A 57,671-nucleotide genomic window follows, 5' to 3' on the forward strand; every position below is an offset into this window, starting at 1 on the left:
TCCTGTGCAGCGCGACCCAGCTCTGCGGGGTCAACCCATAGTGGCTCTGGATCTGCGGGATGTGATTCGGATGGTCGCGCAGGTCGGCGCACAGGCGCGCGTACCGCGCGAGGGAGATGCGCTCCACGCGGCGCATCGTCTCGTCGTCCTCCATGCCGGCGTGCGCCTGCGCGGCGGGCTCCGCGGGCGTCGCGCTCGCGGACGGCTCGGCGGCGCTTGGCTGGAGGAAGGGCAGGGCCCAGCGCCCCGTCGGGATCTGGGGCGGTTGCGGAGCGATCTCCCCCCTGGCGGGCCTCGATGGCGCGGGTGATTGGCCCGGACGAGCGAAGGGCAGGGCGTTGTCTGCGGGCGGCGAGGGGGTCGGTCGCGAGAACGGCAGGGCGTTGTCGGCGGGCGGCGAGGAGGCTGGGCGAGAGAAGGGCAGGGGATTGGCGGCGGGCGGCGAGGAGGCCGGTCGCGAGAAGGGCAATGCGTTGTCGGCCGGTCGCGAGAAGGGCAATGCGTTGTCGGCCGGAGGGACAGGGGCCGGCCGCGAGAAGGGCAGAGCGGCATCGAGCGGAGATAACGGGGCCGTGCCGGAAAAGGGCAAGGCTCTGTCGGCCCCCAGCGAGCCGACCGTGCCGATGGCCGTCATCGCCATCTCCGGGCTGTCCGCCGGTGGCGCACTCGTGCCCTCGACCGCGGGCGCGGTGGACACGTCTTGACGGAACGGCAGTGCATCCCGGCCCGGGAGAGGCGTCGTGCCGAGGAGCGTCATGCGGGCTCGCGGCGCCGCCGATGGCCGCTCCAGGCTTGGCAGGGGCAGCGGCGACGGCACCGCCGGCAACAGCGACGGCGAAGGCATGGCCGGCGGCAACGGCGAAGGCATGGCCGGCGGCAACGGCGAAGGCTGCACGACCCCGGGCAGCGGCGTGGCGGCATTCAGCCTGGCCCACGGAGATCGCGCAGCCCCCTCGTCGCCCACGGCCGCGGCGCTCACGCCCGCGGCAGGCGGCGGCGTCGTCCCATCCCGAGGCGCCCCCTGCAGCGGGGCGATGCGCGCTGCGGGCGCGACCGGCATCGGCCCTTCCAGCTTCCTGCGCGCGCCCCGCGCCTTCTCCTCGGCGCGGCGCTTCTGCGCGGCGACGAGCTCCAGGTACCGGCGGCTCGATCGCAGCTGCCCGCGCGCGGCCTGCGCGGCGAGCCTGGACATCCACCGCTCCCGCTCCGCTTCCCACGCCGCGGCCGAGAGCCCCGCGTCCGCGAGCACCTCGTCGCGCGGCAGGCCCGCCTCGAGGGCCCCGGCCACGGCGGCGAGCTCCTCGAGCCGGATCGATCGGACCTCCTCGTCGCGCTCCACCATGTCCACGAACATACCCCCTCGTCACCGTCGGGCGGCGCGCTGCGGCGGCCCGGCCGATGTCGCCCCGCGGCCGTCCCGGTTACCTCATGGCCCGCTGAAACCGCGCCATGAGCGCCTCGTCCTCGAGCATCGCCGCGGTCCATCGCTGCTGCGCGCTCAGGTAGTCCTCGAGCGTCAGGTCCAGGCGGCTCAGCACCGTCGCCATGTCGGTGCCGCGCTTCAACCCGCGCGCGGCCTCGAGGAAGCGCTCGAACGACAGCTCGCTCTTCGCTCGGGCGCGCTGCACCCGCGCGAACGTCTCGGCGAAGGCGACGACGAGCGGCGGCACGCCCACCTCCTCGCCGTCGTCGTCGTCCGCCTCGGAGAGCCGCGCCTGCCAGGCGTCGTCGAGCGCCTCCCAGCCGGCCTCGTCGAGCCCGTGCGCCGCGAGGAGCGCCGCGCGGTCGGCGCTCGGGTCCGCGAGCTGGGCGGCCAGCGTCGCGTACACCTCGACGTCGTCGACGTTCTGCGCGCTCTGCGGAGGATCCTTCATCGTCCGGGCAGGCTACCTCAGCGTGCGTCTTGGGGCCTCCTTCGCGCAGGTGTATTCATGGCGCGTGTCCTTCTCATACCTGCCCTTCGTCGCGCCCGGCGGTCAGGAGGGGAAGCCCTCCGCGCCCGCCGGCACGGACGTGCTCGCCCACGACAAGCTCGAGAACGCGCACGCCGCGCTCCGCCGCGCAGCCCTGTCGCTCGAGCACGACGTCGAGCCGGTGACCGACCTGACCGGGCCCGCGCGCGCCCTGGAGCGGGCCCTCGGCGCGATCTACGACGCCTTCGACGGCCGCGCCGAACCCCTCGGCGCCGTGCGTGCCGCCCTGGCAGAAACGGACAACGTCGCCGCTCGGATCGAGCAGGCGCTCGGGCTCGACGCGGGCTTCGCGGCGGTGGACGAGCAGCTCCGGAGCGCGCGCGGCTGGCTCGAGCAAGCGGCGGCGCGGCTCGCCCTCGTGCCGCCGGCGCCGCCGCTCGACCTGCCGCCGATCCTGGCGAGCCGCGACCTGCCGCGGCTGCACGCGGTCCAGCGGGCGTCGCTCGCGCCGCTGCTCAAGGTCCCGGAGCCGCCCCCGGCCGAGCTCGTCGCGAAGCCCCCGCCGCCGATCGCGCCGCCGCGGACGTTCGAGGAGCTCGAGGCCGCCGTCGAGGCGCTGAAGCAGCAGGCGCCCGCGCCCGGCGCGCTCCCTGCGGCGGCGGAGGCGCGGCCGCCCGCGGCGCGCCCCGACGAGGGAGCTGCGCGCCCCGTGCCGCCGGGCTTCGCGCCGGAGATCGGCGACGCCATCGACGATCTCGCCTTCCTCCGCGCCCGCGCCCGCGAGTGCTTCGAGGAGGTCGCGATGGTCGGCATGCAGCGGGCGCCGCTGCTCGGCGACCCCTTCCGCGGGGCGCTGGTCCTCGAGCGGCGCATGCTCGCGGCCATCGACGTGATCGCGGCGATCGGGGCGCCGGCGCTCGAGCACGTGCCGCGGCTCGTGGCCGACGCGCCCGTGAAGGACGCGAGCGTCGCCTTCGCGAGCGCGATGGTGCTCGGCTGCTTCGCCGGCCGCGACGCGCTCGCCGCGGCCGAGCTCGCGCTGCTCCGGAGCGGCAAGGACAGGGCGTTCATCGACGCGCTCGGCGCTGCCCTGAAGCTGGTCCCGCACGAGCACCTGCCGCTCGCGCTCCGCAGTCTGCTCCGCGAGGGCGAGCCGCTGGTCCGCGCGATGGCGATCGACGTCCTCGCCTACCGCGGCTTCGCGACCGAGGACGAGCTCGTCGCGGCGGCGTCGGACGACGAGGCCCCCGTGGCGACGTGCGCGCTCCACCACCTCGGCTGCACGCCGGGCCCCCGCTTGCCCGAGCTGATCCAGCGGGCGCTCGCGTCGACCGCGGCGCCGGACCCGGCGCTGCGCGAGGCCGCCTGGACGGCCATGGCGCTCTCGGATCACCCGCACGCCCCGCTCGCGCTGCGCGGCGCGCTGGAGGAGGCCGACAGCGCGGACGCCGCGGCGCTCCTGCTCGCGCTCGCGGGCGACGACGCCGACGCGCGGCTGCTCGCCTCGCGCACCGCCGAGGCGCCCCGCCGCGGCCTGATCTTCGCCGTGGGCTGGGCCGGCGCGGCCGCCGCGGTGCCGCTGCTCATCGACCTGCTCGAGCGCGACGTGGACGCGGAAGTGAAGCTCGCCGCGGCCTACGCGCTGGAGCGGATCACCGGCGCGGGGATGTGGGAGGAGGTCGCGGTGGAGGACGAGGAGATCTTCGTCGCCGATCCGCCCGAGCCCGACGTGGGCGAGCCTCGCGAGCTCAAGCTGGCGCAGCTGGTCAGCGATCCCAACGACCTGCCCGAGGCGCCGGCGCCGGAGATGGAGGAGCAGCCCACGGTGGACGCCGCGCGCTGGCGGGCCTTCTGGCGTGAGCGCTGCCAGGGCTGGGACATGAGCGCGCGCTACCGCCGCGGGCGCCCCTACACACCCGACGTCGTGCTCGACGAGCTGGACACGGGGCGGGTCACCCCGGGCGAGCGCCGGCTGCTCCAGCGCGAGCTGATCATCCGCACCGGGCACTTCGTGCGCTTCGATCCGCACGACTTCGTGGTGGCGCAGGAGGAGGCGATCCAGGCCTGGCGGCCGATCGCGGCGCGCGCGTCCGGCGCCCCGGGCCGCTGGACGCGGCCCCGCCGGCGCGTAGGGTAAACGGCGCGCGGACGTCGGCGCGCTCGGACGCACGCGAGCCGAGCCGAGCGCGAAGAGGGGCGCGGTGCCCGCGAGGGGGATGCATGGAGCGACGCGGACTTCGGAGGATCAGCTGGCGGCGGGTCATCTCGGCCTCCGCGCTCGGCGCCGCGCTGATCGCGCCGCCCTCGGCGCGGGCACAGTCCAAGGAGGAGCTCGCGGAGGCGCGGGCGCTCTTCCAGGAGGGGGTCGCGCTCAGCGCGGCGAACCACTGCGCCGCGGCGCTCGCGAAGTTCCATGCGGTCGCGAGCGTGCGGCGGACGCCTCAGGTGCTGTTCAACATCGCGGAGTGCGAGGCGCGGCTCGGCAAGCTCGTCTCGGCGCTCGGCAACTACCGCATCGCCGCGGCCGCGGCCGACGGGGACCCCCGGGCGAACGACGTCAGCGCGAACGTCGGCGCGCGGATCGAGGACCTCGAGGCCCGCATCCCGAGGCTCGCGATCCGCCGGGGCGCGGGGGCGCTGACCGCCACGATCCTGCTCGACGGCGCCGCGCTCGGCGCCTCCGAGATCAGCGCCGACATCCCGGTCGATCCAGGGCCCCACGTGGTCTCGGCCTGGGTCGGCGATCGCGAGGCGGCGCGGGAGACCGTCACGCTCGCGGAGCGGGACGCGAAGACCGTGGAGATCGCGATCGCCGATCCGCCGGCGGCGTCGCGGCCCGCGAGCGCGTCGCCGGGAGGCGCGCCCGTGGAGGTGCCGCCGAGGGCCGCGCTGGCGCGCCTGCCGGCGACGCGTCCGTCGAAGGTGCCGGGCCTCGCCGTGCTCGGCGCGGGGATCGCGAGCGGCGCAGTGGGTGCGATCTTCCTCGGCCTCCGCGCCGGTACGCTGAGCGATCTCGACGCGCTGTGCGGCGGCGACAGGAGCTGCCCTCCTTCCGCCAGGCCCGTCGCCGATCGAGGCCGGCTCTACACGGGCGTCGCCGAGGCGGCGATCGGGCTCGGTGTCGCCGGCGTCGCCGCGGGGGTCACGCTGCTCGTGATGAGCGGCAGCGCGGCCGCGGCCGAGCCGGACGCGAGCGCCCGCGCAGCCGCTGCCGCGGCCGGGCGGCGCGCCCGCGCGGGCGTCCGCCGCGCGGAGGTCCTGCCGCAGGCGCCTGGCGCCGACCTCGTGGGCCTCAGCGTCGCCGGCAGCTTCTGAGGCCGGGCGCCCTGCGGGCCGGCGGGCGCATCAGGGGCGGCAGCAGAACGTCCGCGGGCTCGCGCCGCGGGCCTCTCCGCTGGGCGTGCCGCCGCTCGGCCGGCACGCGCCGTCGGTGGGCGCGCCGAGCGACGTCACCTTGCGGCCCACGACCGAAGGGTTGTCCTCGAGGTCCACGCAGCTGCCCGCGGGCAGCTCCGTCACCTGCATCGAGCAGGTGTGCAGCTGCGCGTCGGAGTAGAGGGCGACGGTCGTCGGGCACGTCCCGCCCGACGGCGCGCCGCACGCGCAGTCGTCGTCGCAGCCGCGGCTGTCCTCGATGTCGGTGAAGAAGACGCGCCGCTCCGTGTAGGGGCCCGGTGGGCAGGCGGCGTCGCCGTCCCTGGCGATGCAGAGGCCGCCCTCGAACGGCGCGGCCGGCTTCGGCGCGCAGACCTGACCGAGGTTGCAGCCGCGGCCGAGCGGCTCGGCCGCGGCGCACGCGCGGCCGAGGCGCGTCCACCTCGGGTCCGGCCTCTGCACCTGCACGTCGCTCGGCGCGCACGCGCCGCCCGAGGCCGCGAGCGGGCTCACGCTGACCGACACGGCGCACGGTGCCCCGGTGGTCGCCGAGCACTCCGCGTCGCTGCTCGGCCCGCAGGTCAGCCTGTCGCTGAAGACTCCATCGGGGCCCCTGCACACCTGGGCCGCCCAGCCGGGCGTCGCGAGCGGGAAGAGGCAGTGCGGCTCCGAGCCGCAAGGCGCGTCCGCGACGGTGATCGTGATCCCGTCCACCGGGTCGCAGGCTTGCCCCTCCGCGGGACCGCACGAGCACGTGCAGCTCGCCGGCGGCGCGGTCAGTCCGCGGTTTCCGGCGAACGGAGGCCCCGCGGCGAACGCGGGTGGGCAGCCGGGGTCCATCGCGGGCTCACCGTCGAACAGCGCGAAGTAGCCGCTCCAGCCCTCCGGCACGGCCGCCGTGCACACGAAGTCGCCGCACGCGGGATCGGCGCAGTCGATCTGACCGTCGCCGTCGTCGTCGGCGCCGTTCGCGCAGTCCTCCGCCCCATCCCCGCTGGAGCTGCTGATGGCCCCGGTGCCGCCGGAAGGCTCGGGCTCATCGAAGGTGTACTCGGGGTACAGGCAGGCGGCGGGAGCGGCCAGGGCGCCTGCGGCGCCGAGCCCGATGCAGGCCGTGAGGCGCGCTCCCCGGCCGACGAGAAAAGAGGCCACCGAACCACCTCCGTGCCAGGTGGCCGCGCAGCGCCCGTTCGCGCTCCGCGCCCCCGCCCAGAGGATATCGCACCGCGCGGCGTGAGCCACGAGCGCCCCGCGAGCGACGGGCGCTGCGCGGCTACTTCTTGGCGGGCGCGGCCGGCTTCGCCGGGGCGGCGGGCGGCGCGCCCTTGGCCGGCGGCGCGCCCTTCGCGGGCGGCGCCTCGCCGGCCTGCCCGCTGTTGTACATCTGGATCGCGCGATCGGTGAGCTCGAGATCGGCGCGGTAGTAGGGAACGGCCGACTTGTCGAGGATGAGGTCGTAACCCTCCTGCGCCGCGAGGCGCCGGAGGAGGCCGAGCACCTTCTGCAGCATCGGCGTCGTGAGCTCGCTCTCCTTGCGCTGCATCTCGCGCTGGGCGTCGAGCGTCGTCGCCTGGAACTCGGCGGCCTGCCGCTGCCAGGTCTCGAACCTGCGCTGGAGCACGTCCTTCGGCGTCTTGCCCGCCTGCGCCTCCTTGTCGAGCTTGTCCCGCTCGTCGTCGAGCGCGCGGCGCTTCGTGTCGAGCTCCACCTGGCGGCTGTCGAACAGCTTCTTGAGCGTCGCCTGGACGCGGAGCCCTTCCTCGGTCTCCAGCATGGCGCGGCGCACGTCGACGACGGCGATCTTCGACTGCGCGGACGCGGGCGCGGGCGACAGCAGCGCCGCGCTGCCGAGCGCCGCGGCCGCGAGCAGCGGCAGGACGCGCGCCGTGAGCCACCGGCCCGAGGTCGGGCGGGCTGCCAGCGCAGCACCCTGGCTCGCGCCGGCCGGACGCGCAGGGGTGGAGAACGTGGAACAGCGCGCGACGAGCCGCTCAGGAGCGTTGTTTCGCATCGCGGATGGCCTTAGCTACCTGGCCACCCAACGTCAAGAACGTGGCGCGCCCTTCTCGTGCGCTGCCGCCGCCGCGCCCTCCGGGTGCGCATCCTTGCTCTGCGCAGGGCTCGCGCTCCGGTGCGCCGCCGGATCGTTGTTGCTCGGCGCCTCGGCGCGCTCCTTCCGTCCCAGGGCGCCGGCGGTCTTCGCGACCTTGCTCCGCGACGGCGCCCCGGCGGCCCGCTGGGCGGACGGGTCCGCCGCGTGCGGCGGCCGCTGCGTCGAGGGCAGCGACCGGCCGAGGCGCTCGCGAGCGAGGGCGATCAGACGCCCGACGTCGTCGTTCCCCCGGAGGAACGCGTCGCGCTGGCGGGGATCCCGCAGGGCCTCGACGCGCGCGGCCAGGGCGGAGAACGCGGCGTCGAGCGCGGCGTTCGCCTCGCGCTCGTCCCCGATCGCGAGGAGGGCCTCGACGAGCGTGACGCGGATCGCGTCGCTCCACTCCTCGATGGGCCCACCCGCGAGGTGGCGCGAGGCCTCGCGCGCCGCGTCGACCGCGGCCCTGAGCTCGCGGCGCGCCAGCTGGACGCGGGCCATCGCGAAGCTCGCCATCGCCTGCAGCGCGGCCGTGTGGTGCGCCGCCTCCTCGCAGAGCCAGCGCGCGACGGCGTGGGCGGTCGCGTGGTCGCCGGGGGCGCCGCGCCAGACGAGGAAGAGCGCCTCGTACAGCCGGCCGGCGAACCTCAGGCGGGAGATCTGGCACGCGTCGGCGATCCCGCTCGCCTGGCGCTCGAGCGCGACGCCCTCCTCGATGTTGCCGAGCCGCGCATACGACATCCCGAGGTTGTGGAGCGCGAACCCCTCGATCGCCCGGAGCTTCCGGCTCCGCGCGTCGAGCAGCGCGCGCTCGAGCAGCGCCTGCGCCTCCTCGAACAGGCCGAGCTGGTTCAGCGCCGAGCCGGTGTTCAGTCGGGCCCTCGCCGCGATGACGGCGTCGCCGGCCCCGTCGGCGTCCGCGACGAGCGACGCGCCCAGAGAGGCCGCGGCGGCCAGATCGCCGGCGTGCATCAGCGCGGCCAGCTGGGCCTCCCGGGCGTGGAGGAGCGCGTCGGCCGAGCCGCTCCCGCGCGCGGCTTCCGTCGCCGCGTGCGCGGCGCGGAGCGCCTCGGCGGGCCGGCTCAGCGCCGCCAGGGCGCGGACGCGCGACGCGAGGAGCTTCGCGCGGATCGACGGCGCGAGCGCCGCCGCGAACTGCGGAGAGAGCGCGGACGCGGCGCGCGCGTCGCCCTCGGCGCCCCGGCCCGCCTCGATCATGCAGGTCGCCGCGACGACCTGCGCCTCGCCCCACAGATCCGAGCCGGGCAGCGCGAGGCGAGACGCCTGCTCCGCGGCGTCGAGCGCCTCGTCGAGGCGGCCGAGCAGCTCGAGGAGCTCCGCCCGGCGGACCAGGAGCGCGGCGCGCGTGGTCCCCTCGGCCCCGCAAGCGAGCCCGCGCGTCGCGCGCTCGAGCGCCTCGTCGAGCTCCGCGCCGCTCGCCGCCGGGTCCCGCGTCGCGCGCGCGTAGAGCAGCGCCGCCCGCGCCTTGTCGCCGCCCGCCTCGGCGTGGCGCGCGATCAGCCCCGGATCGACGCCCGCGGACTCGAGCCAGGCGGCCACGGCGAGGTGGAGCGCGGCGCGGTCTTCCTCGAGGATCGACGCGTACGCCGCGTCGCGCACGACCGCCTGCCGGAACGTCCACTGCACCTGCCCCGGGACCCGCGGCTCCAGCTGGCGCGCGATCATCTCGCCCGCCTCCAGCTCGGCGAGCTCCGCGCCCACGGCGCGCTCGAGCAGCGCCGCGACGCCCGCCGTCCAGAAGACCTGGCCGAAGACGGACGCGGCGCGCAGCGCCCCGCGCACCCCGCTCGACATGCGATCGACGCGGGCCTGCACCAGGGCCTGCACGCTGAGCGGCACGCCGTCGCGCCCCTCCGCGGCGGACCGGATGAGCTCCTCCAGGAAGAGCTCGTAGCCGCCGGCGCGCTGGACGATGGCGCCGCGCGTGGCCGGGTCGGCCTGCGGGAGGGCGCTCGCCACGAGCCGATCCGCGGCCTCAGGGGACAGCGGCGGGAGCGTCACGCGGGTCACGTCGCGGTGCTCCCACAGCGACGGGAACCGGGCGGAGAGCTCGGGCCGCGCGAAGGCGAAGACCCCGAAGCGGAGATCGGCGCAGCCGAGCAGCCAGTCGACGAGCTCGACCGTGGTGCTGTCGGCCCAGTGCATGTCCTCGATGACCAGGATCTGCGGCGTGGTCTCGGACTTCGATCGGAAGAACGCCTCCACCGCCATCCGCGTGCGCGATTCCATGAGCTGCGGGCTCTCGCGGGCCGCGCGCAGCGGCTCGTTGCCCTCGTCGGGGAAGGGCACGCCGACGAGCTCCCCGATGAAGCCGGCGAGGAAGCGGAGCGGGCGGGCCAGGCGCATCGCCACGTGGGCGCTCACCTTCTGCACCTGGTCCTCGAGGCGCTCGCACTCGCGGATGCCCATGAGCGCGCGCAGGGCGCGGCCCAGCCCCGTGAGGCCCGCGCCCTGGCTCATCGCGTCGCCGCGGCAGAGCAGGATGATCGGCGCGTGCGGCGCCGTCTCGAGGTGCTGGATCAGCTCGGCGCGGACGCGGCTCTTGCCGATGCCGGCGGGGCCGGTCACGAGCGCCGCGCGCGGCGCGCCGCCCTCGGCGATCTCTCTGAAGATGCCCTGGAGCCTGGCGAGCTCGTGCTCGCGCCCGAGGGGGGCCGTGGGGAGCCCGGCGAGCTTGCGCGCGTCGAAGCCGGCGGCGTCCTCGTGGACGAGCACGCCGCCGCGCGCGTCCTCCTGGACCACGAACCGCCCCTCCAGCGCCGCTGTCGCGTGGGCGTCGATCCTGACCGTGCCGGGCGCCGCGTACTCCAGCTGCTGCGCGGCGCGATCGAGCGCCTCGCCGGCGAGGCTCGCCCTGCCGCGGACGGCGTGCCCGACCGCGACCGAGGCCCGCGCGCCCGGCGTGGATCGGGCCACGGTCAGCGCCGCCCGCGCGGCGCGCGCCGCCTCGTCGCCCCGCGAGCGCTCCACCCCGAGCGCCGCGGCGAGCCTCCCGTCGGGGAGCGGCTCGAACCGCGGGTCGTCGCCGAGGGCCTCGCGGAGCGCGGCGTCCACCGCGGGGCGGAGCGGGCCGGCGCCCAGCTCGAAGAGCGCGCAGGCGACCACGCGCCGCTCGCTGTTGGCGAGCCGCACCTGCGGCCGCTCGTCGCCCGGCCCGGCGGGCCTCGGCATCATCTCCTGCGCGGCCGCGCGCCGGACGATCGAGGCGGACCTGTCGGTCGCGGGGGGATCGTTGTTCAGCTCCCCGACCCGCGCGAGCGCGCGCGCCAGCTCGCCGCCGTTCTCGTACCGCTGCTCGCGATCGCGGGCGATGGCGCGCGCGAGCACCTCGTCGAGGGCCTCGGGCACGTCGAAGCGGATCTGCTGCGAGCGCGGGGGATCCTCGACAACGAGGCGGCTGAGCAGCGCGATCGCGTTCTCGGTCTCGAACACGTTCCTGCCCGTGATCAGGCGGAACAGGACGGCGCCCAGCGAGTACACGTCGGCCCGCGCGTCGATCGCCTCGCCGCGCGCCTGCTCGGGCGCCATGAAATGCGGGGTGCCGATGATCGTGCCGCGCTCGGTCGGGCAGTCGTCCGGGACCGCGAGCTTCACGACGCCGAAGTCGATCAGCTTGATCGCGGTGCCCTTGCCGCGGACGAGGAAGATGTTGGACAGCTTGAGGTCGCGGTGGACGACGCCGCGGGCGTGGATGGCGGCCATCGCGGCGGCGCTGCGCCGGACGACCTCGACCGAGTCGCGCATGCCGAGCGGCGCGCGCCGCTGGCGCTGCCCGAGATCCTCGCCGTCGAGCCACTCCATCGCGAAGAAGAGGCGCCCGTCGAGCCAGGTGCCGTGCGCGACGTATTGAACGATGTTGGGGTGCCTCAGATCCGCGAGGATCGAGATCTCGCGCCCGAAGCGGGCGCGCTCCTGGGGCGACGCGGCGGCGCGCAGGACCTTGAGCGCGACCGGCGCCCCGGTGCTCTGATCCGTGCCCTTGAAAATATCACCCATGCCGCCGCTTCGGCTGCGGGCTTCGATCATGAAGCGGTCGGTCGGGTCGGTGAACTCCGGGAGCACCGTCCGGATAGGCTACGCGAACCTCGCGTCCTCATGCCAGCGAGAAGGCATTCTGCGCGGCGCGGAGCGCCGGCGGGCGACCTGGGCCGAAGCCCGGATCGCGCGCCATCGTCGTGCTGCTCCGCGGCGTAGCGCCGCCATGAGCGGCGCGATCGGGGCACGGCGCTCGAAAATTCCAGCCAGCATCCGCGCCGTCCGCACCACCCTCCTGCCCGCGCGGGGCCCTCCGCGCGCTCAGAACCCCGCGAGCAGCCCGGCGCCGAGGGAAGCGCTCGGACGCGGAGGTCTCAGCGCGCCGGCGAGCGGGTGGTCGACGAGCCCGAGCGCGGCGAGGACCTCGGCGTGGGTATAGAAGGAGAGCGTGTCGTTGAGCGCGACCTCGATCCCGCCGCGGAGCCCGAGCGCCATGAACAGCAGGGACACGTCGGCGGCGGGGGTGGCCCGATCGCCGACGTGCGCGACGCCCATCTCGACGAGCGCGCATGTGACGAGCAGGTCGACGGTGTGAAGGCACGGAGCGAAGGCGCCGCTCGTGTGCGTGCGCAGGTACGGCGATCGCGCGTCTGTGCTCCCGCCGGGGCTCGGGGCGTACGGACTCGACACCTCGTCGTGCCCGAGCGCGCTCGGCTTCGACACGACGAACGTGCCCCGGCTCTCCAGCGAGAAGGAGAGGCTCTGTGACCAGCGAAGCCCGACGAGCAAGGAGGCGCCGCCGAACAGCCCCTCGGGCACCCCGAGCCCCGCTATCGCGCCTATGCCGATCCGCGCCGAACTCCACGGCTCGCCGGGCCTGCTCGCGGGCTCCGGGCGCGCCGGCGCGATCTCTGGGCGAGGCGGCGCGGCGGGCGCTCGCTCGTCGCTCGCGAACGGCGTCAGCGTGAAGGAGATCGCGACCGCGACGGTATGGGTGAGCTGCTCGCAGGCGCCGTCTCCGTGCGAGAGGTCAAAGCCACGGCCGGAGACCCGCCCGTCGGCGTTCCGGTAGGTCGTCGTCGCGACGACGTGGGCGCCGTGAGGCCTGATCGCGACCTCGACCTCCTCGGTCGCGTCCTCGCGGAAAGGGTCGTACCCGACGCGCAGCCGGATCCGCTCGCGCAGCGCGCGCTCTCCGGGGCACGAGGCCGCTTGCGCATCCTCGCTGTAGCGCAGCCGCAGCGCGCGGCGTGCCGGCTCCGCCGCGCGCGATGGCGCGCTGAGCAGCAGAGAGGCGAAGACGATCATGCAGAGAAAGGAGCGTGCCATATCCCCGATCAGCGGCTCCGCTGGACGAGCCATCCGTGGCCGCCATGAAGCGCTCTCGAGGCAAAGCACGTCAAGAGCTCACGTCGCTTCTCTTCGCGATCCCGGCTGGCATCAATTGACGTGATAATCGAAGCTCGTGAATGGTAATGGCCTCGAAATCACGATTGCGCACGAGCGGGATCCGGATCCGTGACGAGCGTGACCACTCGCCCGTATGCACGCAGGCAGCTGACCGGCGCGGAGCATGAGAATCCGCCTGCGCTCATGGCAATGCAGACACGCTGTCTGCAATGGCCTGCGCGCGGCGGGCATGCTCCGCCGGCCGCGCGGACCTCTCGGTCAGCGCCGTGCGCGGTCGATCTCGTTGGAGGGGGAGGGAGGGGGCGAGGGGAAGGGGCCGGCGAGCGGTCAGCCAGCGCTGGCGCCGGCGCTGGCACCAGCGCGCGAGGCGAGCCGCGCGAGGTCCTTGGGATCGCTGACGCGGACGAGGATGACGGTGATGTTGTCCCGCCCGCCGCCCGCGTTCGCCTTCTCGATGAGCGCCTGCGACGCCTTCTCGGGATCGGGCTCGGCGAGCAGGATGTCGCGGATCGCCTCGTGGCTCGTCATCTTCGAGAGGCCGTCGGAGCAGAGGAGGTAGACGTCGCCGGGGTGGGGCCGGGCGATGATCAGATCGACCTTGACTGCGGGGGAGATTCCGATCGCCCGGCTCAGGTGGTTCGCCATCGGCCCGGTGATCCCCGCGGCGCCCATCGTGTGATCGGTGGTGAGCTGCGTCAGCTCGTTGTCGCGCAGGCGATAACAGCGGCTGTCGCCCACGTGGCCGATGTAGAGGCGCTGCTTGTTGGGCGAGAACCGCGCGCTGACGAGGGTCGTGCCCATGCCCGTGAGGCTCCGCTCGGCGTGGGCCCGCTCGTAGATCGCCTGGTTCGCTTGCTGGATCGCGACCGCGAGCTCGCTGCCGCGACGCGGGACGTCGGGGTAGGGGCTCTCCGCGTCGCTGTCCACGAACGCCTGATCCTTGAACGCGCGCGCGATCGTGTCGACCGCGAGGCGGCTGGCGACGTCGCCGCCGGCGTGGCCGCCCATGCCGTCCGCCACGGCGAACAGGTAGTGCTCGTCCAGGCAGAGGTAGCAGTCCTCGTTCTTCTTGCGCTTCTGACCGGGGTCCGTCTGGCCGACGGCGCTGATGAGCAGGAGCGGCGACGAGCTGGTCGGCTCGTCGACGGCGGCCTCGTCGTCGTAGATGATGGGGACGGCGGACGGCTCCTCGCGCTCGTGCCCGTCGTCATCATCGTCGTCGTCGTCATCGTCGCCGCCGTACGACGGGACGCTCGCGCGCTTGATCGTGCTCTGCAGCACCTCCGGCGGCGCCAGCGTGATCAGCGTGAGGTCGTCGTCATCGTCGTTGAACGCGTCGTCGTCGTCGTCGCGGCGCGATGGGCCGTTCGAGCGCTTCCAGTCGGCGCTCGAGACGCGCTCGGTGCGGCCGTGACCTCCTGCGGTCTTCGCGTGGGCGTTCTCGCTCGCGGGCGTGCCGCCCCGCAGCCCTGCTGCGCCTGGCCTCGTCGTTGAATCTTCGAGATCTGCCTCCCCCTCGTCGAGGGCTTGGGCTCCTGGGCCCCCCTGCGTCGGCGTCGTCGCCGCGCGAGGACGGGTCCGGTCGCCGTTGTTCGAGCGAAAATACCAATAGATCAGCCCAAGAAGGGCGATTCCCATGACAAGGGCGGCTGCGAGATCGGCCATGTCCCGGCGACCAACGTAGCAAAGGCGCGCCGCGTCTCCGAGATCAACGTGCAGGGGGACGGACGACGGCGATCGATCCCGGTCGGCCTTGACCTGTGGAGCCCACACTGCAGGGGCGCACCTTGGGCACCACCCGGGGCAGGGGAGCGCCACCTCACCCCGCCGCAGGGCTCGCCGCCCCGTGACGGGCGACCGCTGCAGAGCGCCTCGCCCAGACCAGCGCGCCTCGCCAGGAAGAGGCTGCGCCTGGCGGGCTGTGCGCGCTTACCCGGGGCAGGCCGTGCGGGCGTGCTGCGCTGCGGCAGGTGCGCGCGAGAAACGAGGGCCCTCGCGGCGGCGTGTGCCGCTCGTTCGCCAGGAGGCCCGCTGCGAGCGCCGCGCGCCCGGGGCGTGTCCGCCGCAAACGAACCCACCGAGCGGAGCGGGTTGCCAGTGCTCCTGGTGCTGACTAGTCTCCGCGCCCGCATGAAGCTCGCCCGCACACTTCTCCAGACACCTCGCATCGTTGGCGTGGGCCTCGCGGCCTCGATCGTGGGCGTGGGCGGGCTCGGGGTCGTGGGCTGCTTCGTCGAGGGCGAGGGCCTCCCGCCGCCGGTCGAGGGGCTCTATTACCCGACGGGCCTGGCGGTGTCTCCCGGGGGACGGGTCCTCTACGTCGCGAACTCGGACTTCGATCTCCAGTTCAACGGCGGCACGGTCCAGGCGCTGGATCTCCAGCGGCTGCGCAAGCGGGCGCTCACGCTCCAGTCGGGGCTCGTTCCCGGCGGGCCGGACGCCGGCGCGGGCGTGCGCGGTGCGTGCGAGAAGGTGGGGCTGGCGACCAACGCTGCGTCGACGATCCACCCGGGGCCGTGCGGGCCGCTCGACATCTCCGCCCTCGAGGGCGACGACGAGGTCGTCCGGAGCTCGGCCGTGATCGGCGCGTTCGCGTCCAACCTCCTCCTCGTGCACAGGCCGCTCAGCGGCGAGGGCGCCGACCCCGGCGCGGAGCGGCAGGCGCGCCTGTTCGTGCCCGTGCGCGGCGACCCCTCGGTGACCTTCTTCGATGTCGCCGACGATCGGTCCGACGACGCCGGCGCGCAGCCCTGCGAGGGTGACGCCTGCTTCCAGCTGGACTGCGGCGCGAGCGCGGCGGGCGGGCGCTGCAGCAGAGATTACCGCATCGGGGAAGACCCGGGCCGGGAGCTCATCCGGCGCAAGCTGCCGCTGGAGCCGTTCGGGATCGCCGCCGGCCCGGGCGGGACGAGCATCGTCGTCTCGCACCAGACGGAGAACGCCGCGAGCGTCATCGTGAACCGCTGGGAAGCGAACGAGCGACCGCAGCTCGCGCACGTCCTCACGGATCTCCCCTTCGGGCCGACGGAGCTCGCGGCCGTGCCGCGCCCGAGCGTGCTCGGGGCGCTGCAGCAGAGCGGGTGGGCGATCGACGACCAGCCCGCGTTCGCGGTCACGTACCTCGCGGCGCCGGAGCTCGGCCTGCTCCGCTATCAGGACGCCGCTTCAGGCGGGGCGCCGCGCCTGTACGAGTCGACGCCGACGCCGATCACCGCGCTCGCGAGCGGCATCGACTCCCGCGGGATCGCGTTCGACGCGAGCGAGCGGCAGGCGTGCGAGGACGGCTGCGCGGATGACGCGGTCGAGTGCCTCGAGGGGTGCGTGGCGATCCCGATCCCGGTGTACGTGGCGCATCGCGGCCCGAACTCGCTCCTCATCGGCGAGCTGACGACGACGCTGGTCAAGAGGGGCTCGGACGTCAGCACGGAGAAGCGGGCCTCGGTGTTCTACTCGATCGCGTTCCACGACGCCGCCCCGCTCGGGGCCTACCCGTCTCGGATCGAGGTGGGCGAGGTGATCGACCTGGAGGGCGCGCGCAGCCGCAGGGTCTTCGCGCTCGCGTTCGACTCGGGGCTCGCGTTCTCCTACGACCCGGCAGCGCGCCGCGTCGATGCCGTCATCAAGACCGGGCGCGGGCCGCAGGCGCTCGCGTTCGACACGGGCTCCACGCGCGGCGACGACGCCGACAAGAAGCGCTGCGAAACCGAGCAGGGCAGCGCCGGCTGCGAACCCTATTCCCTCATGTACATCGCGCATTTCACCGACTCGTACCTCGGCGTTGTCGACCTCGACATGCGCAAGGCGAACACGTTCGGAACGATGATCCTCACGGTGGGCACGCCCGTCCCGCCTCGGGAGTCCCAATGAAGCCGCGCCTCGCGCTCCTCGCCTCCACCTCCGGCCTGGCGCTCGCCGGGTGCGCCGCGGAGGCCACGCCGGTCGCCGTCGAGGCCCTGGCGCAGTCCGGCCGCAGCGCCTTCGTCTGCCTCGCCATCGACCGGCCGGATCCCGACAAGCCGGGCGTGATGCGCTCGCTGCCGATCACGGACTGCTCGTACGGCACCGTCGAGTCGTCCACCGACTACGAGGTCGACGCCAAGGACGGGGGCAGGGCCACGCTCCCGCACCTCTACGGCCTCGTCACGCAGACCGCGCACGGCGAGGTCGCGGTCGTCGACCTGACGACCGAGTCCTCGCTGATCGTCGATCGGGACACGGGCACGCCCGCCCCGAGCTTCCTCCCGGTCGGCGCGCAGCCGGTCGACATCGTCGCGACGCCGGGCGGGACCGCGTCGTTCGTCGCCGTCGCCGAGCCGGGGCGCGCGGGGATCTACGCGCTCCCGTCGGCGAAGGTGCTGCCGCGCGAGGGCTGCCCGGTCCCGTCGCTCAGCTCCTGGCCGGCCTGCTCGCTCCCCTCGGCGCCGGGCGAGATGCTGCTCGTCGCCGACCCGCCGGATCCGGACGGAAGCGGCAAGCTGCGTAGGTCGTGCAAAGCACCGAACGACACGTACACCGTCGAGCCGAAGCCTGGCGACCCCGGTGCGTTCGTGGACGATGTCTGCTCCACGTCGAACGGGAGCTTGGACATGGAGGGCGGCGGCCGGCAGAAGCTCCTCGTGACCCTGCCGGATCTCGGCGGCTTCGTCGTGATCGACGCGCAGAAGCTGCTCGAGGACGCGGCGTACCAGGACGGAGGCTTCGCGGCGTGCGATGTGGAGCGGTGGGTCCCTCTCCAGGTCTCGCTCCCGCCCGCCGGGCCGCCCGACGAGCCGCCGCCCGACGGGGTGTCGCCCGACGGGGTGTCGTGCTCCCAGCCGGCGGTCGCGGCCAGCTCGGAGCCGGCCTCCGAGATGCCCCGGCCCGCGGGGCTCGCGCTCTCCGGCAACCGGCTGTACGTCGCGGATCTCAACGCGCCGGTGATCCACGTCGTCGACCTACCGACGCCCTGCGAGCCGCGCGAGCAGCCCCCGCTGCTTCCCGCGTCGACGCTCGACCCCGGGCGCGTCGTCACGACGAGGCGCCTCGCGGTGAGCCAGGCGTCGCCCCCCGAGTTCAACCGCTACCTCTACGCGGTCGACGCCGGTGACGGCAGCGTGATGGTCTTCGACGTCAGCGACGGCGTCAGCGAAGACGCGTCCAGCCGGTCGCCGCTCTCTCGCGAGAACCCGGACTGGAACCCGTTCCAGCCGCCCGACCGCATCCGCCTGCCGGCGCCCGTCCGCGATCTCGCGATCGTGCAGCGCGAGGTCCCGAGGAGCCTCCCGGCGACGGGCGTGGTGCCGAGGGGGATCCGGTGCAGCCCCCTCCCGGAGCTCAGGACGTGCGACAGCAGCGTCACGTCGTGCGACCTCGAGACGCTGTACCGCACGTCGGCCGATCGCGACTCCGGCGCCGGCCCGCTGAAGCTCCGGGGCACGTTCGCGTACATGGCGCTCACGAACGGGCAGGTCGCGATCGTCGACATCGACGACCTCGACGCGGCCTGCCGCGGACCCGAGCGCCAGAGCGTCCGCGCGGGCTGCGACGCAGACGCTTCGCCGAGCAGCCCGCTGCTCGAGACGAGCGGCGAGGCGTCCTGCAACGTCGTCCTCCCGCACGCTGTCCGCTCGGAGACCTACATCGTGGCGAGCGACGGCTCCGGCCAGCTCGAGCCCGGCGTGCAGGGCCTGCCGATCCTCTACGATCGCAGCGGCGCTGTCGTGCCGCTCTCCGGCGAGAGCCCGAAGATGCGCGCCACGTTCCCGTCCGACGGGGCCGCGACTGACCTCGCGCTCGCGGTGGGCGTGCGGCGCGAGGCGATCGCGTCGAGCGACAGCCCTGAAAGCGAGCTCGACGAGCGGGGGCTCGTGATGAGGTCCGGCGGGCCGCAGCACGCGCTGACGATGAACCTCGAGGACCCGCGGGTGCACATCGCCAACGAGACGTGGGCCGTGACGTACGAGGGGGTGTTCACGTCGATCACCCGGGCCTCCGTCGCCTTCGACGAGAACCTCCACCTGAGGGGCGCCGACGCCCGCTTTTGCCGCCGCGGCGTGCAGAGCCTGACCAGCGTGAAGGCGCAGCTGAAGGCCGCGGGCGTCCCGGAGGGCGAGGCCGAGACCCGCGCCGAGCAGCTCGCCGACTTCGCGCAGATCACGTCCGAGCTCCCGGACGAAGATGCCACCTACTGGAAGAGCGTCGACTCGGCCGTCTGCTCGTTCGACACCTGCAACGCGAAGTACGGCAGCGTCATCACGTCGCGCCCGGCGCTCCGCATCGTCGAGGCCTACGAGGACCACCTCGAGCTCGATCGGACGGACGAGGTCGGGTTCGCGGCGTGCTGCTTCGCCGGCTCGGTGCAGCTCGACATCCGCGCCGGGGCCCAGTGGGTCGTCCGGAGCAACGGCGCCGGCTTCCTGCACCACGTGATCGCCGATCCTGCGGGCGGCTACTGCCGCAACTCGTGCGACACGCGCCTCTCGCGGTTCAACGGGCGCGTCGTCCATACGCCGCGCGACGGGCGCGTCGCCGACGGTGACGTGGGTGCGTTCCTCAACCCGATGTTCCGGTTCGCGGTCACGGGCGGCGTGCCCGAGCAGGACATGCAGTTCCGCTTCACCACCCAGGGGGCGTTCACGCCGCTCGCCCTGGACCTCGCGGACATCAGCGACACATCGGAGCTCCAGCCGCAGTCCATCCAGCTCGTTCCGGCCACGGGCCAGCTCGCCGTCACCGACGGCTCGGTCCAGGGCCTGTTCCTGCTGAGCTCACGCGACGTCGCCGTGACGCGCCGGTACCGCTGAGCCGCCTGCCGGCCCCGCGGCATTGCGGCTCCGGCGCCGATATTTCCACGAAAACAGCGGAACAAACGCGCGAATCACGCGTAGACCTCACCGGCGGTCGAGACTAAGACGCCGGCGATGCAGCCGTCCGAGCAGCCTGCGGCCAGGAAGAAGCTGACCCCGGTGATGCGCCAGTATGAGGATGCGAAGGCGCTCCACCCCGACGCCATCCTCTTCTTCCGGATGGGCGACTTCTACGAGATGTTCAACGACGACGCGGTCCTCGTGTCGCGCGCGCTGAACCTGACGCTCACGAGCCGCAACAAGGGCGAGCCCGACGAATCCCCGATGGCCGGCGTCCCGCACCACGCGGCGCACGGGTACATCGCGCGGCTGCTCGCGCTCGGTCACAAGGTGGCGATCTGCGAGCAGTGCGGGGATCCGTCGAAGATCAAGGGGCTCGTGCCGCGGCAGGTCGTGCGCGTCGTCACGCCGGGGCTCGTCACCGAGACCGATCAGCTCGACGCGCGCGCCAACCACTACCTGGCGGCGGTCGACGGCGGCGGCGTGCCGCGCGGCGACGCCCTCGGAGTGGGGGGCCCCTACGGCCTCTCGCTGCTGGATCTCTCCACCGGCGAGCTCTCGGCCACCTCGGTCCCGGACGCCGCGACGCTGCTCGCGGAGCTCGCCCGGGCGGATCCGCGCGAGGCGCTCATCGCCCGGGACCTCCCGGACGTCCGCGCGGCAGCCGCCTCGCTCGCCTGCCGCGCGGCGCTGCGCGACGACGAGGAGCTCGACAGCGCGCAGGTCGCGTCGATCCTCGATGACGCCGCGATCGAGCCGATCTCGGCGGCGGCGCTGGCCGAGCACCCGCTCCCGGCGGTGCGCGCCGCGGCGCGGGCGCTGCGCTTCGCGCGCCGCTGCAGCCCCGGCGCGCGCATCCCGGTGCGCCGCATCGCCCCGCACGACACCTCGGGCACGCTGCGCATCGACGAGACGGCCCAGGCGCACCTGGAGCTCGTGCGCGCTGCGGACGGCGGCCGCCGCGGCACCCTGCTCGACGTCATCGACTGCACGGTCACGCCGGGCGGCGCCCGGCTCCTGCGCCGCCGCCTGCTCTCGCCGCTCGCGGACCTGGCCGGCATCCGCCGGCGCCTCGACGAGGTGGAGCTCTTCGTCTCGCACCCGCGCGCCCGCGGCGAGCTGCGGGAAGCGCTCGGCGGCGTCGGCGACCTCGAGCGCCTCAGCGTCCGCGCGCTCCTTGGTGAGGCCACGCCGCGCGATCTCGGCCTCCTGCGCGACGGCCTCACGGCGGCCCCGGCGGCGATCGCCGCGGTCCGGTCGATCCCCGACCTCGGCAAGGCGGCGGCGCGGAGCGACGACGGCGCCGCTGCGCGGGGCAAGGAGGGCGCTGCGACCGGATCGAGCTCCGAGCCGCTCCTCGCCGAGGCGGCGGCGCTGGATGTCGTCGCCGACGTGTGCGCCGAGCTCACCGCCGCGCTGATCGAGCGGCCGCCCCCGAACACGCGCGAGGGCGGCATCTTCCGCGAGGGCTACGACAAGGAGCTCGACGACGCGCGCGGCGTCGAGAAGAACGCGACGGAGCTCATCCTCGCGCTCGAGGCGAAGCTGCGCACGCAGACGGGCGCGCCCTCGCTCCGGGTCAAGTACACGCGCGTCTTCGGCTGGTACATCGAGGTGACGCGCGCGCACCTCGCCAAGGTCCCGGCGACCTTCCGCCGCAAGCAGACCGTCGCGACCGGCGAGCGCTACACGAGCGACGAGCTCGACGAGCTCGCCGACAAGATCGAGCACGCCGGGGCGCGCGCGCTGGAGCGGGAGACAGCGCTCTTCGACCGGCTGCGGGCCCTCGTCGCGAAGAGCGAGGGCCGCCTCCGCGCGCTCGCGCGCAAGCTCGCGGCGTGGGACGTCGCCGCCGCCCTCGCCGACGTCGCCCACCGCAACGACTACGTGAGGCCGCACGTCACGGCGGGCGAGGCGCTCGCGATCCGCGACGGTCGCCACCCGGTGGTCGAGCGTTACGCGGCCGCGGGGCACTTCGTGCCGAACGACACGCGACTCGATCTCTCGGGCGAGCGGCTCTGGCTGATCACGGGCCCCAACATGGCGGGCAAATCGACGCTCATGCGCCAGGTGGCGCTGATCGTGGTCCTCGCGCAGATGGGCAGCTACGTCCCGGCGCGCGAGGCGGAGATCGGCCTCGTCGACCGGATCCTCTCGCGGGTGGGCGCGAGCGACAACGTCGCGCGCGGCGAGAGCACGTTCATGGTGGAGATGCGGGAGACCGCCGAGATCCTCCGCGACGCGACGCGGAGATCGCTGGTGATCCTCGACGAGATCGGCCGCGGCACGAGCACGTACGACGGCCTCGCGATCGCGTGGGCCGTGGCGGAGCACCTGTTCGACGCGATCGGCTGCCGCGCCCTGTTCGCGACGCACTACCACGAGCTGACGGAGCTCTCGACGCGCGCGCCGGGCATCGCGAACTACTCCGTCGCCGCGCGCGAGCACGGCGACGACGTGATCTTCCTCCACAAGCTCGAGGCGGGCCCCGCGAGCCGCAGCTACGGCGTGGCGGTCGCGCGGCTCGCGGGGGTCCCCGAGGGGGTGCTCGCGCGCGCCCGCGCGATCCTCGCGACGCTGGAGTCGGGCGCCGCGCTGCCGGGCGGCAAGCATGCCTCCCTCCGCGGCCGCACGCGCGGCGGCGCCGCGCAGCTCGACCTGTTCGCCCCCGCGCAGGCCGCGGTGCCGCCGGAGCAGTCGGCCGTCATCGAGACCCTGCGCGCCGTGGACGTCGATCGGCTCGCGCCGCTCGACGCGCTGCGGCTCGTGGCCAAGCTGAAGGGGCTCCTCGGCGGCGGCGGCTGACCGCGGCGGCTCAGTCCGGCGGCGCGATCTCGCGGAGCTCGGTGCCGCCCGCGTACCCGTAGCTCACGAACGAGTCGAACCCCGTCACGAGCAGCCCCACGGGCGCGGAGGCCGTGAGCCAGTGCACGCCGTCGCGCTGCATCCCGGGCAGCACGTTGTCCGGCGCCTGCCGCGCCGGATCGATCGCCGCGAAGCTCAGCTGGCAGCGGTAGACGACGAATGACGGCGCGCCGCCCCCGCGCTGCTCCTCCGTGAGCCCGTCCGCAGGCGCGATCTCGCACTCGTCCGGCCCGAGCGTCGCGTCGTCGAGGCGCACGACGGCCGACCGCGGCGCGACCACCGAGATGAAGTCGAACGCGTACTTGTCCGGCGTCAGGAACACGTAGTCCGGCCGGAACTGCTCGATGGGCGGCAGGATGATCAGGCTCGGGTCTCCGCCTGGCAGCCCTTGCTTGACCCCCGTCGCGTTCTGGCTGGCCATGATCTGCGACACGATGACCGGCTCGGAGCTCTCGATCATGAAGTCGCCCCACGCCGTCACCTCGCGGAACGCGCCCAGCGCCGACAGCGTGATCCGATCGTCCGGCGGCGGCAGGGTCGTCGCGATCACGGCGCCCTTGCCGCTGGCCGCCACGATCCTGACGTACTCCGGCTCGGGCACGGCCTCGATCCGCGCGCCGGCCTCCTTGACGGTCCGCGACCGGCTCGGCGTGTGCGGCACCGCGAACCGCTTGCCGGCGGTCCGGGTCGGATCGAGCTGATCCTCCAGGTGGTCGGCGCAGCAGCGGCGATCCGCGAGCACCTCGAAGTGCGGCGCGTCCGAGGCCTCGCTTCCGGTGAAGACCGCGATCGGCTGATCGGCCTTCACGATCGATCCGGTGAAGTCCGCGTTGAACCCGCCGCTCTCCAGGTTGAGCACGTCGAACGCGCCGAGCTTGACCTCGATCGACCCGCCCTCTGGCGTCTCCGGGACGGGCCCGCCCCCGACGACCTTCGCCTTCGTCGTCACCTGCACGGTCGTCCCTTCGCGCGTCCCGACGATGGTCAGGAACGCCCGGAGGTCGATCGGGTTCTGCGGATCGAAGTTCGTGTCCGGATCGTCCGTGACAGCGATGGTCTGCGGCCACCCTGTGACGACGTACGCCGTCGCCATCGCGCCCGGGCTGTACGTCAGCGCCTCGCGCGGCTTCAGCAGCGAGGCGTCGTTGGAGAACACGTTGGCGTTCTCCAGCGGGTTGAACTGGTAGGCGACGATGGGGAACTTCGACGTGATCTTGTACGCGTGCCGCGTGAGCGCCGTGTGCGTGCCCGTGTTGTACTCGCCCTCCGGGCTGCCATCGACCTCGCGCGGCCCGAGCTTGAACACCTGGAGATAGAGCGGCGCGACGAGCCCGCTCGCGATCTCCACCGGGGCAGGCTCGTCGCCCGGCGCGCCGTCGTCCTGGAAGATGTGGATCTCGTTCGGCACGTCCGGCTGGGGGTTCGAGACCACCACCGCGAACTGCTGCGCCGCCGCGTTTCCTGTCGCGTCGATCCGCGCGTTGTCCAGATCGACCGCCCAGTACTCGCACCCCACGTTGCTCCGCTCGAGCTCCGCGACGGCGCAGAGCTGCTGGCAGCTCCCGCTCCGGCACGCCTCGCCGGCCTCCGTGTCGCAGGTGTCGATCACGCGGCCGAACCTGCCGTCCGCGTCGCAGACGACGACGTCCTGCCCGCGGCACGAGTGCGCGGCGGGCACGCAGGGCCGGCAGCCGAGCTCGAGCGACGCGCAGACGAGCCCTTGAGCGGCGCAGTCGTCGAGCGTCACCCAGGCCAGCCCTGCGCCGGTCTCCTCGCAGCGCGCGAGCTCCGCCCCGCAGCGCACGTCGCCGGCCGTGCAGAGCGGCGGCTCCTCCGGCCGAGCGCCCCACCGGGTGCCGCTGTCGAAGCAGCTCGGCGCGAGCCCGAGCCCCGCGGCGACGGCGACGAGGGCGGCGGCTGCAGCGTGCCGCGATCGGGCGCGGCGTCCTTGCTTGCGTGCGCGCGTCGGCCTGCGCGCTCGCGTCGGGTGGGGCGGGGCGCTCATCACAGGTGTGCGTTGAAGCTGTCGAGGGAGTAGGCCGCCATCCCTGCCGGCTTGAGCTGCCGGTAGACGAGCTTGCCGTAATCGAAGCCGTCGATCCGCGCCCCGTACACCCCGATCGTGAGCGGCCCCGGCGGCAGCGCGCCGTGCTCGAGCCCGAGCTGCCGGAGGTCCGGCACCTCGACGGCGTGCGACCCTGCCGGCACGGCTACGGTCCACCGGACGAGGCCGTTTCCGCTCGCGATGTCGTAGACGCTGAGGTCGACGGGCGCGCCCGCGCCGAACGAGGTCGCGAGGTGGGACCCATCCCAGGCGCTGTTCTGCGCGGGCGCCTCGAGCGTCGGCACCCCCACGAAGTCGCCGATGCGCACGGGCTCGCTCGTGCTGGTCGAGAGGACCCGCCCGACGACGGACAGCGGCGCGAGCCCGGCCTGGCCGGTCACCGCGCGCGCGGACGAGTGGTAGCTCGCGCCGAGCAGGTCGCGGGCGAGCGGCGGCACGCCGACGAACGTCAGCCCCCCGTCGAACGGGATCAGCGGGCTCTGTGCGCCGATCGGGAGCGTCGCGAACCCGTCGTTGCCGATCATCAGCGACACGTTCGCCTGGATCCGATCCGGCCCCTTCGGCCCCTTCGCCGGCGCCCTGACGTCCATCGAGAGGGCATGGTCGAGCGGCTGATTGATCCGCACGAACACCTCGCTCGTCCACTCGTTCGGGAGCACGGGGATCCCGCGGACCACGCCCATGGCGTACGCGGTGAACCGCGGCGGGGTCGTCGAGCGATCCTCGAGGCCCGCCAGCGCGTAGATCGTGCGGTTGCCGGGCGCGACGTACATCGTGAACCCGTGCCCGAGCTCGCCCGACGTCTCCGGCGTGATGGCCTGGAACTCGGACGGCAGCCTGAAGGTCGCGAGCGGATCGACGCCCGTCGTGAACACGTACGCCGCCTTTCGCTCGGTTTCGCGGCGCGGGCTCGGGATGTTGCCCCACCCGACGCTCCCGGGGTCCAGCGACGTGTCCCAGACGAGCTCACCCTCGATCGCCCCCGCGCTGCCGACCTTGCCGCCGACCGGCGGGGGTGGATCGCCGGACGCGCCGCACGCGGGGGTGAGCACCGGATCCAGGTAGACGGTCACCGTGTCGACCGGCACGTCGACGAACGAGATCGGGCTATGGCACGTCGCGGCCACGGTGACGGTGCGCGGCGAATCGAGCGACGCGTCCTCGATCACCGCGACGCCGGACGCGTCGACCTCGATCGGGGAGGTCGTGTCGGTGCCGACGACGACGCTCGCTCCCGGGATCGGATCACCCGTGAAGTTGTTGTAGACGAGCACCTTCAGCCGTCCGGCGAGCGGCGCGCCGCTGAGCCCGCCCTTGAAGCCGTTCTCGCTGTCCTCGTAGGTGTAGCCGTCCAGCACGAGGATCGTCTCGCCGCCGGTCGTCACCGAGATCGTCTTCGCGCCCGGCGTGCCCTGGGGCACCGTGCACAGGAGCCGCGTCGGCTCCTGGACGGCGAGCGACGTGCACGGCTTCTGATCGATCTTCGCGACCGTCCTCTCGTTCCAGCGCGTGCCCTGGCCGACGAGCTGGATGGTCGTCCCGCCGGAGATCGGCCCGCTCGACGGCGACGCATAGAGCGCGTCGTACACGTAGCCTCCCGGCAGCGTTCGCCGGGTCGACGTGTCGTCGCCGTTCTGCACGGCGAGCTCCACCGGGCCCGCCGCGCCCGGCGGCGCCGCCACCTGGACCCGGCTGGGATCGATCGGCACGATCGCGGATGGATCGACCTCGACGTCGCCGAACCAGACGCGGATCTGCGAGCTGAAGCCGTTGCCGTGGAGCAGGACGCGCTGGCCTCCGTTGAACGGCCCGTGCGTCGGATCCGCGCCGAGCAGCGCGTGCGGATCGCCGCCGGGCAGCCCTGCGCCGGCGGACGATGAGGTCGACGTGGTCTGCGGGTCCACGCCGAAATCGCCGCCATCGCCGTCGGTGTGCCGGCGGATGCCCTCCGGCGCCGAGGCGATGCAGGCGGAGACGATCGCGAGCCCTGCGCAGACCGAAGCAAAGCGTGCGGTAAGAAAGCCTCGTGATGCGGTTCGCACGAGGCGAGTGTACGCCTGCGCGGAGAGCCGCGCGAAGACACACGCAAACACACGGAAATTGTGCATGCCGAGGTGGCGGCTTCATCGCTTGACAAGCGATGTGCCTCGGGGTAGCAAACCGCCCCCTTCTTGCGGTCTCGTGACGAGGGGGACAGCGGAGGCTGAATCCTCGCCTTCGCTGCCGCAGAACCGAATCCACACGCTCTCCTGGCACCCACGGCATTCCGCGGCCCGGTGCCCCAGCAGCACGGACGCTCCTGTCCGCGCCTGGGGTTGGTCGCGGGAGGGGGAGCGGCGGACCAACCGAAAGGACACTGCCGTGACTGATACCAGCTTCTCCGCATCCGTCCCCGCGGCCGACACCATGCAGGCCGCCGCCCCCCAGCCGGGGGATTTCCCGCTTCCGCTCCGCTCGCTGCTCGACGCGGGCGTGCACTTCGGCCACCAGACGAAGCGCTGGAACCCGAAGATGCGGCCGTTCATCTACGGCGCGCGCAACGGCATCCACATCATCGATCTCGACCAGACGACGCGGCTCTTCAAGCGCGCGTACGACTTCCTGACCGACGCCGTCGGCCGCGGCGGCCACGTGCTGTTCGTCGGCACGAAGCGCCAGGCGCAGGACATCGTGCAGGAGGAGGCCCGCCGGTCGGGCATGTACTTCGTCACGAACCGCTGGCTCGGCGGCACGCTGACGAACTTCCGGACGATCAAGCAGGGCCTCGATCGCCTGCGCACCCTCGAGCGCATGAAGGAGGACGGCACCTACGAGCAGCTGCTCAAGAAGGAGGTCGTCCGCCTCGAGAAGGAGCGCGAGCGGCTCGAGAAGTACCTGGGCGGCCTCAAGGGGATGGGCGGCCTCCCGGCGGCGATCTTCGTGATCGATCCGCACCAGGAGTCCATCGCGATCAGCGAGGCGCGCAAGCTGAACGTCCCGGTCGTGGCCATCACGGACACGAACTGCGACCCGGATCTCGTCGACTTCGTGATCCCTGGCAACGACGACGCCATCCGCTCGATCCGGCTGATCACGGCCCGTGTCGCGGACGCGTGCGTCGAGGGCGCGCAGCGCCGCAAGGATCACGGCGAGGGCGGGCAGCAGGCGGCGGGCGGCGGTCGCGGCCAGCGCGACGAGATCAACGTCTACCAGGGCGGCCGCGGCGGCCGCGGCGGCGGTCCGCGCCAGCAGCAGGCGTCGTAGCGCGGCGCGAGCCGCGACGGAGCGGCCCAGCGCTCGGGCGGCGCGGTGACGACGACGTCGCTGCTCGCCTGGGCGGTGTGGCAGCCGCGAGAGAGCAGAGAGGGCGCAGGGACAGAAATGAAAATTTCACGCCTCTGCGCCTTCTGTGCCTCTGCGGTTCGACCCGCCCTCGCTCGGGCCGTTCGTGCAACAGCAGTCGGACGTGTGTGAACGGGGGCCGCTCGGCGCGGCCTCTTCCTATCTAGGTTTCAGGTTGAAGGAGAAAGAGCCATGGCCGGCATCAATGCGCAGGCGATCAAGGAGCTTCGTGAGCGTACCCAGGCGGGGATGAGCGACTGCAAGAGCGCCCTCACGGAGGCCGAGGGCGACATGGAGAAGGCGGTCGAGATCATCCTGAAGAAGGGTCTCGCGAAGAGCGCCAAGCGGGCCGGCGCGTCCGCCACCGAGGGCGAGGTCCGCGCGGTGGTCGCGGCCGATCGGCGCAGCGCGACGATGGTCGAGGTCAACATCCAGACCGACTTCGCCGCTCGCAACGACGCGTTCCGTCAGTTCGTCGGCGACGTGCTCGCGGCCCTCGAGAAGGCGCCCGACGGCGCGGACGCGGGTCAGCTCTCGATCGGCGGAAAGTCGATCGCCGACACGGCCACCGAGCTGACCGCGCGCATCGGCGAGAAGATCGCGGTGCGCCGCTGGGATCGCGTGTCGATCCCGGCGGGCAAGCACGGCGTCGCGCACGAGTACGTGCACCTCGGCGGCAAGATCGGCGTGCTCGTGGCGGTCGAGGCGTCGAGCCAGGCGGTGGCGGAGCACCCTGCGGTGCAGAAGTTCGTCGAGGAGACGGCGATGCAGGCCGCCGCGATGAGCCCGCTCGTCCTCCGTCGCGATGAGGTCACGGCGGAGCTGAAGGCCAAGCAGCAGGAGATCTTCGAGGCGCAGCTGCGCGAGGATCCGAAGCCGAAGCCCGAGGCGGCGTGGCCGAAGATCATCGAGGGCAAGTTCAACAAGTGGTACTCGGAGGTCGCGCTGCTCGAGCAGGAGTCGGTGGAGGCCGCGTCGCGCGGCGAGAGCGGCCAGACGATCGAGAAGCTCCTCCAGGCGGCGTCGAAGGCGGCCGGCGGCGAGCTCAAGCTCACGCGCTTCGTGCGGTACGAGCGCGGCGAGGGCATCGCCAAGAAAGAGGACGACTTCGCCGCCGAGGTGGCGAAGATGGCCGCGAGCTGACGCGGTCCGATGCGGGGGCGCCTCGCCGCCGTCTCGATCGACCTCGACGAGGTCCCGAACTACTTCGCCATCCACGGGCTCGCCGTCCCGGATCGCTCCGGGGCGGCGGCCGCGCTGAGCGCCGTGTACGACACGGCGCTGCCGCGCATCGCTGACTTCGCTGCCTCCCACGGCATCCCCGTCACGCTGTTCGCGATCGGCCGCGACCTCGCGCGCCCCGAGAGCGCGGCGGCCTTGCGCGCGCTGAGCGACGCCGGCCACGCGGTCGAGAACCACTCGTACGGGCACCGCTACGACCTCTCGCGGCTCCCGCGCGCCGCGATCGCGCGGGAGGTCCTGCTGGGCGCCGAGGCGATCGCGGAGGCGGTCGGCCGGCGTCCGACGGGCTTCCGCGCGCCGGGGTACACGGTGAGCGACGCGCTGTTCGACGCGCTCGACGCGGTCGGTGTCGCGTTCGACTCCTCGGTGTTCCCGTGCCCGCCGTACTACGCCGCGAAGGCGCTCGCGATGGGCGTGCAGCGGGTGAAGGGCAGGGGGTCGCTGGCGATCCTGGACACCCCGCGCGTGCTCGCGGCGCCCCGCCGGCCGTACCGGCCGGGGCGGCCGTGGTACCGCCGTGGCGGTCGACGCTTCATTGAGCTGCCGATCCAGGTGACACCGGGGCTCCGGCTGCCGGTCATCGGCGGCAGCGTGGCGCTCGCGGGCGCGGCGGGCGCGCGGCTCCTGGCGCGCGCCTGCGCCGGGGAGGTGCTCGTCAACCTGGAGCTGCACGGGATGGACTTCCTCGACCGGAGCGACGGTCTCGAGGCGCTCGCGCCGTACCAGCCGGAGCTCCGGATCGCGCTGGGCAGGCGGCTCGAGGCGCTGGGAGCGTTCATGGAGGAGGTCTCGCGCGGGGGAGCGAGCTTCGTGCGGCTGGACGAGGCGAGCAGGGAGCGAGGGCTCGTGGACTGACCGAGGGCCTGGCCCGACAACTCGGACCCAGGAGGTAGCCCCGGCTCAGCGCGATACGGCCCCACCTCGGGCGCCCTAGCCCGCGATGAGCCGCCTCGTGACGACCATCCCGAGGACGCCGGCGAGCAAGCAAGCGACCAGCGTGATCGCGATGTTGGCGAGCCCCGCCGCCCACGACCTGTACTCGATGAGCCGGATCGTCTCGTTGTTGAAGCTCGAGTACGTGGTGAAGCCGCCCATCACGCCGGTGCTCAGGCTGAGGCGGAGCGTCGGCGACAGGAGCTCCGTCGTCGTGGCGACCTCTCCGATGACGCCGAGCAAGAACGACCCGATCACGTTGACGGCGAGCGTCCCATACGGAAACTCGGCGCCGAAGCGCTGCTGGCACCACGTCGAGAGCCCGTAGCGGGCGAGGGTCCCCGCCGCACCACCGAGACCGATCCAGAACCACCGCTCCATTCGTTTCACCTTCTCGCTCGAGTCGCGGTCACCGTGTTCGGCGGCCGTGCCCTTGCGTTCGCGCCGCCGCTGGCCCAACGCTCGCGCGGGCGAAGCGCCGCTTCAACACGACCGGGCCGTGCCGCCCCGATCTGCACTACATGATCCCGGCCGAGAGCCGCCTGCCCGAGGCCCCGAGGCTCGTCGAGCAGATGGGCTACTTCGTCGTCCACGCCCCGAGGCAGACGGGCAAGACGACCGCCCTGCGCGCCGTCGCCGAGCGGCTCACGGCCTCGGGTCGGCACGCCGCCGTCCTCTTCTCCTGCGAGGAGGGCAGCGCCGCCGGCGACGACTACGGCTCCGCCCAGCGCGCCGTCCTGCGCGAGCTCACGCGCGCGGCGCAGATCGCGCTGCCGCCCGAGCTCCAGCCGCCGCCGTTCTCTCTCGAGGGCGATGAGGGCCTCCTCTCGGCGGCCCTCACCGCCTGGGCGCGCGCCTGCCCGCGTCCGCTCGCCCTCATCTTCGACGAGATCGACGCCCTGCGTGGCCAGGGCCTGCTCAGCGTCCTGCGCCAGCTCCGCGCCGGCTTCCCCAGCCGCCCCGAGCACTTCCCCGCATCGATCATCCGCTGCGGGCTGCGCGACGTGCGCGACGACAAGGCTGCGAGCGGGGGCGATCCCGAGCGCCTCGGCACCGCGAGCCCGTTCAACATCAAGCTCGAGTCGCTGCGGCTCGGCGACTTCTCGGAGGAAGAGCTCCGCGCGCTCTATGCTCAGCACACCGAGGACACCGGCCAGGTCTTCCTCGACGCGGCGCTCTCCCGGGCCTTCGACCTCACCGTCGGACAGCTGTGGCTCGTCAACGCCCTCGGCCGCGAGATCGTCGAGAAGCTCGCCATCCCGCCGGGCGAGCCCATCACCTCGGCGCATGTCGAGAAGGCCAAGGAGCACCTCATCCTCGCGCGCGCCACCCACCTCGACTCGCTGGTCAGCAAGCTCGCCGAGCCCCGCGTCCGCCGCGTGATCGAGCCCATGCTCGCGGGGACGTACGAGGGCGGCGGCGACACGTATGACGACGACGTCTCCTACGCCCGCGATCTCGGGCTCATCGCCCAGGGCAAGCCGCTGCGCGTCGCGAACCCCATCTACCGCGAGGTGATCGCCCGCGTCCTTTCCGCCTCGGCCGAGGAGCGGATCGACGCCCCGCCCGAGCGCTTCCGCCTGCCCGACGGCCGCCTCGCGTTCCGGCGCTTGCTCCGCGCGTTCGCCGCGTTCTGGCACGAGCACGGCGAGGTGCTCGCCTCCGGGATGCCGTACCCCGAGGTCGCCCCGCAGCTCGTCCTGATGGCCTTCCTCCAGCGCGCGGTCAACGGCGGCGGATCCATCGATCGCGAGTACGGCGTCGGCCGCGGGCGCATCGATCTGCTCGTCCGCTTTCCCTACCAGAAGCCCGGCGGCGCCCGGGCCGTCCAGCGGCGCGCGGTCGAGCTCAAGGTGTGGCGCAAGGGCCAGAAGGACCCGCTCCGCGAAGGCCTCGCCCAGCTCGACAGCTACCTCGCGCGCCTGCGCCAGAGGCGCGCGACGCTCGTGATCTTCGACGCCCGCGGCCGGCTCGCCCGGACCGCGCCCCGGTTCAGCGACGTCACGACGCCGCGCGGCCGCCACGTCGCGCTGCTCCGCCTGTAGCGCGCCACCCGGGTCCCGGTTTCGGCCGGGCGCCGTGGCGCTCGACCCGGCTGCTACTCCGCCGCCTTCCTGAACTCGATCACCCGCCCGCCCGTGCCGTCCGCGAGCGCGGGCCGGTTCACCCGCGACACCTCGTCCGTCGCCACCCCCGACGCCGCGATGAACTGGCGCGCCTGCTCGTTGTCGCCGTGCGCCAGCTCGTCCGGCGTCCCCGACGCGACGACGCGCCCCTGGATCACGAGGAACGCCTGGTGCGCGATGCGGAACGTGCTCGCCATGTCGTGCGAGATCACCACGCTCGTCACCTTGAAGCGCGCCCGCGTCTCCTCGATCAGGTCGTCGACCATCCGGCTCGTCAGCGGATCGAGCCCGCTGGTCGGCTCGTCGTAGATGAGGATCTCGGGCTCCAGCATCAGCGCGCGCGCCAGGCCCACGCGCTTGCGCTGCCCGCCGGACAGCTCCGACGGCATCCGGTCCTCCTTGTTCTCGAGGCCGAGCGAGTTCAGCATGCCCACGACCTTGTCGCGGATGTCCCGCTTCGACATGTGCTTCCGGTGCTCGCGCAGCGGGAACGCCACGTTGTCGAAGATCGTCAGCGAGTCGAGCAGCGCCGCGTACTGGAACACCATGCCGAACCGCTGGCGCATCCGGTTCATCTCGAAATCGTCGAGCGCGCCCATGTCCACGCCGTCGACCCAGATGTGGCCGGTGGTCGGCCGCTCCAGCCCGATGAGCAGCCGGAGCAGCGTCGTCTTGCCGGCGCCCGACCCGCCGATGATCACCGCCGTCTCGGTCCGCCGGAGGTGCATCGTGATGCCGTGCAGCACCTTCGTCGCCCCGAACGATTTCTTGATGTCGTCGACGAAGAGGTGATCCTCCGGCTGCCACCCCGGCGGCATGTTGCCCACCTGCTGCGCCTCCGGGGGGGCCCCTCGCGGGGGGGGCTGGCTGGGCGGCCTTCTCGACATCCGCACAGTACGGTACCACGGAGGAGGCCCCGCAGGACGCCGATCGCCTTGCATCACCGTAAGGGCGAGCACGTGCTTGACGCGGCAGGGCGCGGGACGGAAACGTTGCTCATGACCGACGACCTACTCAAGGCAGCCCTCGAGACGGCAGAGGCGAAGACCGACAAAGACGGCTGGGCCGAGCTCCCTGAAGGGCGCGTGCTCACGATCTACGCCGCGCACGACGGCGTGTCGCTCCCGGTGACCAAGATCGAGGCCGTGTCGAGCGCGGGCGGGCTCCTCAAGGCGCGCAGCACCAAGGGCGAGACGTTCGTGCTCGCGCTGAAGGACGTGTTCGCCATCGCCCTCGACGGCGGCGGCAAGGGAGCCCAGGCCAGGAAAGCCGGCTTCCTCGGCTGAACGCGACGACCTTCCATGGCCCGATCGTCGAGAGCGGGAGGAGGTCCTGCGGCGCGGTCCGCCCAGCGGGCCGTCGACCTCGCGCTCGCCGAGCTGCAGCGCCGGTTCGGCCTGGGCCGCAGCCTCGCCGCACCAGGCTGGGTGCGCGAGCGGGTCCTCGCCGTGCTCAGCGCCGTGGCCGCGCGCCACGGCGTGTCGCCGCTCGCGGCCGCCGAGCGGCTGCGGGACGACAGGGAGGCCATCGAGGAGATCGTCAGCGCGCTCCGCGTCGGCGAGACGCGCTTCTACCGCGACCCGATCATCTGGGAGGCGATCGCCGCCTCGGTGCTGCCCAGGCTCCCGCCCGACCTGCCCATCGCCGGCCTCTCGGCCGGGTGCAGCACCGGCGAGGAGGCGTATACCCTGGCGATGGTGCTCGCGAGCGCGGGCCGCCGCTTCAGCGTGCTCGGGGTCGACCGCGCCGCTCCCGCGATCGAGGCGGCGCGCGAGGCCGTCTACTCCGCCGAGGCCGTCGACCAGCTCCCCCCGTCCTTCGTTCAGCGTTACTGTGAAGAGAAGGGCGGCGCGCTGCACGTCGGCCAGCAGCTCCGCGACGTCGTGTCCTTCGAGGTCTGCGATCTGGTGCACGCCGTGCCGAGCGGGGGGTTCCAGATCATCTTCTTCAAGAACGTGCTCCTGTATCTCGCAGAGCCCGCTGGCGACGCGGTCGCGCGGCGCCTCGCGGCCGAGCTCGGCCCGGGCGGGCTCCTGTTCTCCGCCGCGAGCGAGGCGCCGCGCCTCTGCGGCGCCGGCCTGACGCCGGTCAAGGTGAACGCGCACGTCACCGCCTTCCGCGCCCCTGGCGCCTGAGAAAGCAGAACGACACCGCATGAGCGTCGACCTCTCCCCCACGTCCAGGCCCAGCGGGCTCGTCGAGCTCCGCGCCGCCTATGCGCGCGAGCGCGCCGAGCTCGATCGCACGGCGCCGAGCGGCCCCACGCCGGCCGCGGATCCGGCCGCCGTCGGGGTCGCCCTGGGGCGGCGCCACGCGCGCCTGCTCGACGATCTCCTGGCGCGCCTCTTCCACCTGCTGCGCGAGTCCGGCGGGCCCAGCCGCAAGGAGTGGGACTCGGTCGCGATCGCCGGCGTCGGCGGCTACGGCCGCGGCGCGGTCGCGCTGCGGAGCGACCTCGATCTGCGCATCCTCGCCCACAACGCCCAGCGCGCCAGCGCCATCGCGGACGCGCTGCTCTACCCGCTCTGGGACATGGGGGTCGCCGTGGGGCACCAGGTCGTCACCATCGACGACCTCATCGACGGCGCGCGCGAGGACCTGCCCACGGCGACGAGCCTGCTCGACTGGCGGCACGTCGTCGGCGACGCGTCGCTGTCGGAGTCGCTCTGGCAGCGCGCCTCGTCGGGCATCTTCGCGCACTCGGAGCTGCCCCGCTTCATCGAGCGGCTCGGGAAGGAGATCTCGCAGCGGCACGAGCGCTTCGGCGGATCGGTCTACCTCCTGGAGCCGGACGTGAAGAACGGCGCGGGCGGGCTGCGCGATCTCGACGTCGCCCGCTGGGCCGCGAAGGCGCGCTACGGCGTCGGCGAGTTCGACGCGCTCGTCCGCTTCGGCGCGCTCGTCGCCCGCGAGGCGGAGGAGATCCGGGGCGCCGCGGAGATGCTCTGGCGCATCCGCAACCTGCTCCACGCCCACTCCGGGCGGAGGACCGACCGGCTGACGTTCGACGAGCAGGAGCTCTGCGCGGGGGCGCTCGGCTACAGCAAGGGCGCCGGTCCGGCCGACGCCGGCCGGAAGGGCGCGCCCCCCCCCGGCGAGGCCGCGGTGTCGCCGGAGGCGATCGAGCGGATGATGAGCGACTACTACCGGAGCGCCCGGACCATCTCGCGCTCCCTCGACATGATCGTCTCGCGCGCCACGCCGACGCTGACGCGGCGCCGCCGCCGCGACGAGGACCTCGGCGCCGGGGTCCGCCTCTTCGACGGCTGCATCACGATGAGCGATCCGGATCTGCTGAGGACCGATCCGGCGATCGCGCTGCGGCTCGTCTCCGAGGCCGTCGAGCGCGGCGTGCCGCTCTTGCCCTACGCGCGCGGCGCGATCGTCCGCGCCGCCGGCGATCCGGCGTTCTGCGCGGCGCTACGCGAGAGCCCCGAGGCCGCCGAGCGGTTCCGGACCCTCGTCGCCACGTGCAAGGAGACGGAGCTGCAGAGCGGCTCGGTCGTCCGCGAGCTGCACGACCTCGGCCTCTTGCTCGCGATGATCCCGGAGTTTTTGCCGGTGGTCGGGCGCGTCCATCACGACGTCTACCACGTGTACACGGTCGACGTTCACTCGGTCGCCGCGGTCGATCGGCTGGCGGCGCTCGTGCGGGGCGAGCTCGCGGGCGAGTTCGGGCTCGCGTGCCGGCTCGCCGCCGAGGCGACGCGGCCGACGATGCTGTTCTTCGCCACGCTCCTGCACGACGTGGGCAAGGCGATCGGGGGCACCGATCACAGCGGGCGCGGCGCCGAGATGGCCAGGAAGATCCTGGCGCGGCTCGGCTTCCCTCAGGAGGACATCGACGAGGCGTGCCACCTCGTGCTGAAGCACCTCGTGATGTACCTCATCGCGACCCGGCGCGATCTCGATGATCCCGCGACGATCTCGGAGTTCTGCCAGGAGGTGCACGGCCGCGAGGGGCTGCGCGATCTCTACCTGCTCACGGTCGCCGACATCTCGACCACGAGCCCCACGTCGATGACGTCGTGGAAGGCGCGCATGCTCGACGAGCTGTACCTCTCCGCGGACAGGGCCCTGCGCGGCGCGCGCGAGGACGCGGGGTCGTTCGACATCGACGACCAGCGCATGGCCCGCGCGATCAGCGGCACGGTCGGCGCCCTCGAGGACCTCCCGGCCGCGAGCGAGGCCGAGCGGCGCGCGCAGCGGGACTTCCTGGCCCGCTACCTCGCGTCGATGCCCGAGCGCTACCTGCTCGCGAACAGCCCGGCCGCGATCGCCGCGCACTCGGAGCTCGCCCGGCAGCAGCAGTCCGGCGCCAACACCGTCTCGGTCGCGCTCGTCCCGTCGCGCCACCCGGAGGCCGCGGAGGTCTGCGTGGTGGCGCCGGATCGCCCCGGCTTGCTCGCCGCGATCACGGCCGCGCTCGCGGCCTCGCGCCTCGAGGTCCACGCGGCGCAGATCCACTCGCGCGCGTGCGACGACGAGGGGATGGACGACGGCGGCGTGATCCGCGCGAGGGCAGGCTCGTCCCCGCCGGCGGGCGTGCGCCTGCAGGCCGTCGACCTGTTCTGGGTGCGCGACCGCGGCGAAGGGGTAGGGGGGGTGGCGCGCGCCATCCCGAAGCTCGTGACCGACATCCAGGCGGTGCTCACGGGGCAGCTCTCCGGCGCCGAGCTCGCCAAGAAGCGCCGGGGCGGCGCGCTGCGCGAGCGCCCGACGCCGAAGGTCCGGACGCAGATATCCATCGACGATCGCGCCTCGCACCACACGGTGATCGAGGTCCTCACGCGCGATCGCCCCGGCCTCCTGTTCGCGATCTCGGACGCGCTCTACCAGCTCGGCCTCTCGATCTCGGTCGCCAAGATCAACACGGAGGGGACGCGCGTGGCCGACGTGTTCTACGTGAGCGACGCGGACGGGACGAAGATCCCGAACGGCAAGCGGACGCAAGAGGTGGAGGAGCGGCTGCACGCGGTCCTCCAGGGCCTGGACGGCGAAGGGAGTGTCGGATGAACGAGAGGTGGTTTACGCGCGCTGTGTGGACGACGACGGCGAGGCCCGCCGCGCAGCGGGTCCTTTCGGCTATGGCGCTTGCCGCGTGCGTCGCGGCGTGCGCCCTTTCGTGTGGTGGAGCGCAGGAGCCCCAGCGCGACCCGCTCCTGGCCGATCCGCCCGAAGGCAGCGACGCGGCGGCCTCGAAGGGCGCGTCGTCCACGGCGCTGGACCGGGGCATCGCGTACATCAAGAACGAGAAGTACGAGGAGGCGAAGCAGCACCTCCTCCAGGCGATCGAGCACGAGCCGGGCAGCGCCGAGGCGCACTACTACCTCGGCCTCGCGAACGAGAAGACGAACGATCGCGCCGGCGCCGAGGCGTCGTACAAGAAGGCGCTCGCGAGCGATCCCAAGCTCGAGGCCGCCGCGCTGAACCTGGCCGCGCTCTACCTGGACGAGCCGCCTCGGCCGGACGAGGCGATCGCGGTGCTCTCGAAGGCGATCGAGCAGGCGCCGGACCGGGCCGCGCTCCACCAGAACCTGGGCTACGCGTACGGGCTGAAGGGCGACGTCGCGAACGCGAGCAAGCACTACGAGGCGGCGCTCAAGGCGGAGGACACGGCCGCCACGCGCTTCGCCTACGGCGCGATGCTGTTCGAGGCGAAGGTGCTCGACCGGGCCGCGGCCGAGCTCAGGAAGGCGCTCGCTGCGACCGGCGACGACGTGGCGACGATCGCGACGATCGGGCGGATGCTCGGGCCGGCGAAGGCCTACGCCGACTGCGTGGCGGCGTTCGACCGCGCCATCAAGCTGAAGCCGGAGGCCGAGTTCCACGTGCGCCGCGGGACGTGCCGCCACGAGCTCGGCGATGAGCCGGGGGCGCGCGCCGACTACCAGGCGGCGATCAAGGTGGACCCCCGGTTCGCGGCCGCGCACTACTACCTCGGCCTGTCGTTCCTGGCCGAGCGCAAGCCGCAGAGCGCGATCGCCGCGCTCACCGAGGCCGGGAAGCACGGCGGCGACACCGAGATCGGCAAGCGCGCCCGCGCCAAGGTGAAGGAGCTCAGCGCCAGGGTGAAGTAGCGCCCGGCCGCGCGCCTTCGGGCGCGCGGGCGAGGGGCCGGCCGCGCCGGCTCACGCGCCGAGCAGCGCGATGATCCTGTCGAGCTCGTCGAGCGAGCCGTAGGTGATGCCGAGCTCGCCGTGGCCGCCCTCGTCGCGCACCTCGACCCGGGTCCCGAGCCGCCGCGCGAGCCGCGCCTCCAGGTCCTTGATCGCGGGCGACTTCCCGCCGCGCTTCTTCTCGCCCGGCTCCTCGCCGTCGGCGGCCCGGAGCTCCTTCTCCTTCGCCGCCTTGATCAGCGCCTCGACCTTGCGGACGGGGAGCTTGCCGTGGACGGTCCGCTCCGCGACGTCGGCCATCACCTTGTCGCTGGGCGCGCCGAGCAGCGCGCGCGCGTGGCCCTCGCTCAGCTCGCGCGAGATGACCATGGTGCGGATCCGCGGCGGCAGCCGGAGCAGCCGGAGCGAGTTGACGATCGTCGTGCGGTCCTTGCCGACGCGCTCGGCGAGGGTCTGGTGCGTGTAGCTGTGCTCGCGCAGCAGCCGGTCGAACGCCTCGGCGATCTCGATCGGGTTGAGGTCGGCTCGCTGCACGTTCTCGACGAGCGCGAGCTCAAACGCCTCCTTGGGGGAGACGTCCTTGACGACGACGAGCACCTCCCTGAGCCCCGCGCGCTGCGCGGCGCGCCACCGCCGCTCGCCCGCGATGAGCTCGAAGGCGTCGTTCCCCGCCTGCGTCCTGCGCACGATGAGCGGCTCGATGAGCCCGTGCTCGCGGATGCTGCCGGTGAGCTCCTCCAGCTCGGTCTCGTCGAAGTGCTGCCGCGGCTGCCCCTTCTGCGGGACGATCTTCTCGATCGCACACACGAACACGCTGCGCCCCTCGGCCGCAGTCGCTGTCGCCGGCGGCGCCGCCGGGAGCAGGGCGTCGAGCCCCCGTCCGAGCGCGCGCCGCGCCCCTTTCTGATCGGCATTCATGATCTGGGTCGTGCGTCCCTCGCGCGCTCTCCGGGGTTCTGCGGGGGCGAAGGCTCGGCCGGCGGCTCCGCCTCGGCGGCGTCCCCGCGCGGCCGCTTCTTCGTGTCTGCCGCGGCGGCGGGCGGGCCGTCCAGGATCTCGCGCGCGAGGCTCAGGTAGCCCTGCGCCCCCTTCGACTGCGCGTCGTAGAGCAGCGCCGGCTTGCCGTGCGACGGCGCCTCGCTGAGCTTCACGTTGCGCGGGATGATCGCGTCGAAGACGCGGAAGTGCGCCTTCACCTCGTCGGCCACCTGGTGGGTGAGCGAGTTGCGCCCGTCGTACATCGTGAGGACGACGCCCTCGACCGTGAGCTCCGGGTTGAAGGCGCTCCGCACCCGGTCGATGGTCGCCATCAGGTGCGTCAGCCCCTCGAGCGCGTAGTACTCGCACTGGAGCGGCACGAGCACCCGGTGCGCCGCGGTGAGCGCGTTCAGCGTGAGGAGCCCGAGCGACGGCGGGCAATCGAGCACGACGTAGTCGTAGCCCGCGAGCTGCGGGCGCAGGGCGTTGCGCAGCCGCACCGCGCGGTCGTCCGCGTCGACCAGCTCGAGCTCCGCCGCGACGAGGTCCTGGGTCGCGGGCACCACGCCGAGGAGCGGCACCTCGGTCGGGACGATCGCGTCCTTCAGCGCCGCCCGCCCGATCAGGACGTCGTAGAGGGACAGCTCGAAGCTCCCGCGCCGCACGCCGACGCCGCTCGAGGCGTTCCCCTGCGGATCGCAGTCGACGAGCAGCGTACGGCACTCTGCCGCGGCGAAGCTCGCGGCCAGGTTGACCGAGGTCGTGGTCTTGCCGACGCCCCCCTTCTGGTTGGCGACGGCGAAGATGACAGGCGAAGGCTTGGGGGCGGAGCCGGGCTTGCCGGGCGCGCCCCCCTCGTTGGGCGATGGCATCGTGCTGTGTCGCGTCCGACCAGGCTGCTTACACGACCCCCATCGGCACGTCGAGAGAAGCGGGCGCCTCGACACAAACGTTCGACCGAGCGTGCGGGTCTGTCCTGCGGTCGGCCCAGCGCGCGGACCCAGCGCGCTGGCGCCGCGGGCGTCCCGGGACGCCCTGGACGCTGGGCTGCGGCGCCCAGCACTCGCCCTGGACGCCGGGCCGGAGCGCCCTCGGGGGCGTGACCCGCGGGCGGCGTCTTCACCCGCTCGCCGCCATCCCACCGATCGCTTGCCGGATTGTTGGCCTGAACGGCAGGGATATCTACAGTGCCCACATGTCGCTTGATGTAGGCAAAGGTGGCCGAACGGCGAAGGCATGGGCGCGCGGTCGAGCCTCGAGGCGAGGCCGCAGCTTCGGCCTCGGCGGGGCGCTGCTCGCCTGCTGCGACCCGGGGCCCGTCGATCGGGTCCTTGCTCGCGCCTTCTGGGGCGACGGGCGCGGTCCTGCGCCGCTCGCTCCTGCGCAGGTCCTCGTGCTTTCGCCTTCGCTTCAACGCAGGTCGGCGATCGGCTCGCGCCGTCGTCCGCCCTCGACCTCGAGTCGCGGGCCGACGCCGATCGCCCCTTGAACACGGACGTGGTGCCCAGCTTCGCCGAGCAGACCGACGCACCGACGTCGCCTCGGCACATGTGAGGAGGACAGATGCCGCTTCCCAGGTCGTATCAGAGCTTCTCAGAGTTCGAGCGGGAGATTCTCCGCCCGAGCCGTGTCGGCTTCTCGCTCGAGGACATCGTCGAGGAGGAAGGGTCCTTCGACGCCGAGCTCGACTTCGACAAGGATCCCTTCGACGTCTCGGACGACGACTGAGCGCGGCGGCGCGGCGGCGTGACGCGCGGGATGGCTTCAACGTCCTCGCGGTCGCGCTCGGCGCCGCTGCCCCGTGACGTCGCGTCGCCAGCGTCGGCGCTGCGCGGCGCTGCACAACAGCTTGCACGATCCCTCCCGGGATCTGAGCCCCGGCGGCCGCCTCTCCGCCGGGGCTCCTTTTTTTTAAAGCAGCGTCCTGTCGCTCGTCTTGACCCCCCCAGCGACGCGTGGCACGAGTGCCGCCCTTCGAAAAAACCGCCATGCAAGTCAACGTCGAAAAGCTTTCTCCCGTGCTGATGGAGTTTCAGGTGGAGGTCCCCGCGGACCGGGTCCGGAGCGAGGTCGACAAGGCCTATACGGCGCTCCAGCGGACGGCCCGGGTCCGGGGCTACCGGCCTGGCAAGGCGCCGCGCCAGGTGCTCGCGCACCTCTACGGCGGCCGCATCCACGCCGATGTCGCCCAGCGGCTCGTCGACGCCACGCTGAACCAGGCGCTCGCCGACAAGCAGGTGCAGCCCCTGTCCCAGCCGGCGATCGCGCCCACCGAGCTCCGCCCTGACGACGCGTTCTCCTACAAGGCCCGCTTCGAGGTCCGCCCCGACATCGCCGAGGTGAAGTGGGAGGGCTTCGAGGTGAAGCGCCCCTCGACCACGCCGAGCGACGAGATGATCGACGCCGAGATCACCGCCCTCCGGCGCGAGCACTCGACGCTGCAGGCGCCCGAGCCGGAGCGCCCCGCGGCGAAGGGGGATGTCGCGACGATCGCGTTCACCCTCGAGGTCGGCGGCGCGCTGCGAGACACGAAGGAGCAGGAGATCGAGACCGAGCTCGGCAGCGGCCAGGTCTTCAAGGAGATCGAGGACGCGCTCGCCGGGATGACGCCCGGCCAGTCGAAGGACGTCCCGGTCACGTTCTCCGAGCAGCACTCCAACGCGGACCTGCGGGGCAAGCAGGCGACCTTCCACATCACGCTGAAGGATCTGCGGGAGCGCATCTTCCCCGAGGTGGACGATGAGTTCGCGAAGGACTGCGGCGACGAGAGCCTGTCCGCGCTCCGCGAGTCGCTCCGCAAGAAGCTCGAGAAGGAGCTGACGCAGCGGGCGAGCGACGCCGTCGCCGAGCAGCTCGTTGTGGAGCTCTGCAAGGCGAACCCGATCCCGGTCCCGCCGTCGCTCGTCGATCAGCAGGCGCAGCTCGCCGAGCGCGAGCTGCTCGCGACGGCGCGGAGGCAGGGGCAGCGCGTCGATCCGACGCCGGAGTTCCGCGCCCGCGTGCGGCTCGACGCCGAGATGAAGGTGCGCGCGGGCCTTGTCATGGCCGAGATCGCGAAGGCGAAGGCGGTCAGGATCACCGAGGCCGACCTCGAGAAGGGCTACGAGGAGCTCGCCGAGCAGACCGGCAAGAACGTGGCGAAGATCAAGGCGGAGTACCGCGAGCCCCAGAAGCGCGAGCTCTTCGCCGGGATGATCCTCGAGGACAAGATCCTCGACATCATCGAGGCTGCGGCGAAGGTCGCCGACGCGAGCTAGCTGCGCCCAGCAGCGGTCCGGCGCGGAATGGCCGGACTCCTGCCCCGCACGCCGGCGCCTCAGCTCTGCTGCGCCGGCGTGCGCCGTTTGTCCAGGTCGCGCCTCTCGCGCTCTCGAGCGACGTCGGGCGCGCGCGCGGGCCGGATCGAGCGGGCCGCGGCGCGCCGCGTGTTCCGTGCGCCGCGCGGCGAGCGGCCGATATTTCCGGTAACCTCGGGCGCGTTCGGTCTTGCGATCGGACGCAGTCTGGCCCAGGAGTAGAGCCCCTGCCGCGCGGCAGCGAACCCCCCGGAGCACCGGATGACCCGACGAGTCGAAACCCGCACCCAAGCCATCGAGTTTCTCGAACGCGAGAAGGCCTACATCCTCCCGACGGTCACCGAGGTGACCCACCGCGGCGAGCGGGAGTGGAACATCTTCAGCCGTCTCCTCAAGGATCGCATCGTCTTCATCGGCACGGAGATCGACGACTTCGTCGCGAACGCCGTGATCGCGCAGTTCCTCTTCCTGGAGAGCGAGGATCCCGAGAAGGAGATCCAGGTCTACATCAACAGCCCGGGCGGCGTGGTGACGTCGGGGCTCGCGATGTACGACACGATGCAGTACGTGCGTTGCCCGGTGTCGACGATGTGCATCGGCCAGGCCGCGTCGATGGGCGCCGTGCTGCTCGGCGCCGGTCGCAAGGGTCGGCGCTTCGCGCTGCCGCACGCGCGGATGATGATCCACCAGCCGCTCGGCGGCGCGCGCGGCCAGGCGACGGACATCGAGATCCAGGCGCGCGAGATCAAGAAGATCAAGGAGACGCTGATCGACATCCTCGTCGACGCGACCGGCAAGAACCGGGACGAGCTGGCGAAGGACATCGAGCGCGACTTCTACCTGAGCGCGACGCAGGCCAAGGAGTATGGCCTGATCGACGAGGTCTTCCCGAAGCGGAACAAGTAGGTGGCCGCGCCGCCGCGTCCGGCGGGCGTGCTCGGGGTGAAGGCCGGCGCGGTGTCGCCCCGGGCCGCGCCGCGGCGCGGCGTAGCCACGCCATGCCACGCCCCGCCGCTGTGGCGGGCGGGGCATTGCGCGCGGGCGCGCAGCAGCGGAGCACGCGGGCCCGGCGCTTCACGCGCCGCGCTGCGCTCGCTCGATCCGCTGCTTTTCGCGTTTTTCGCGCGATGCGCGGCCACATCGGTGGCCTACGGCGGGGCGCCATCGGGTGATTCCCTGACTTCGGCCACAGGCTGGAGACCACCCCCGTTAGCTTGCGACGGTACGGGCACCGCACTAGAATCCGAGCGCGGCGTTTGGCTGCGCATCGCTGAAAATCGAGGGAACGGTGGAAGCCGTTCCCGCCGCAAGTTGGAGGGGCCGCCGCCGCGGCGGGACCCCACCTCTCATTGAAGCGGTAGCGTCGGCAGACCGCACTGAGGGTCGAAGTGGAGCGAAGGCGGGACGATCACTCGAATGGCAATCTAAGCTGCTCTTTCTGCGGCAAGTCGCAGAAAGAGGTGAAGAAGCTCATCGCGGGCCCCACGGTCTACATCTGCGATGAGTGCATCGGGCTGTGCAATGACATCATCGCGGAGGAGGTCGAGAAGGACGAGCCGTACGCGGGGTCGACCCCGGTGCCCAAGCCCGCCGACATCAAAGCGACCTTGGACGAGTACGTCGTCGGCCAGAACCGCGCCAAGAAGATCCTCGCTGTGGCGGTGCACAACCACTACAAGCGCATCGACAGCCGGGTCTCCTCGGACGACGTGGAGCTGTCCAAGTCGAACATCCTCCTGCTGGGGCCGACGGGCTCCGGCAAGACCCTCCTCGCGCAGACGCTCGCCAAGATCATCAACGTCCCCTTCGCCATCGCGGACGCGACGACGCTGACCGAGGCCGGGTACGTCGGCGAGGACGTCGAGAACATCATCGTCCAGCTCCTCCAGAACGCGGATCACGACGTCGAGCGCGCGCAGCGCGGCATCGTCTACATCGACGAGATCGACAAGATCAGCCGGAAGAGCGACAACCCGAGCATCACCCGCGACGTCTCCGGCGAGGGCGTGCAGCAGGCGCTGCTCAAGATCATCGAGGGGACGATCGCCAACGTCCCCCCGAAGGGCGGGCGCAAGCACCCGCAGCAGGATTTCCTGCAGGTCGACACGACGAACATCCTGTTCATCTGCGGCGGCGCGTTCGTCGGGCTCGACCAGATCATCCAGCGGCGCATCGGCCAGAACACCCTCGGCTTCGGCGCGGACATCAAGGGGAAGAAGGAATTCAAGCTGGGCGAGCTGCTCAGCGTCGTCCAGCCGGAGGATCTCCTCAAGTTCGGGCTCATCCCGGAGTTCATCGGACGTCTGCCGATGGTGGCGACGCTCCACGAGCTCAACGAGGAGGCGCTCATCGACATCCTCACGAAGCCGAAGAACAGCCTGGTCAAGCAGTACCAGAAGCTGTTCGAGATGGACGGCGTGAAGCTCAAGTTCACCCGGGGCGCGCTCGTGGCGGTGGCCCGTCAGGCCCTCGAGAGGAACAGCGGCGCCCGCGGCCTCCGCGCGATCCTCGAGTCGGCGATGCTCGACATCATGTACGACGTCCCGTCCCGCACGGGGATCAAGGAGGTCGTCGTCAGCGAGGACGTGATCGTGAAGCACGAGCCTCCGCTCATCGTGTACACGAAGGAGGCGGAGCTCGCGTAGCGCTCGCCCCCGGGGGGCCGCGGGCCGGGGCGCACGTCGCGGCCCGAGCCGAGCCCTCGCCCCCCGGAGGCTCCTCCGAGCGTGCCGGCGCCGCGTGTCCCTGGAGGGCAGCGGGACGAGCCGGCGGAAGTTCAGCATCAAACCAAGGCATTTGACAACCGAGGCGGGGGTGCCCCGACCTCCCGACACTCCCGGAAAGACGGCGGATGTTCTTCAAGAACGACAGTGATCGCGGCAAGAACGCACCCGAGCGCGGGATCGTCCCGTTGCTCCCGCTTCGCGACATCATCGTCTTTCCACACATGGTCTCGCAGCTGTTCGTCGGGCGCGAGCGCAGCATCGCCGCGCTCGACGAGGCGATGAACCGCGGCAAGGAGATCTTCCTCGCCGCGCAGCGCAACGCGAAGACGAACGATCCGACGCCGGACGACATCTTCGGCGTCGGATCGGTCGGCGCGATCATGCAGCTGCTCCGCCTCCCGGACGGCACCGTCAAGGTCCTCATCGAGGGCAAGCGCCGGGCGCGCATCCGCCGCTACGTCCAGAGCGATGCGTACTTCCTGATCGAATACGACGAGATCGTCGAGAGCTCGGTCGCGAGCGTCGAGGTCGAGGCGCTGATGCGCTCGGTCCAGTCGACGTTCGAGATGTACGTCAAGCTCAACAAGAAGATCCAGCCCGAGGTCTTGATGGCGGTGCAGGCCATCGACGAGGCCTCGCGGCTGGCCGACACCATCATCGCCAACCTGCCGACCATCAAGCTGACCGACCGACAGGCGCTGCTCGAGATGGAGGAGCCGCAGAAGCGGCTCGAGCGTCTCATCGAGTTGATGCAGGCCGAGATCGAGATTCTCCAGGTGGAGAAGAAGATCCGGAGTCGCGTCAAGAAGCAGATGGAGAAGACGCAGAAGGAGTACTACCTCAACGAGCAGATGCAGGCCATCCAGAAGGAGCTGGGCGGCGGCGAGCGCGACGAGTTCAAGAACGAGATCCAGGAGATCGAAGAGGCCCTCAAGACCAAGCGGATGAGCAAGGAGGCCGCCGCGAAGGTCAAGAAGGAGCTCAAGAAGCTGAAGATGATGCACCCCACGAGCGCCGAGGCGACCGTGGTGCGCAACTACATCGATTGGATCCTGGAGCTCCCCTGGTACGACAAGAGCGAGGAGCGTTATGACCTCGTCGAGGCCGAGCGGATCCTCGATGAGGACCACTACGGCCTCAAGAAGATCAAGGAGCGGATCCTCGAGTACCTGGCTGTCCAGGCGCTCACGAAGAAGCTCAAGGGTCCGGTGCTCTGCTTCGTGGGACCGCCCGGCGTCGGCAAGACGAGCCTGGCGAAGTCGATCGCGCGCGCGACGGGGCGCAAGTTCGTGAGGCTGTCGCTCGGCGGCGTGCGCGATGAGGCGGAGATCCGGGGCCACCGGCGGACGTACATCGGCGCGCTGCCCGGCAAGCTGATCCAGTCGCTCAAGAAGGTCGGGACGAACAACCCCGTGTTCCTGCTCGACGAGGTCGACAAGATGTCGACCGACTTCCGCGGGGATCCGGCGGCTGCGCTGCTCGAGGTGCTCGATCCGGAGCAGAACCACACGTTCAACGACCACTACCTGGATCTCGATTACGACCTCTCCGACGTGATGTTCATCACGACGGCGAACACGCTCTCTGGCATCCCCGTGCCGCTCCAGGACCGCATGGAGGTCATCCAGCTCTCGGGATACACGGAGTTCGAGAAGCTGAACATCGCCGTGAAGTACCTCGTGCCCCGGCAGCGGAAGGAGTGCGGCCTCGAGGATGTGTCGCTCGACTTCACGGAGGGCGCGCTCCGGACGATCATCCACCACTACACGAAGGAGAGCGGCGTGCGCTCGCTGGAGCGCGAGATCGCGAGCGTCTGCCGCAAGGTGGCCAGGCGGGTGGTGTCCGACGGCAAGGAGAAGCCGATCGAGGTCGTCGCGAAGAGCATCCCGAAGTACCTCGGCGTCCCCAAGTACCGGCTCGGCCGGCGCGAGGAGCGCGATGAGGTGGGCCTCGTGAACGGCCTCGCCGTGACGAACGTCGGGGGCGATCTGCTCCCGGCCGAGGCGACGGTGGTGCCGGGCAAGGGCAAGCTCGTGATCACCGGGCTGCTCGAGAAGGGGATGGAGGAGAGCGGGCACGCGGCGATGAGCTATGTCCGCTCGCGCCTCGACCGCCTCGGGCTCGAGGCGGACGTCTATCAGAAGGTCGACGTCCACATTCACTTCCCCGATTTCGTCCGCAAGGACGGGCCCAGCGCCGGCGTCACGATGGTGACCGCGCTCGTCAGCTCGCTCATGAAGGTGCCTGTCCGGAGGGATCTCGCGATGACGGGCGAGATCACCCTGCGCGGGCGCGTGATGCCGATCGGCGGGCTCAAGGAGAAGCTGCTCGCGGCCCACCGCGGCGGAATCGCGACCGTCATCCTGCCGAAGGAGAACCGGAAGGATCTCCGGGACGTGCCGCGGCGGGTGCTGAAGGCGCTGCGGCTCGTGCTCGTCGAGCACGTCGACGACGTGCTCCGTGAGGCGCTCATCCTGCCGGACGCCTATGCGATCTTCGGGCCGCCCAAGGGCGTCCTGGAGTACCGGGACGGCGAGCTCGTCGCCGAGGCGGAGCCGGTCAAGGCGCCGCCGGCCGCGGCGGGCGAGCCGACGACGCCGGCCGCGCCGCCCGGCGCGTGAGCGCGGGGCTGGCGGCGGCCGCAGAGACGGGCTAGCTGTCCGTCGCAATGATTCGACGCGCACTGATTTCGGTATCCGACAAGACGGGACTGCTCCCGCTGGCCAGGCGGCTCGCGGAGAAGGGCGTGGAGATCCTCTCGACCGGGGGGACGCAGCGGGCGCTCGCGGACGCCGGCGTGCCGGTCATCGGGGTGGAGGCCTATACCGGCTCGCCCGAGGTCATGGATGGCCGGGTGAAGACGCTCCATCCGCGGGTGCACGGCGGCATCCTGATGCGCGGCGCGATCGACGACGAGGATCTCGCGCGGCTCGGCGGGGCGCCGATCGATCTCGTTGTGTGCAATCTCTATCCCTTCGAGGCGACCGTCCGGAAACCGGGGGTCACGCACCCCGAGATCATCGAGAACATCGATATCGGCGGGCCGTCGATGGTGCGGAGCGCGGCCAAGAACCACGCGCGCGTCGCGGTGGTGGTCGATCCGGCCGACTACGATGCTGTGCTCGCCGAGATCGACAGGCAAGGTGAGGTGTCGAGCGCCACCCGCCGCCGGCTCGCCACCAAGGCGTTTGCGCACACGGCGGCCTACGACGGGATGGTGTCCGGTTACCTGTCCTCGCTGCCCGAGGAGGGTGAGCCGAACGCGGCGGAGCGCGAGGCCTATCCGCGCTTCCTCACGCTCGCCCTCGAGCGGGCTTATCCGCTCCGGTACGGCGAGAACCCGCACCAGTCCGGCGCCTTCTATCGTGAGCGGGGCGCGGCCGCGGGGTCGCTCGCGCTGGCGGAGTCGCTGGGCGCGGGCGGCAAGGAGCTCTCGTTCAACAACCTCGTCGACGTGGACGCCGCGTTCGAGGCGGTGCGCGAGCTCGCGCAGCCCGCCGCGGTCGTCGTGAAGCACACGAACCCGTGCGGCGTCGCGACCGGCGACAGCCTCGCGGCCGCCTACCGGACGGCGCGCGACGCGGACGCCGTGAGCGCCTTCGGTGGGATCGTCGCCCTGAACCGCGAGGTCGACCGCGCCGCCGCCGAGGTGCTCGTCGAGACGTTCCTGGAGTGCGTTGTCGCGCCCGCCTACGCGCCCGAGGCGCTGGAGGTGCTCCGGACCAAGAAGAACCTCCGGGTGCTCGCGACCGGCGCGCTCCTGCCCGCGGATCACCGGGAGCTGACGTTCAAGCGCGTCGGCGGCGGCCTGGTGGTCCAGGAGCGGGATGCCTCGGCGGCCGGCGAGGTGCGCGGCGGCCGGGTGGTGACGAAGCGCGCGCCGACGGAGAAGGAGATCGAGGCGCTCGATCTCGGTTGGCGCGTCTGCAAGCACGTGAAATCCAACGCGATTGTGCTCGCGATGCCGGGGCGGACGGTCGGGATCGGCGCCGGACAGATGTCGCGGGTCGAGAGCGTGCGCATCGCCTGCAGCAAGGCGGGCGAGCGGGCTCGCGGGAGCGTCCTCGCGTCGGACGCGTTCTTCCCGTTCCCGGACAACGTGGTGCTCGCCGCGGAGCACGGCATCACCGCGGTCGCGCAGCCTGGCGGCAGCGTGAAGGACGCGGAGGTCATCGCCGCGGCGGACGCGGCGGGGATCGCGATGGTGTTCACCGGGGCCCGGCATTTCCGTCACTGAGCTGGTCTGGCGCCGAGGTCCCGTCGCTGAACCGCCTCGCGCCTCCGCCCCGGGATGCGCGCGCTCCCACACCCTTGCGCCGGATGGGTGGGTCACGCTCGCAGAAAAGTTGACCTTTGCGCCTTGACTGTGATGATGGTCAACGCTGCGCCTGGGCAAAGCGCTGTGCGCGGCGCGAAGGAGCGAGCTGTGGGCGGAATCAGCGAGACGTGCAGCGTGTGCGGGACCGGATTCGAGGTCCAGTTCCGGTACCAGATGGAGGAGAAGGACGGCGGCTTCTCCTTCTTCTGCTCGCAGAAATGCCTGGAAAAGAGCCAGCTCGGCGGGCAGGACGGCGCCGCGCTCGCCACGTGCGACGCGTGCGCGAAGCGGTTTCCGCCGGATCTCGTGTCCCAGGTGCTCTACGTCGCCGGGCGCCGGCACTACGCGTGCTCGCTGGGGTGCCGGACGCAGCTGGTCCGTGAGGCGAAGGGGGTGCGGCTCGGTGACATCGCGGCGGCGGCCGCGGCGCCGGCCGAGGGAGCAACGGCGACCGGTGACGAGGCGCCGCTGGCAGGAGGCGGATCGCGCTCCGCCGCGGCGGCAGGTGAGCCGGCGCCGCCGGCGGCTCGGGCGAGCGCCCAGGGCGAGGCGACGGGGCGGGCCGCGCCGGTCGCGTCCGCCGCTCGTCCGGCGGAGCTCAAAGGGCAGGGCGCGGTCGCGGTGCCCCTGTCGCCGGCGGGGGGCGCGAAGCGGCCGGCGCAGCCGCCGCAGCGCCCTTCCGGGGTGCCCCGCTGTCTGGCCGTGTTCAACCACAAGGGCGGTACGGGCAAGACGACGACAGCCGTGAGCGTGGCGGCCGGGCTCGCGGCGCGCGACAAGCGGGTGCTCCTCGTCGACACCGACGCGCAGGGGAACGTCTCTGTCTCGCTCGGCGCGGGCGCGGAGCGGTCGCTTTATCACGTGCTCGTGATGGGGCTCCGGGTCGCGGACGCGACCAAGACGGTTCGACCGAACCTGGATCTCCTGCCGTCCAACGAGACGCTCGCCGCGGCGGAGCTCTACCTGGCAGGGCGCCAGAACCGCGACCGCGTGCTCTCGGATCGCCTCTCCGCTGCGGCGGCCGAGTACGATTACGTGGTGCTCGATTGCTCGCCGAGCCTGTCGTTGATGAACCAGAACGCGCTGGTGTTCGCCGACAGCGTGCTCGTCCCTGTCGCGTGCGACTATCTGTCGCTCGTCGGCGTCCGGCAGGTGATCAAGACGGTGAAGAACGTGAACGCGCTGCTGCATCACCCGGTGCAGATCTGGGGCGTGCTGCCGACCTTCTACGACGGCCGCGCGAAGATCGCGCGCGAGGCGGTGAGCACGATGAAGCAGCACTTCGGGGAGCGCTGCCTCGCGCCGATCCGGCAGGCGATCAAGGTCAAGGAGGCACCCGCGCAAGGGCAGACGATCTTCGAGTACGCGTCGGGAACCCCTGCCGCGGACGATTACCTCGCGGTGGTCGATCGCATCATCGAGAGCCGCGAGCGCGGTACGGCGGGCTCCGAGGCAGGGGCGGCGCGCGAAGGGACAGCGTGGAGCGTCGACCGGGGGGACGCAGCCACCGAGCGGCCGGGCGCTGCGGCGGCGGGGGCGTGAAGGGACCCGCGGACGCGGAGTCCCGCTGGATGAAGGGACCCGCGGACGCGGAGTCCCGCTGGATGCAGGGACCCGCGGACGCGGGGGTTCGCTGAATGAAGGGCCCGCAGTCGCGGAGCCTCGACCGGGCAGGGGAGCTGGAGGAAGCAATGAAAAGCGAAGGCGATCTCGGGGGCGCCGCGCGGGCGCTGCTCGATCGCGACGAAGTGGAAGGTGTTTTGTCCGGGGCGTTCTATACGTCCACGGAAGCGCCTCGTGGGCGCGCGAAGGCCCGGACGAGCGGCGCCGCATCCGAGCCGGGTGCTGCGCCGGCGCCAGAGAGACCGCAGCACTACAAAGTCATCTGTATCTCGATGTACACCGAGGATCTCGAGCGGCTGGACGAGATGGTCAGCTCGCTCAAGGCGCGCGGGATGACCAAGGCTAACAGGAGCGCGCTGATCCGGCATGCGCTCTCCCAGGTGGACCTCGACAAGATCCCGAAGGGGATTTAATCCCTCCTTCCAGGGAGACTTCGACAGGACGCAGGGCGCGACGTCCGCATTTCCATCGTCGTGCGGCGGGCGCCGCGGGCTCCGGGGGGCCCTGAGCGGTGCCTTAGGGGGCCTGCCAACCGGCTTTCCCGGGAGCCGGCGAGCGGCGGAGGGCCTGTGCACAGGCGCCGGCGCTCACGGCGTCGTGGGGCTGCGCCTCGTCCCCCGGCCGCCTCGCCGCGGGCATGCGGCGTGCTTCGCGTGCTAGAGTCGAGGCCTACCAGAGAGGGAACATGGACCAGAACTACGTAGGATACGGGAACCGCTCGTCGGTGCTCCGCGCCGGTGCCGAGTCGCGCGAGCGCTTCATCGTGCGAACGTACAACCACCTGTTCGGTGCGATCGTCCTCTTCGCTGCGATCGAGGTCGCGCTGTTCAAGACCGGCGTCGCCTCGGTCATCGCGAGGGCGATGATGGGCACGAGCTGGCTGCTGGTGCTCGGGGCGTTCATGCTCGTGAGCTGGCTGGCCAGCCGCGCGGCGCACACGTCTGTATCGAAGCCGGCGCAGTACGCCGCGCTCGGCGGCTTCGTGCTCGCCCAGGCGATCGTCTTCGTGCCGCTCCTTTACATCGCGGACATGGTCGCTCCTGGCGCGATCCAGAGCGCTGGGCTCGCCACGATGGCCGGCTTCGCCGGGCTCACCGCGATCGCGTTCGTGACCCGCAAGGATTTCTCGTTCCTTGGGGCTCTCCTGCGCTGGGGCGCCATCTGCGCGCTCGTCCTCATCGCGGCAGGCGCGCTGTTCGGCTTCCAGCTCGGCACCTTCTTCAGCGTCGCCATGGTCGCGTTCGCTGGGGCCGCCATCCTGTACGACACGTCGAACATCCTGCACCACTTCCCCGAGGACCGGTACGTGGGCGCCGCGCTCGAGCTCTTCGCGTCGGTCGCCATGCTGTTCTGGCATGTGCTCCGCCTCTTCATCAGCTCCCGCAACTGAGCGGGGCGCACCCGCGGCGGATACGGGCCCATCTCGACGTTTTCGGTGCTCGGCGTACAAGAGTACGCCTGCGCGCCGAAAACGCCGATCTGGGCCCGTCTCCTGTGCGGGTGCGCCCCGCTCGGGCCGGGGGCGTGGCGGAACGGGCCGGGGGCGTGGCGGAACGGGCCGGGGGCGTGGCGGAACGGGCCGGGGCCGTCGTGGAGAGGAGAGGCGGGTTGAGCAGGGGGCGCGGGTGCGGGGGCGTCGGGCCGGGGGCGTCAGGAGCCGAAGAGGGCTTGTAGGGCTCTTGTCAGCGAGAAGAGCATGAGAGTTGCCAGGGCGAGGATGCCTGCCAGCGCCAGGAACAGGCCGGCGTAGAAACGAAGATTCGAGGGCGACGCGCCGCCCTGCGCCCGCGCTGCGAGGTGGGCGCGCAGCAGGTCGAGGTTGCGCGCGTTCGCCTTGTAGGTCGCGTCGAAGAGATCGCCTACGAGAGGGACCGTGCCGAGCAGCGTCTCGAGGCCCACGTTGAGCACCATGCGCAGCACCGCCGAGGCGGGGAGACGGTAACGCGTCGCCGCGAGCACGATGTAAATCGAGAGCGCGAAACCGATGAGATCGCCGACCCCAGGGATCAACCCGATCACGGCGTCGTAGCCGACCCGGTAGCCGACTCCAGGGATACGGATGGAGTTGTCCAGAAAATGCCCGAGGGCGTTCAAGCGTTTCAGCCGCTCGTCCTCGAGATCAACGGCCTTCAGCGGGGCGAGGGGCGGCACGGGCATGGCGGACCCATCTCTGCGAAGCGGATCAGACATCCCTCGCAGTTTACTTCTCGCCCCCTCCAACGGCGACTCAAGAGAGACCGCGGGGCGGCGTCGCAGGGACACGCGGCGCGGCGGGGCAGGAGCTCGCCGCCTCGGGAGGGGGCCGTGGGCGGGCGGGCGCTGCGGCCATTGCGGCGACGGCGCTGTGAGCCATGCTGGCGCCTGCCATGCCGAGCCCGCGCGCCCTGGTTCGCAGCTCCGGAGCGCGCCGAGCGCTGCTCGGCCTCGCCAGCGGGCTGCTCGGGACGCTCGGCGGAGACGCGGCGCGCGCGCAGGGAAGGTACGAGTCCGCGCTCCTCGGCGGGCGATCGGCGCTCCTGGGGGGCACAGGGGTCGTGCTGGGCGTCGACGGCGCCGCGCCCTTCCTGAACCCGGCCACGATCGTCCGCATCGAGGACCGGAACATCGCGTTCTCGTCGGCGTTCTTCCGCTACGCGCACCGCACGCTGCAACGGTGGCACCAGCCAGGGCCGGCCGACCCCGGCCTGTACGGTGATCTCCGGCTCGATCGCACGTCGGTGAGCGATCATGGGCTGGACAGCCTCCCTGACGCGACATGCTATTTCTTCAACTGGAAGAGCGGCGCACGAGGCGCAGATTCGACGCGGGTGCCGGTCGGCCGACAGGTCGTCGCCGCCTGCCTCGGCAAGACGGAGGAGAACGAGTTCGGGTTCGACGCGCTGCGATTCTCGGGGGAGTCCGCCTCGCGACGCGTGAGCCAGGCGCAGACGCTCCGCTACGCGTGGGGTCGCTTCAGCGCCGGTCCTTCGTGGAGCTACAGCGCCACCTCGCGCCTCGCCGTGGGCGCCTCGCTCTCGCTCGTGCGCACCCGCTACACGAGCTCGCTCGGCGTCGCCAGCCTCGTGGAGGACACCAGCGCGGGCTCGGCGAGCAGCGCGACCTACCAGGCCGCGCTCTCGGGCGATTCATGGGACCTCCTCGCGCATGTCGGCGTCACGTACCGGCTGAGCCGGGTGTTCTCGGCCGGGATCAGCCTGCGGACGCCCAGCGTTCATGCCGTCGACTCCCTGGACGCGAGCTACGTCGACACGCGCGCCGACGGGACGGCGGCGGCGCGCTACTGGGCCGGTGAAGGGGAGTTCGTGGCCCCCTCTCCAGCCCGCGTCGCGATCGGCGCGAGCGCGGAGTGGAGCAGGCTGCGGCTGGAGCTCGACGGCTTCTTCTACATGGGCCAGCGCGAGTTCGCGCGGATCGCCGCCGAACGTGAGGAGATCGCGATCGCCGGGGGCGCGGTGACGAGCCGGGCGCGGGGCCGGCTCGACATCGTCGAGGCGGCGGCGCCCATCGTCAACGTCGGGCTCGGCGCCGAGGTGTTCCTCACGCGCGACCTCAGCCTCGTGGGCGGCGTCGCCTCCGATTTCAACGCGCTGTCGAGCCTGCGAGGCCCCATGTCCGCCGAGTCGAAGCTCTTCTTCGAGCGGATGAGCGGCGCCCACGCGTCGCTCGGGTTGGTCTCCTATACCCGGTACGGCGATCTCGTGTTCGGCGCGCGCCTCGATTACGCCGCCGGGCAGATGGCGGCCGTCAACGCGTTCGCGTCGCCGGTGCGGCTGGATCCCATCGACTGCAGCGAGATCGGCGCGACCCTGGTGCTCGCCGGGAGGATCAGCCTGCGCACCGTGGAGGACGTGGCGCGCGAGATCGGCGACGCCGTGGAGGGCTCGGCCGCCGCGCCCCCCGAGCGGACCAGGCCGAGGGAGCCGATGCGGGCGCCTGCTCGAGAAGACTGATCGGCGACGCGCGCCGTGGATCGATCGGGCGCCGCGCTCGTCCGGCGCGAGGATCTGCGCCCGCAGCTGCGCCAGAGGCCGCTCCCACGCCGCGGCGCCGCGGCGCTCACGCCGCCCCGGCGTCCCGCGGGCGCACCCCGGCGCGCTCCGCGAGGGCCTCGGCCTCCGCGAGCGCCTCCGTCTCCGCGAGCACCTCCGTCTCCGCGAGGGCCTCGGCCTCGGCGAGCACGCCCGCGTCGCCTTGCTCCCTCAGGCGCTCGAACGCCGCGAGCGCCGCCGGCGCGACCGCCGAGAGCCAGCGCCGGCTCGCGGCGTCGAGCCGGAGCTCCTCGCGGAGCCGCTCCACCTCGCCAGCGCCCGCGGCGCCCGGGCTCGCCGCCGCGCGGCACACGTCGGCGAGCAGCTCGTCGCGCGCGTTCAGCGGCAGGTCCGCGTCTCGCTCGGTGAGGCGCGCAGCCCCGGCGATGTCGCCCTCCCGCGCCCGCAGCGCGAGCGCCACCCGCATCCTGGCCCTCTCCAGGAACGGGTACGACGCGTACCGCTCCGCGAGCAGCGCCATCTCGGCGCGCGCGTCGGCGCGCCGGTCCATCGCCGCGAACAGGAACGCGCGCTCGGCCAGGAGCGCAGGCAGCAGGATGTCCGCCGCCATCGCGCGCGCCGCCGCGGTGCCCAGCCGCGCGAGCCCCGCCTCGCACGCCGCGAGCGCCGCGGAGAGCTCTCCCTGTCGCTCCGACAGCTCGGCGAGCGCGAGGTGCGCCTGCGCCGCGGCCCCGGGCACCTTGCTTCGCGTGAGGGCCTCGAGCTCACCCTTCCCCCGCTGCTCCTCGCCCTTCGCCACGGCGACCTGGGCGGCCATGAAGCGCTGCGAGAGCTTGCGCGCGCGCGCCATGTTCACGAGCACGGCCCCGACGAGCATCACGATGAAGAAGATCGGCAACGCCAGGACAATGGAGAGCGGTCCGACGATCGGCTCCGCTGGCAGACGCTCGACTTCAGGCGCCACCGGCGGCGCCTGATCGGAGCTCAAGAGCTGCCACACCCCCAGGAACAGCATCACCAGGGCCACCCACACGAGCAGCACGCGGCGCGCCGCCTTCGTCACCGGCTGGCGGTTGCTCCCCGCGCGTCCCTCCGCCGCGGCGCGCGCGGAGGCGTCGGCGCGGTCCACCTCCGCGCGCGACAGCTCCTCCACACCGCCCGCCGCCAGCGCGGGGGCGCGCATGAACGGCGCGGCGTCGGGCGAGATGCGCGCCGCCCAGTCCGCCGCCGAGAGCTCGCCTCCCGCCTCGGGCTCCCGCTTCGCGCCGGTGCGGTAGACCGAGCTCGCCTTCGCCTTCAGCATGCGCTGGTAGGCGCGGACGAGGGCGCGCTCGCGCGGGCGCGTGTGCTCGACGAGGAGGCCCCGCTCGCGGAGCAGGTGCGCCCGCAGCGCCTCCCTGTCGCCCGAGCGCTCCAGGAGCACCGCGGCCGCGAGCTCCGCGCGGGCGAGCACCTCGGGCGACGCCAGGGCGCTCGTCCGCACGAACTCGATGTCCGCCGCGGCGCCGTCGCGATCGCTCGTCGAGGCGCGGAGCAGGGCCCTCAGCGAGCGCGCCGCGGCGATCGTCGCGTGCTCCAGGTGAAAGGAGAGCGGGTCGGTGGGGCGGTTGACCGCGGCGTCGGCGCGGGCGAGCGCGCCCTCGAGGTCGCCGCGCTGCATGGCGGCGAGCGTGCGCTGCACGTCGATGACGCGCAGGACGTAGCGCGAGCGGCACGTCGCTTGCGCGTAGTCGAGCAGCTCGGCGGCGTCCTCACGCTGGCCGGAAGCCGCGAGGTTGTACGCCTTGTTGACGACCTGCACGGCGACGCCGATCGATCGGGCGCGCAGCCCGATCGCGATCAAGAGCGCGCCGGCCATCCCGAAGGGCACCCCGGCCGCGACGCTGCCGAGCCCCGTCGCGCTCACGCCCGCGCCCACCAGCGCCATCGACGCGCCGATCGCGATCTGCCGGTTCGCCAGGCGGCGCGCCGCGTGCGGTGTGATCCCGAACCTTGCAGGCAGCTCTCTCGCCATCGCGCGAGCGTAAGAGACCGCCGGCCGCGCGGGCCAGCGAGTTCGGCGGGCACGGCGGGGCCCGACCGGAGCCTGGGCCCCGCCGCGCCGTGGGCCGCGTCCGCCGCGCGGGCCGCGCGCTAGGGCAGGGGCGCCGGCGGGTCGATCGGCTCGACGCGCACCCGCTCCTCGTAGAGCGCGCCGCCCTCGCCGATGTCGGTGGTGCGCGCGGTGATCAGCGCGTTGGCGCAGCGGCCGTCCCGGAGGTGGCCTCCCTTCGGGAGGAGCGCGACGTCGCGGCGCTGCGCAGGATCGTGGCGGAGCAGCGCCGTCATGGCGCCGACGCGCGACGCGATCCGGCAGGCGCCGCCGTCGGGTACGCCGCCGGCCGCGTCCGGGTGGACCGTGACGACGGCCGGACCGCGCTGGGGTCGCGCCCACTGCGACGA

The 57,671-nt window shown here is 72.6% G+C and carries 39 protein-coding genes (2 of these 39 running past the window's edge); 23 read left to right on the plus strand and 16 right to left on the minus strand.

Features of this window, described 5'->3' with window-relative positions; all coding sequences use genetic code 11:
* Both WMF45_RS17840 and WMF45_RS17845 read right to left on the minus strand, forming a co-directional pair.
* Positions 1-1,354 carry the 5' portion of a hypothetical protein gene (locus WMF45_RS17840; RefSeq protein ID WP_437718076.1) on the minus strand. Its footprint begins 80 nt before the window's first position, so the window shows 1,354 of its 1,434 coding nt (coding positions 1-1,354); its start codon is at positions 1,352-1,354; the stop codon falls past the left edge of the window.
* 67 nt (positions 1,355-1,421) lie between these two features.
* The gene (locus WMF45_RS17845; RefSeq protein WP_437718077.1) at positions 1,422-1,874 is read right to left on the minus strand and encodes a hypothetical protein; all 453 of its coding nucleotides are present in this window, start codon (positions 1,872-1,874) and stop codon (positions 1,422-1,424) included.
* A 64-nt stretch (positions 1,875-1,938) separates the two neighbouring features.
* Between WMF45_RS17845 and WMF45_RS17850 the strand changes: the two genes are divergently transcribed.
* Positions 1,939-4,050, plus strand: coding sequence for a hypothetical protein (locus WMF45_RS17850; RefSeq protein WP_437718078.1), 2,112 nt, complete (start codon positions 1,939-1,941; stop codon positions 4,048-4,050).
* An 83-nt stretch (positions 4,051-4,133) separates the two neighbouring features.
* Entirely contained in the window at positions 4,134-5,228 is a 1,095-nt protein-coding gene (locus WMF45_RS17855; RefSeq protein ID WP_437718079.1) for a hypothetical protein, read from the plus strand.
* A gap of 30 nt (positions 5,229-5,258) precedes the next feature.
* Here WMF45_RS17855 and WMF45_RS17860 read toward each other — a convergent pair whose 3' ends face one another.
* The 5 genes from WMF45_RS17860 to WMF45_RS17880 form a co-directional block, all read right to left on the minus strand.
* Positions 5,259-6,440 (minus strand): hypothetical protein, encoded by a 1,182-nt coding sequence (locus WMF45_RS17860; protein ID WP_437718080.1) that lies wholly within the window; start codon positions 6,438-6,440, stop codon positions 5,259-5,261.
* Between the two features lie 121 nt (positions 6,441-6,561).
* A complete protein-coding gene (locus WMF45_RS17865) occupies positions 6,562-7,299 on the minus strand; it encodes an OmpH family outer membrane protein (RefSeq protein WP_437718081.1) in 738 nt (245 codons plus the stop codon).
* 33 nt (positions 7,300-7,332) lie between these two features.
* Positions 7,333-11,460, minus strand: a complete 4,128-nt coding sequence (locus tag WMF45_RS17870; RefSeq protein ID WP_437718082.1) for a serine/threonine-protein kinase — start codon at positions 11,458-11,460, stop codon at positions 7,333-7,335.
* 234 nt (positions 11,461-11,694) lie between these two features.
* The gene (locus tag WMF45_RS17875; RefSeq protein ID WP_437718083.1) at positions 11,695-12,702 is read right to left on the minus strand and encodes a hypothetical protein; all 1,008 of its coding nucleotides are present in this window, start codon (positions 12,700-12,702) and stop codon (positions 11,695-11,697) included.
* Positions 12,703-13,110: 408 nt separating this feature from the next.
* Complete coding sequence (locus WMF45_RS17880; protein ID WP_437718084.1) at positions 13,111-14,421, minus strand: PP2C family protein-serine/threonine phosphatase; 1,311 nt, start codon at positions 14,419-14,421, stop codon at positions 13,111-13,113.
* Positions 14,422-14,913: 492 nt separating this feature from the next.
* On the opposite strand from WMF45_RS17880, the gene WMF45_RS17885 reads away from it, so the two are divergent.
* From WMF45_RS17885 to mutS, 3 genes are all read left to right on the plus strand, one after another.
* Positions 14,914-16,650, plus strand: coding sequence for a hypothetical protein (locus tag WMF45_RS17885; RefSeq protein WP_437718085.1), 1,737 nt, complete (start codon positions 14,914-14,916; stop codon positions 16,648-16,650).
* Positions 16,647-19,565 carry a hypothetical protein gene (locus tag WMF45_RS17890; RefSeq protein WP_437718086.1) on the plus strand — a complete coding sequence of 973 codons (2,919 nt, stop codon included), beginning with the start codon at positions 16,647-16,649 and terminating at the stop codon, positions 19,563-19,565. Before WMF45_RS17885 ends, WMF45_RS17890 begins: the two co-directional genes overlap by 4 nt.
* Before the next feature lie 117 nt (positions 19,566-19,682).
* Positions 19,683-22,433, plus strand: coding sequence for a DNA mismatch repair protein MutS (gene mutS / locus WMF45_RS17895; RefSeq protein ID WP_437718087.1), 2,751 nt, complete (start codon positions 19,683-19,685; stop codon positions 22,431-22,433).
* 10 nt (positions 22,434-22,443) lie between these two features.
* Here mutS and WMF45_RS17900 read toward each other — a convergent pair whose 3' ends face one another.
* Both WMF45_RS17900 and WMF45_RS17905 read right to left on the minus strand, forming a co-directional pair.
* Positions 22,444-24,498, minus strand: a complete 2,055-nt coding sequence (locus WMF45_RS17900) for an IgGFc-binding protein (RefSeq protein WP_437718088.1) — start codon at positions 24,496-24,498, stop codon at positions 22,444-22,446.
* Positions 24,498-26,600: an IPT/TIG domain-containing protein gene (locus WMF45_RS17905; RefSeq protein WP_437718089.1), complete on the minus strand. Its 2,103-nt coding sequence runs from the start codon at positions 26,598-26,600 to the stop codon at positions 24,498-24,500. Before WMF45_RS17905 ends, WMF45_RS17900 begins: the two co-directional genes overlap by 1 nt.
* A gap of 364 nt (positions 26,601-26,964) precedes the next feature.
* Here WMF45_RS17905 and rpsB point away from each other — a divergent pair, with 364 nt between their 5' ends.
* The 3 genes from rpsB (at position 26,965) to WMF45_RS17920 (ending at position 29,976) form a co-directional block, all read left to right on the plus strand.
* The gene (gene rpsB, locus WMF45_RS17910) at positions 26,965-27,801 is read left to right on the plus strand and encodes a 30S ribosomal protein S2 (RefSeq protein WP_437719550.1); all 837 of its coding nucleotides are present in this window, start codon (positions 26,965-26,967) and stop codon (positions 27,799-27,801) included.
* Positions 27,802-28,071: 270 nt separating this feature from the next.
* Positions 28,072-29,022, plus strand: a complete 951-nt coding sequence (gene tsf / locus WMF45_RS17915) for a translation elongation factor Ts (protein WP_437718090.1) — start codon at positions 28,072-28,074, stop codon at positions 29,020-29,022.
* Positions 29,023-29,031: 9 nt separating this feature from the next.
* The gene (locus WMF45_RS17920; RefSeq protein ID WP_437718091.1) at positions 29,032-29,976 is read left to right on the plus strand and encodes a polysaccharide deacetylase family protein; all 945 of its coding nucleotides are present in this window, start codon (positions 29,032-29,034) and stop codon (positions 29,974-29,976) included.
* Between the two features lie 75 nt (positions 29,977-30,051).
* On the opposite strand, the gene crcB is transcribed toward WMF45_RS17920, so the two are convergent.
* Entirely contained in the window at positions 30,052-30,435 is a 384-nt protein-coding gene (crcB, locus tag WMF45_RS17925; RefSeq protein ID WP_437718092.1) for a fluoride efflux transporter CrcB, read from the minus strand.
* Positions 30,436-30,575: 140 nt separating this feature from the next.
* Between crcB and WMF45_RS17930 the strand changes: the two genes are divergently transcribed.
* Entirely contained in the window at positions 30,576-32,099 is a 1,524-nt protein-coding gene (locus WMF45_RS17930; protein WP_437718093.1) for an ATP-binding protein, read from the plus strand.
* A gap of 53 nt (positions 32,100-32,152) precedes the next feature.
* On the opposite strand, the gene WMF45_RS17935 is transcribed toward WMF45_RS17930, so the two are convergent.
* On the minus strand, positions 32,153-33,067 hold the full coding sequence (locus WMF45_RS17935) for an ABC transporter ATP-binding protein (protein ID WP_437718094.1): 915 nt from the start codon (positions 33,065-33,067) through the stop codon (positions 32,153-32,155).
* Positions 33,068-33,178: 111 nt separating this feature from the next.
* Between WMF45_RS17935 and WMF45_RS17940 the strand changes: the two genes are divergently transcribed.
* The 4 genes from WMF45_RS17940 to WMF45_RS17955 all read left to right on the plus strand — a co-directional run bounded on the left by WMF45_RS17940 (position 33,179) and on the right by WMF45_RS17955 (position 38,260).
* On the plus strand, positions 33,179-33,466 hold the full coding sequence (locus WMF45_RS17940) for a hypothetical protein (protein ID WP_044965043.1): 288 nt from the start codon (positions 33,179-33,181) through the stop codon (positions 33,464-33,466).
* Positions 33,467-33,481: 15 nt separating this feature from the next.
* On the plus strand, positions 33,482-34,315 hold the full coding sequence (locus WMF45_RS17945; RefSeq protein ID WP_437718095.1) for a CheR family methyltransferase: 834 nt from the start codon (positions 33,482-33,484) through the stop codon (positions 34,313-34,315).
* 19 nt (positions 34,316-34,334) lie between these two features.
* A complete protein-coding gene (gene glnD, locus WMF45_RS17950; protein WP_437718096.1) occupies positions 34,335-37,196 on the plus strand; it encodes a [protein-PII] uridylyltransferase in 2,862 nt (953 codons plus the stop codon).
* A 71-nt stretch (positions 37,197-37,267) separates the two neighbouring features.
* Positions 37,268-38,260 carry a tetratricopeptide repeat protein gene (locus WMF45_RS17955; RefSeq protein WP_437718097.1) on the plus strand — a complete coding sequence of 331 codons (993 nt, stop codon included), beginning with the start codon at positions 37,268-37,270 and terminating at the stop codon, positions 38,258-38,260.
* A 51-nt stretch (positions 38,261-38,311) separates the two neighbouring features.
* On the opposite strand, the gene WMF45_RS17960 is transcribed toward WMF45_RS17955, so the two are convergent.
* Together WMF45_RS17960 and WMF45_RS17965 are read right to left on the minus strand one after the other, a co-directional pair.
* On the minus strand, positions 38,312-39,217 hold the full coding sequence (locus WMF45_RS17960; protein WP_437718098.1) for a ParB/RepB/Spo0J family partition protein: 906 nt from the start codon (positions 39,215-39,217) through the stop codon (positions 38,312-38,314).
* Positions 39,214-40,149: a ParA family protein gene (locus tag WMF45_RS17965; protein WP_437718099.1), complete on the minus strand. Its 936-nt coding sequence runs from the start codon at positions 40,147-40,149 to the stop codon at positions 39,214-39,216. Before WMF45_RS17965 ends, WMF45_RS17960 begins: the two co-directional genes overlap by 4 nt.
* Positions 40,150-40,840: 691 nt before the next feature.
* Here WMF45_RS17965 and WMF45_RS17970 point away from each other — a divergent pair.
* The 9 genes from WMF45_RS17970 to WMF45_RS18010 all read left to right on the plus strand — a co-directional run bounded on the left by WMF45_RS17970 (position 40,841) and on the right by WMF45_RS18010 (position 52,630).
* The gene (locus tag WMF45_RS17970; protein WP_012235776.1) at positions 40,841-41,005 is read left to right on the plus strand and encodes a hypothetical protein; all 165 of its coding nucleotides are present in this window, start codon (positions 40,841-40,843) and stop codon (positions 41,003-41,005) included.
* A gap of 260 nt (positions 41,006-41,265) precedes the next feature.
* Complete coding sequence (gene tig, locus WMF45_RS17975; RefSeq protein ID WP_437718100.1) at positions 41,266-42,534, plus strand: trigger factor; 1,269 nt, start codon at positions 41,266-41,268, stop codon at positions 42,532-42,534.
* A gap of 300 nt (positions 42,535-42,834) precedes the next feature.
* The gene (locus WMF45_RS17980; protein WP_012235778.1) at positions 42,835-43,479 is read left to right on the plus strand and encodes an ATP-dependent Clp protease proteolytic subunit; all 645 of its coding nucleotides are present in this window, start codon (positions 42,835-42,837) and stop codon (positions 43,477-43,479) included.
* A 482-nt stretch (positions 43,480-43,961) separates the two neighbouring features.
* Complete coding sequence (clpX, locus tag WMF45_RS17985; RefSeq protein ID WP_437329885.1) at positions 43,962-45,218, plus strand: ATP-dependent Clp protease ATP-binding subunit ClpX; 1,257 nt, start codon at positions 43,962-43,964, stop codon at positions 45,216-45,218.
* 206 nt (positions 45,219-45,424) lie between these two features.
* Positions 45,425-47,920 (plus strand): endopeptidase La, encoded by a 2,496-nt coding sequence (lon, locus tag WMF45_RS17990; protein ID WP_437718101.1) that lies wholly within the window; start codon positions 45,425-45,427, stop codon positions 47,918-47,920.
* Positions 47,921-47,967: 47 nt separating this feature from the next.
* A complete protein-coding gene (purH, locus tag WMF45_RS17995) occupies positions 47,968-49,536 on the plus strand; it encodes a bifunctional phosphoribosylaminoimidazolecarboxamide formyltransferase/IMP cyclohydrolase (RefSeq protein WP_437718102.1) in 1,569 nt (522 codons plus the stop codon).
* Positions 49,537-49,725: 189 nt separating this feature from the next.
* Entirely contained in the window at positions 49,726-51,159 is a 1,434-nt protein-coding gene (locus WMF45_RS18000) for a ParA family protein (RefSeq protein ID WP_437718103.1), read from the plus strand.
* 95 nt (positions 51,160-51,254) lie between these two features.
* Positions 51,255-51,653: a hypothetical protein gene (locus tag WMF45_RS18005; protein WP_437718104.1), complete on the plus strand. Its 399-nt coding sequence runs from the start codon at positions 51,255-51,257 to the stop codon at positions 51,651-51,653.
* 272 nt (positions 51,654-51,925) lie between these two features.
* Positions 51,926-52,630, plus strand: a complete 705-nt coding sequence (locus tag WMF45_RS18010) for a Bax inhibitor-1/YccA family protein (protein WP_437718105.1) — start codon at positions 51,926-51,928, stop codon at positions 52,628-52,630.
* Between the two features lie 260 nt (positions 52,631-52,890).
* On the opposite strand, the gene WMF45_RS18015 is transcribed toward WMF45_RS18010, so the two are convergent.
* Complete coding sequence (locus tag WMF45_RS18015; protein WP_437718106.1) at positions 52,891-53,397, minus strand: DUF4112 domain-containing protein; 507 nt, start codon at positions 53,395-53,397, stop codon at positions 52,891-52,893.
* 209 nt (positions 53,398-53,606) lie between these two features.
* Between WMF45_RS18015 and WMF45_RS18020 the strand changes: the two genes are divergently transcribed.
* Positions 53,607-55,190, plus strand: a complete 1,584-nt coding sequence (locus tag WMF45_RS18020) for a hypothetical protein (RefSeq protein ID WP_437718107.1) — start codon at positions 53,607-53,609, stop codon at positions 55,188-55,190.
* A 106-nt stretch (positions 55,191-55,296) separates the two neighbouring features.
* On the opposite strand, the gene WMF45_RS18025 is transcribed toward WMF45_RS18020, so the two are convergent.
* Positions 55,297-57,243: a hypothetical protein gene (locus WMF45_RS18025; protein ID WP_437718108.1), complete on the minus strand. Its 1,947-nt coding sequence runs from the start codon at positions 57,241-57,243 to the stop codon at positions 55,297-55,299.
* Positions 57,244-57,362: 119 nt separating this feature from the next.
* A protein-coding gene (locus tag WMF45_RS18030; RefSeq protein WP_437718109.1) for a molybdopterin-dependent oxidoreductase crosses the window boundary here: on the minus strand, positions 57,363-57,671 show its 3' end. Its footprint extends 1,641 nt past the window's final position; 309 of the gene's 1,950 nt are visible here — the last part of the coding sequence; its start codon lies beyond the right edge, outside the window; it ends in the stop codon at positions 57,363-57,365.

Source organism: Sorangium sp. So ce448, assembly GCF_051520915.1.
In the GTDB taxonomy this organism is placed as follows: Bacteria; Myxococcota_A; Polyangia; order Polyangiales; family Polyangiaceae; genus Sorangium; species Sorangium cellulosum_B.

Bases quoted from the DNA above. Each gene is read 5' to 3' on its own strand.
- WMF45_RS17845 (WP_437718077.1), bottom strand. From the start codon at position 1,874: ATGAAGGATCCTCCGCAGAGCGCGCAGAACGTCGACGACGTCGAGGTG.
- WMF45_RS17855 (WP_437718079.1), top strand. From the start codon at position 4,134: ATGGAGCGACGCGGACTTCGGAGGATCAGCTGGCGGCGGGTCATCTCG.
- WMF45_RS17865 (WP_437718081.1), bottom strand. From the start codon at position 7,299: ATGCGAAACAACGCTCCTGAGCGGCTCGTCGCGCGCTGTTCCACGTTC.
- WMF45_RS17875 (WP_437718083.1), bottom strand. From the start codon at position 12,702: ATGGCACGCTCCTTTCTCTGCATGATCGTCTTCGCCTCTCTGCTGCTC.
- WMF45_RS17880 (WP_437718084.1), bottom strand. From the start codon at position 14,421: ATGGGAATCGCCCTTCTTGGGCTGATCTATTGGTATTTTCGCTCGAAC.
- WMF45_RS17885 (WP_437718085.1), top strand. From the start codon at position 14,914: ATGAAGCTCGCCCGCACACTTCTCCAGACACCTCGCATCGTTGGCGTG.
- WMF45_RS17890 (WP_437718086.1), top strand. From the start codon at position 16,647: ATGAAGCCGCGCCTCGCGCTCCTCGCCTCCACCTCCGGCCTGGCGCTC.
- mutS (WP_437718087.1), top strand. From the start codon at position 19,683: ATGCAGCCGTCCGAGCAGCCTGCGGCCAGGAAGAAGCTGACCCCGGTG.
- WMF45_RS17900 (WP_437718088.1), bottom strand. From the start codon at position 24,498: ATGAGCGCCCCGCCCCACCCGACGCGAGCGCGCAGGCCGACGCGCGCA.
- rpsB (WP_437719550.1), top strand. From the start codon at position 26,965: ATGCAGGCCGCCGCCCCCCAGCCGGGGGATTTCCCGCTTCCGCTCCGC.
- tsf (WP_437718090.1), top strand. From the start codon at position 28,072: ATGGCCGGCATCAATGCGCAGGCGATCAAGGAGCTTCGTGAGCGTACC.
- WMF45_RS17920 (WP_437718091.1), top strand. From the start codon at position 29,032: ATGCGGGGGCGCCTCGCCGCCGTCTCGATCGACCTCGACGAGGTCCCG.
- crcB (WP_437718092.1), bottom strand. From the start codon at position 30,435: ATGGAGCGGTGGTTCTGGATCGGTCTCGGTGGTGCGGCGGGGACCCTC.
- WMF45_RS17930 (WP_437718093.1), top strand. From the start codon at position 30,576: ATGATCCCGGCCGAGAGCCGCCTGCCCGAGGCCCCGAGGCTCGTCGAG.
- WMF45_RS17935 (WP_437718094.1), bottom strand. From the start codon at position 33,067: ATGTCGAGAAGGCCGCCCAGCCAGCCCCCCCCGCGAGGGGCCCCCCCG.
- WMF45_RS17940 (WP_044965043.1), top strand. From the start codon at position 33,179: ATGACCGACGACCTACTCAAGGCAGCCCTCGAGACGGCAGAGGCGAAG.
- WMF45_RS17945 (WP_437718095.1), top strand. From the start codon at position 33,482: ATGGCCCGATCGTCGAGAGCGGGAGGAGGTCCTGCGGCGCGGTCCGCC.
- glnD (WP_437718096.1), top strand. From the start codon at position 34,335: ATGAGCGTCGACCTCTCCCCCACGTCCAGGCCCAGCGGGCTCGTCGAG.
- WMF45_RS17955 (WP_437718097.1), top strand. From the start codon at position 37,268: ATGGCGCTTGCCGCGTGCGTCGCGGCGTGCGCCCTTTCGTGTGGTGGA.
- WMF45_RS17960 (WP_437718098.1), bottom strand. From the start codon at position 39,217: ATGAATGCCGATCAGAAAGGGGCGCGGCGCGCGCTCGGACGGGGGCTC.
- WMF45_RS17965 (WP_437718099.1), bottom strand. From the start codon at position 40,149: ATGCCATCGCCCAACGAGGGGGGCGCGCCCGGCAAGCCCGGCTCCGCC.
- WMF45_RS17970 (WP_012235776.1), top strand. From the start codon at position 40,841: ATGCCGCTTCCCAGGTCGTATCAGAGCTTCTCAGAGTTCGAGCGGGAG.
- tig (WP_437718100.1), top strand. From the start codon at position 41,266: ATGCAAGTCAACGTCGAAAAGCTTTCTCCCGTGCTGATGGAGTTTCAG.
- WMF45_RS17980 (WP_012235778.1), top strand. From the start codon at position 42,835: ATGACCCGACGAGTCGAAACCCGCACCCAAGCCATCGAGTTTCTCGAA.
- lon (WP_437718101.1), top strand. From the start codon at position 45,425: ATGTTCTTCAAGAACGACAGTGATCGCGGCAAGAACGCACCCGAGCGC.
- purH (WP_437718102.1), top strand. From the start codon at position 47,968: ATGATTCGACGCGCACTGATTTCGGTATCCGACAAGACGGGACTGCTC.
- WMF45_RS18005 (WP_437718104.1), top strand. From the start codon at position 51,255: ATGAAGGGCCCGCAGTCGCGGAGCCTCGACCGGGCAGGGGAGCTGGAG.
- WMF45_RS18010 (WP_437718105.1), top strand. From the start codon at position 51,926: ATGGACCAGAACTACGTAGGATACGGGAACCGCTCGTCGGTGCTCCGC.
- WMF45_RS18015 (WP_437718106.1), bottom strand. From the start codon at position 53,397: ATGCCCGTGCCGCCCCTCGCCCCGCTGAAGGCCGTTGATCTCGAGGAC.
- WMF45_RS18020 (WP_437718107.1), top strand. From the start codon at position 53,607: ATGCCGAGCCCGCGCGCCCTGGTTCGCAGCTCCGGAGCGCGCCGAGCG.
- WMF45_RS18025 (WP_437718108.1), bottom strand. From the start codon at position 57,243: ATGGCGAGAGAGCTGCCTGCAAGGTTCGGGATCACACCGCACGCGGCG.